At 70.5% G+C, this 57,510-nt stretch carries 49 protein-coding genes and 1 pseudogene (2 of these 50 running past the window's edge); 21 read left to right on the top strand and 29 right to left on the bottom strand.

Annotated features, from left to right (window positions below):
• The 3 genes from GQF42_RS08285 to GQF42_RS08275 all read right to left on the bottom strand — a co-directional run.
• A protein-coding gene (locus GQF42_RS08285) for a helix-turn-helix transcriptional regulator (protein WP_325100316.1) crosses the window boundary here: on the bottom strand, positions 1-146 show its beginning. It extends 2,626 nt beyond the left edge of the window; 146 of the gene's 2,772 nt are visible here — the first part of the coding sequence; its start codon is at positions 144-146; its stop codon lies off the left edge, out of view.
• 46 nt (positions 147-192) lie between these two features.
• Entirely contained in the window at positions 193-1,233 is a 1,041-nt protein-coding gene (locus GQF42_RS08280) for a helix-turn-helix domain-containing protein (RefSeq protein WP_158918997.1), read from the bottom strand.
• A 154-nt stretch (positions 1,234-1,387) separates the two neighbouring features.
• Positions 1,388-2,239 carry an NmrA/HSCARG family protein gene (locus GQF42_RS08275; protein ID WP_158918996.1) on the bottom strand — a complete coding sequence of 284 codons (852 nt, stop codon included), beginning with the start codon at positions 2,237-2,239 and terminating at the stop codon, positions 1,388-1,390.
• A 203-nt stretch (positions 2,240-2,442) separates the two neighbouring features.
• Between GQF42_RS08275 and GQF42_RS08270 the strand changes: the two genes are divergently transcribed.
• Both GQF42_RS08270 and GQF42_RS08265 read left to right on the top strand, forming a co-directional pair.
• The gene (locus GQF42_RS08270) at positions 2,443-3,540 is read left to right on the top strand and encodes an LLM class flavin-dependent oxidoreductase (protein ID WP_158918995.1); all 1,098 of its coding nucleotides are present in this window, start codon (positions 2,443-2,445) and stop codon (positions 3,538-3,540) included.
• Positions 3,537-4,151 (top strand): FMN reductase, encoded by a 615-nt coding sequence (locus tag GQF42_RS08265; protein ID WP_158918994.1) that lies wholly within the window; start codon positions 3,537-3,539, stop codon positions 4,149-4,151. Before GQF42_RS08270 ends, GQF42_RS08265 begins: the two co-directional genes overlap by 4 nt.
• Here the strand turns inward: GQF42_RS08265 and GQF42_RS08260 are convergent.
• The 6 genes from GQF42_RS08260 to GQF42_RS08235 all read right to left on the bottom strand — a co-directional run bounded on the left by GQF42_RS08260 (position 4,108) and on the right by GQF42_RS08235 (position 11,622).
• Positions 4,108-5,904 carry an ATP-binding cassette domain-containing protein gene (locus GQF42_RS08260; RefSeq protein WP_158918993.1) on the bottom strand — a complete coding sequence of 599 codons (1,797 nt, stop codon included), beginning with the start codon at positions 5,902-5,904 and terminating at the stop codon, positions 4,108-4,110. The genes GQF42_RS08265 and GQF42_RS08260 overlap by 44 nt on opposite strands.
• On the bottom strand, positions 5,901-7,637 hold the full coding sequence (locus tag GQF42_RS08255) for an ABC transporter ATP-binding protein/permease (RefSeq protein WP_199272610.1): 1,737 nt from the start codon (positions 7,635-7,637) through the stop codon (positions 5,901-5,903). The genes GQF42_RS08260 and GQF42_RS08255 overlap by 4 nt, the downstream gene beginning before the upstream one ends.
• Complete coding sequence (locus GQF42_RS08250) at positions 7,634-8,896, bottom strand: cytochrome d ubiquinol oxidase subunit II (RefSeq protein ID WP_158918992.1); 1,263 nt, start codon at positions 8,894-8,896, stop codon at positions 7,634-7,636. Before GQF42_RS08250 ends, GQF42_RS08255 begins: the two co-directional genes overlap by 4 nt.
• Positions 8,889-10,256 carry a cytochrome ubiquinol oxidase subunit I gene (locus GQF42_RS08245; RefSeq protein ID WP_158918991.1) on the bottom strand — a complete coding sequence of 456 codons (1,368 nt, stop codon included), beginning with the start codon at positions 10,254-10,256 and terminating at the stop codon, positions 8,889-8,891. Before GQF42_RS08245 ends, GQF42_RS08250 begins: the two co-directional genes overlap by 8 nt.
• Positions 10,257-10,442: 186 nt before the next feature.
• Complete coding sequence (locus GQF42_RS08240) at positions 10,443-11,018, bottom strand: Dps family protein (RefSeq protein WP_158918990.1); 576 nt, start codon at positions 11,016-11,018, stop codon at positions 10,443-10,445.
• 160 nt (positions 11,019-11,178) lie between these two features.
• The gene (locus GQF42_RS08235; RefSeq protein ID WP_158918989.1) at positions 11,179-11,622 is read right to left on the bottom strand and encodes an SsgA family sporulation/cell division regulator; all 444 of its coding nucleotides are present in this window, start codon (positions 11,620-11,622) and stop codon (positions 11,179-11,181) included.
• Positions 11,623-11,867: 245 nt separating this feature from the next.
• Between GQF42_RS08235 and GQF42_RS08230 the strand changes: the two genes are divergently transcribed.
• The 8 genes from GQF42_RS08230 to GQF42_RS08200 all read left to right on the top strand — a co-directional run bounded on the left by GQF42_RS08230 (position 11,868) and on the right by GQF42_RS08200 (position 19,568).
• Positions 11,868-12,206 carry a GNAT family N-acetyltransferase gene (locus GQF42_RS08230; protein ID WP_158918988.1) on the top strand — a complete coding sequence of 113 codons (339 nt, stop codon included), beginning with the start codon at positions 11,868-11,870 and terminating at the stop codon, positions 12,204-12,206.
• A 265-nt stretch (positions 12,207-12,471) separates the two neighbouring features.
• Positions 12,472-14,649 carry a xanthine dehydrogenase family protein molybdopterin-binding subunit gene (locus GQF42_RS08225; protein WP_233273295.1) on the top strand — a complete coding sequence of 726 codons (2,178 nt, stop codon included), beginning with the start codon at positions 12,472-12,474 and terminating at the stop codon, positions 14,647-14,649.
• On the top strand, positions 14,646-15,578 hold the full coding sequence (locus GQF42_RS08220) for an FAD binding domain-containing protein (protein ID WP_158918987.1): 933 nt from the start codon (positions 14,646-14,648) through the stop codon (positions 15,576-15,578). The genes GQF42_RS08225 and GQF42_RS08220 overlap by 4 nt, the downstream gene beginning before the upstream one ends.
• Positions 15,575-16,057, top strand: a complete 483-nt coding sequence (locus GQF42_RS08215) for a (2Fe-2S)-binding protein (RefSeq protein WP_158918986.1) — start codon at positions 15,575-15,577, stop codon at positions 16,055-16,057. The genes GQF42_RS08220 and GQF42_RS08215 overlap by 4 nt, the downstream gene beginning before the upstream one ends.
• 53 nt (positions 16,058-16,110) lie before the next feature.
• A complete protein-coding gene (locus tag GQF42_RS08210; protein WP_158918985.1) occupies positions 16,111-17,103 on the top strand; it encodes an amidohydrolase family protein in 993 nt (330 codons plus the stop codon).
• 32 nt (positions 17,104-17,135) lie between these two features.
• Positions 17,136-17,321: an XdhC family protein gene (locus GQF42_RS45765; protein ID WP_233273294.1), complete on the top strand. Its 186-nt coding sequence runs from the start codon at positions 17,136-17,138 to the stop codon at positions 17,319-17,321.
• Positions 17,318-17,743, top strand: a complete 426-nt coding sequence (locus GQF42_RS08205) for an XdhC family protein (RefSeq protein WP_233273293.1) — start codon at positions 17,318-17,320, stop codon at positions 17,741-17,743. The genes GQF42_RS45765 and GQF42_RS08205 overlap by 4 nt, the downstream gene beginning before the upstream one ends.
• An 82-nt stretch (positions 17,744-17,825) precedes the next feature.
• On the top strand, positions 17,826-19,568 hold the full coding sequence (locus GQF42_RS08200; RefSeq protein ID WP_158918984.1) for a pyruvate dehydrogenase: 1,743 nt from the start codon (positions 17,826-17,828) through the stop codon (positions 19,566-19,568).
• Between the two features lie 106 nt (positions 19,569-19,674).
• On the opposite strand, the gene GQF42_RS08195 is transcribed toward GQF42_RS08200, so the two are convergent.
• The 5 genes from GQF42_RS08195 to GQF42_RS08175 all read right to left on the bottom strand — a co-directional run bounded on the left by GQF42_RS08195 (position 19,675) and on the right by GQF42_RS08175 (position 25,468).
• Entirely contained in the window at positions 19,675-21,333 is a 1,659-nt protein-coding gene (locus GQF42_RS08195; protein ID WP_158918983.1) for an MFS transporter, read from the bottom strand.
• Between the two features lie 142 nt (positions 21,334-21,475).
• Complete coding sequence (locus GQF42_RS08190) at positions 21,476-22,213, bottom strand: YoaK family protein (protein WP_158918982.1); 738 nt, start codon at positions 22,211-22,213, stop codon at positions 21,476-21,478.
• Positions 22,194-22,718 (bottom strand): DoxX family protein, encoded by a 525-nt coding sequence (locus GQF42_RS08185; RefSeq protein WP_158918981.1) that lies wholly within the window; start codon positions 22,716-22,718, stop codon positions 22,194-22,196. The genes GQF42_RS08190 and GQF42_RS08185 overlap by 20 nt, the downstream gene beginning before the upstream one ends.
• Before the next feature lie 48 nt (positions 22,719-22,766).
• Positions 22,767-23,429 carry a hydrolase gene (locus tag GQF42_RS08180; RefSeq protein ID WP_158918980.1) on the bottom strand — a complete coding sequence of 221 codons (663 nt, stop codon included), beginning with the start codon at positions 23,427-23,429 and terminating at the stop codon, positions 22,767-22,769.
• 164 nt (positions 23,430-23,593) lie between these two features.
• Complete coding sequence (locus GQF42_RS08175) at positions 23,594-25,468, bottom strand: amidohydrolase (RefSeq protein WP_233273755.1); 1,875 nt, start codon at positions 25,466-25,468, stop codon at positions 23,594-23,596.
• Between the two features lie 481 nt (positions 25,469-25,949).
• Between GQF42_RS08175 and GQF42_RS08170 the strand changes: the two genes are divergently transcribed.
• Positions 25,950-26,921, top strand: a complete 972-nt coding sequence (locus GQF42_RS08170; RefSeq protein ID WP_158918978.1) for an alpha/beta hydrolase — start codon at positions 25,950-25,952, stop codon at positions 26,919-26,921.
• Between the two features lie 789 nt (positions 26,922-27,710).
• Here the strand turns inward: GQF42_RS08170 and GQF42_RS08165 are convergent.
• Positions 27,711-28,991, bottom strand: a pseudogene (locus GQF42_RS08165) (IS256 family transposase).
• A gap of 187 nt (positions 28,992-29,178) precedes the next feature.
• On the bottom strand, positions 29,179-30,231 hold the full coding sequence (locus GQF42_RS08160; RefSeq protein ID WP_158916606.1) for an IS110 family RNA-guided transposase: 1,053 nt from the start codon (positions 30,229-30,231) through the stop codon (positions 29,179-29,181).
• A gap of 322 nt (positions 30,232-30,553) precedes the next feature.
• Here GQF42_RS08160 and GQF42_RS08155 point away from each other — a divergent pair, with 322 nt between their 5' ends.
• Positions 30,554-31,792: an IS256 family transposase gene (locus GQF42_RS08155; protein ID WP_158918977.1), complete on the top strand. Its 1,239-nt coding sequence runs from the start codon at positions 30,554-30,556 to the stop codon at positions 31,790-31,792.
• Between the two features lie 588 nt (positions 31,793-32,380).
• Here GQF42_RS08155 and GQF42_RS08150 read toward each other — a convergent pair.
• From GQF42_RS08150 to GQF42_RS08120, 7 genes are all read right to left on the bottom strand, one after another.
• Complete coding sequence (locus tag GQF42_RS08150) at positions 32,381-32,785, bottom strand: RidA family protein (protein WP_158918976.1); 405 nt, start codon at positions 32,783-32,785, stop codon at positions 32,381-32,383.
• A 214-nt stretch (positions 32,786-32,999) separates the two neighbouring features.
• Complete coding sequence (locus tag GQF42_RS08145; RefSeq protein WP_158918975.1) at positions 33,000-34,187, bottom strand: saccharopine dehydrogenase family protein; 1,188 nt, start codon at positions 34,185-34,187, stop codon at positions 33,000-33,002.
• 127 nt (positions 34,188-34,314) lie between these two features.
• Positions 34,315-35,622 (bottom strand): NAD(P)/FAD-dependent oxidoreductase, encoded by a 1,308-nt coding sequence (locus GQF42_RS08140; protein ID WP_158918974.1) that lies wholly within the window; start codon positions 35,620-35,622, stop codon positions 34,315-34,317.
• 192 nt (positions 35,623-35,814) lie between these two features.
• Positions 35,815-37,017: a saccharopine dehydrogenase family protein gene (locus GQF42_RS08135; RefSeq protein ID WP_158918973.1), complete on the bottom strand. Its 1,203-nt coding sequence runs from the start codon at positions 37,015-37,017 to the stop codon at positions 35,815-35,817.
• A gap of 396 nt (positions 37,018-37,413) precedes the next feature.
• Entirely contained in the window at positions 37,414-38,307 is an 894-nt protein-coding gene (locus GQF42_RS08130; RefSeq protein WP_158918972.1) for an NAD(P)-binding domain-containing protein, read from the bottom strand.
• Between the two features lie 34 nt (positions 38,308-38,341).
• The gene (locus GQF42_RS08125; protein WP_158918971.1) at positions 38,342-39,589 is read right to left on the bottom strand and encodes a cytochrome P450; all 1,248 of its coding nucleotides are present in this window, start codon (positions 39,587-39,589) and stop codon (positions 38,342-38,344) included.
• Positions 39,590-39,724: 135 nt separating this feature from the next.
• Positions 39,725-41,287, bottom strand: a complete 1,563-nt coding sequence (locus tag GQF42_RS08120; protein ID WP_158918970.1) for an AMP-binding protein — start codon at positions 41,285-41,287, stop codon at positions 39,725-39,727.
• Positions 41,288-41,543: 256 nt separating this feature from the next.
• Here GQF42_RS08120 and GQF42_RS08115 point away from each other — a divergent pair, with 256 nt between their 5' ends.
• The gene (locus tag GQF42_RS08115; protein ID WP_158918969.1) at positions 41,544-42,905 is read left to right on the top strand and encodes a flavin monoamine oxidase family protein; all 1,362 of its coding nucleotides are present in this window, start codon (positions 41,544-41,546) and stop codon (positions 42,903-42,905) included.
• Between the two features lie 52 nt (positions 42,906-42,957).
• Here the strand turns inward: GQF42_RS08115 and GQF42_RS46910 are convergent, their stop codons facing one another.
• Positions 42,958-43,080, bottom strand: coding sequence for a hypothetical protein (locus GQF42_RS46910; protein ID WP_267906134.1), 123 nt, complete (start codon positions 43,078-43,080; stop codon positions 42,958-42,960).
• 179 nt (positions 43,081-43,259) lie between these two features.
• Between GQF42_RS46910 and GQF42_RS08110 the strand changes: the two genes are divergently transcribed.
• From GQF42_RS08110 to GQF42_RS08095, 4 genes are all read left to right on the top strand, one after another.
• Positions 43,260-43,463 carry a ferredoxin gene (locus GQF42_RS08110; protein WP_158918968.1) on the top strand — a complete coding sequence of 68 codons (204 nt, stop codon included), beginning with the start codon at positions 43,260-43,262 and terminating at the stop codon, positions 43,461-43,463.
• Positions 43,464-43,467: 4 nt separating this feature from the next.
• Positions 43,468-44,646, top strand: a complete 1,179-nt coding sequence (locus GQF42_RS08105; RefSeq protein WP_158918967.1) for an NAD(P)/FAD-dependent oxidoreductase — start codon at positions 43,468-43,470, stop codon at positions 44,644-44,646.
• 576 nt (positions 44,647-45,222) lie between these two features.
• Positions 45,223-45,816, top strand: coding sequence for a TetR/AcrR family transcriptional regulator (locus tag GQF42_RS44845; RefSeq protein ID WP_199272608.1), 594 nt, complete (start codon positions 45,223-45,225; stop codon positions 45,814-45,816).
• 138 nt (positions 45,817-45,954) lie between these two features.
• On the top strand, positions 45,955-47,193 hold the full coding sequence (locus GQF42_RS08095; protein ID WP_158918966.1) for a cytochrome P450: 1,239 nt from the start codon (positions 45,955-45,957) through the stop codon (positions 47,191-47,193).
• 242 nt (positions 47,194-47,435) lie between these two features.
• Here the strand turns inward: GQF42_RS08095 and GQF42_RS08090 are convergent, their stop codons facing one another.
• Positions 47,436-48,809 carry an NAD-dependent succinate-semialdehyde dehydrogenase gene (locus tag GQF42_RS08090; RefSeq protein ID WP_158918965.1) on the bottom strand — a complete coding sequence of 458 codons (1,374 nt, stop codon included), beginning with the start codon at positions 48,807-48,809 and terminating at the stop codon, positions 47,436-47,438.
• A gap of 162 nt (positions 48,810-48,971) precedes the next feature.
• Here GQF42_RS08090 and GQF42_RS46905 point away from each other — a divergent pair, with 162 nt between their 5' ends.
• Entirely contained in the window at positions 48,972-49,271 is a 300-nt protein-coding gene (locus GQF42_RS46905; RefSeq protein WP_267906133.1) for a helix-turn-helix domain-containing protein, read from the top strand.
• On the opposite strand, the gene GQF42_RS08080 is transcribed toward GQF42_RS46905, so the two are convergent.
• Together GQF42_RS08080 and GQF42_RS08075 are read right to left on the bottom strand one after the other, a co-directional pair.
• Positions 49,199-49,771: a response regulator transcription factor gene (locus GQF42_RS08080; RefSeq protein WP_158918964.1), complete on the bottom strand. Its 573-nt coding sequence runs from the start codon at positions 49,769-49,771 to the stop codon at positions 49,199-49,201. The genes GQF42_RS46905 and GQF42_RS08080 overlap by 73 nt on opposite strands.
• 308 nt (positions 49,772-50,079) lie before the next feature.
• A complete protein-coding gene (locus GQF42_RS08075) occupies positions 50,080-51,192 on the bottom strand; it encodes an NDMA-dependent alcohol dehydrogenase (protein ID WP_158918963.1) in 1,113 nt (370 codons plus the stop codon).
• 425 nt (positions 51,193-51,617) lie between these two features.
• Here GQF42_RS08075 and GQF42_RS08070 point away from each other — a divergent pair, with 425 nt between their 5' ends.
• From GQF42_RS08070 to GQF42_RS08060, 3 genes are all read left to right on the top strand, one after another.
• Positions 51,618-52,775 (top strand): acyl-CoA dehydrogenase family protein, encoded by a 1,158-nt coding sequence (locus GQF42_RS08070; RefSeq protein WP_158918962.1) that lies wholly within the window; start codon positions 51,618-51,620, stop codon positions 52,773-52,775.
• A gap of 226 nt (positions 52,776-53,001) precedes the next feature.
• The gene (locus GQF42_RS08065) at positions 53,002-53,790 is read left to right on the top strand and encodes an SDR family NAD(P)-dependent oxidoreductase (RefSeq protein WP_158918961.1); all 789 of its coding nucleotides are present in this window, start codon (positions 53,002-53,004) and stop codon (positions 53,788-53,790) included.
• Between the two features lie 164 nt (positions 53,791-53,954).
• The gene (locus GQF42_RS08060; RefSeq protein ID WP_158918960.1) at positions 53,955-55,751 is read left to right on the top strand and encodes an acyl-CoA dehydrogenase; all 1,797 of its coding nucleotides are present in this window, start codon (positions 53,955-53,957) and stop codon (positions 55,749-55,751) included.
• A 65-nt stretch (positions 55,752-55,816) separates the two neighbouring features.
• Here the strand turns inward: GQF42_RS08060 and GQF42_RS08055 are convergent, their stop codons facing one another.
• Together GQF42_RS08055 and GQF42_RS45760 are read right to left on the bottom strand one after the other, a co-directional pair.
• A complete protein-coding gene (locus GQF42_RS08055; RefSeq protein ID WP_233273292.1) occupies positions 55,817-57,388 on the bottom strand; it encodes a sodium:solute symporter family transporter in 1,572 nt (523 codons plus the stop codon).
• Positions 57,389-57,399: 11 nt separating this feature from the next.
• Positions 57,400-57,510 carry the final stretch of a hypothetical protein gene (locus GQF42_RS45760; RefSeq protein ID WP_233273291.1) on the bottom strand. Its footprint extends 147 nt past the window's final position, so only the last 111 of its 258 coding nucleotides appear in the window; its start codon lies off the right edge, out of view; the stop codon is at positions 57,400-57,402.

Here is a 57,510-nt window from a genome sequence, read left to right as displayed (position 1 = left end):
ACGAGAGCCAGGGCGCCGCTTCCGGTACGGGCCACCGAGTCGATCAGCGCCCGCAACTCCTCCAACTCGGCCTCCCGGCCGCGCAGACCGCTTCGGGACAGCGATCCGCTCGACCCCGCCACCGTGACCTTCCCCTCCGCACGCACCGGCGACACCGGCACTCAGGAGGTCCACTATGGCAAAAGCGGCAGCTCAGCGCACATGCGACAGCTGGGGCGCATGGCCCGGGGCCGACAGTCGAGGCCCTTGCACGGCGGCGCTGCGCCACTCGGCGGGGGACACCCCGTAGGCCGCCCGGAAGACCCGGCTGAAGTGGGAGGCACTGGTGAATCCCCAGCGGTGCGCCACCGCGGCGATGGTCAGCCCCGCCGACCCCGGGCGGGCCAGCTCACGCCGGCACTGCTCCAGCCGGCGCTGCTGGATCCACCGGCTGACCGTGATGTCCTCGAGCTGGAACAGCTTGTGCAGATAGCGCACGGAGATGTGGTGGGCCCGGGCGATGGTCTCCGGGGCCAGGTCGGGATCGGCGAGGTGCCAGTCGATGTACGCCCGGATCCGCAGCAGCGACACCCGCGCGGCGTCCTGCGTGTCCTCGGTCGCCCTGCCCAGTCGCTCGTCGGTCAGGGTCTTGAGCAGATCCACGACGTTGCGGGCGATCGACTCGGCCGTGCGCTGCGGATACGTTTGCGCAGTGTCCACGAGCCGGGACAGGAACGGCGACAGCAGCGCGCCGAGCGGTGTCCCGGAGTCGAGGGGAGACGCCGTGATGTGCCTCAGCTCCGACTCGCTCAGACCCAGCACCTTGCGCGGCAGCACGAGGGACTTCGACTGAAAGGGCTCGGGGATGGTCATCCGGATCGGCCGCGCCATGTCGTAGACGAAGAGCTGTCCGGGCCGTACGAAGGCGTCACGCGTATCCTGCTCGACTCGGGCCACGCCCCTGCTCAGCAGCTTCACGACCACGTAGTCGTCGTTGTCGCTCCCCGCGATGAGCCGCCGTGTGCGCAGCGCCCGCAGCGGGTCGCCGTCCACCGTCACGGCCTGCATCGGGCCCAGCAGTGACGTACGGATCGTGCCGCGGTCGATCTCGTCGGGAACGCCCATGTCCACGGAGCCGAACGTCTGGGACAGGGCCTCGCGCCAGTACGTCCGCCGTCGGTGGCCGGGCACCGCGTCCGTGGTGTAGAGGGTGCCCGAGGACCCGGGTTCCAGGAGTGATGAATCCGGCGACATGATCTCCGCCCTTCGGCCAGTGCGTTTTCCGGACACACAGTGCCAGTGGGGGTGAGTTCGCCACATCGTGTGAACGCGTGAGATCCGGCGGCGGCTCGGACGGGCGTGCGGGTGCGCGCTGCCCGCAGAGCCGGCCGCAGGACGGAGGGTGGGTTCAGCTCCCGGTGGCCCAGGCGCGGCTCGCCCAGTCGGCGAAGCCGGTCCAGTGGATCTCCGGGTGGGCGGCATGGAGGGCGGGGATGTCGACGCGGTAGCCGGGTCCGTTCAGGAACGTCCACATCGCGTGCATGTCCGGATTGCCGATGGCCGTCAGCGGGACGTATTCATGGCGGACCTCCCGTCCCAGCGCCGCGCCGAGTGCCTCCGCCATCTGCGTGGGCGTGGGCGCGTCCCCGGCCAGTTCGATGCGCCGCCCGACGTACGGAGCGGGATCGAGCAGCACTTGTGCCGCGAACGCGCCGAGGTCGGGCCGGGCGAGCTGCTGCAACGGCCGGTCGGGCGGCAGCGGAAGATCGAGCACGCCGTCCAGGATGCGCTCCGCCCCGCCGAGCGCGTTGTCGAAGAAGTACGTCGGCCCGAGGATCGTGTACGGCACATCGCCGGCGGTCAGTTCCGCCTCGATGCGTGCCTTGCTCTCGAAATGCGGTACGCCGCTGTCCTGGTCGGCCCCGGCGACCGAGCTGAACACGAGATGCGGGACGCGTTCCCGGGCCGCGGCGGCGAGGATGGCCCGCCCCTGTTCCACCTCCGCCTCGACACCGGCCTCGAAGGGCGTGGTGAACGCGAAGACACCGGCCACCCCCTTCATGGCCGCGGCGAGCGACCCCGGATCGCTCAGGGAACCCGCCACCACCTCGGCACCCCGCTCGGCCAGCTGCCGCGCGGCACCGCGGCCGGGGTCGCGGACCAGTGCCCTGATCCGGGCCCCGCGGGCGAGCAGTGCTTCGGTCACGGCACCGCCCTGCCCGCCCGTCGCGGCAAGCACCAGGATCGGCTCATGCACCATGGAGGAACTCCTTTCAGGCAACGGGGCATCGGATCCGAGGCCGGCCCCGACAGCAACCATCCGTCACATCCGACGGCGCATGACGCAGACTCGCCCGCGGCGGGCGCTGGAGGACTCGACCCCGTGCACGCACAGTCATGACGCCCGCGTACCCGGCGCCTAGCGTTCCCCACCGCACACGATTGCCGGAAGAAGAGGGACCCATGCAGTTCGGCATCTTCACGGTCGGGGACGTGACGTCCGATCCGACCACAGGCCGCACGCCGTCGGAGCACGAGCGGATCAAGGCGATGGTCGCCATCGCGCTCAAGGCGGAGGAGGTGGGCCTGGACGTCTTCGCGACCGGCGAGCACCACAACCCGCCGTTCGTACCGTCGTCCCCGACCACGATGCTCGGCCACATAGCCGCCCGCACCGAGAAACTGATCCTGTCCACCGCCACGACCCTGATCACCACCAGCGACCCGGTGAAGATCGCCGAGGACTTCGCGATGCTCCAGCACCTCGCGGACGGCCGGGTGGACCTGATGCTGGGGCGCGGGAACACCGGGCCCGTCTACCCGTGGTTCGGGCAGGACATCCGGCAGGGCATTCCGCTCGCCCGGGAGAACTACGGGCTGCTGCGCCGCCTGTGGCGCGAGGACGTCGTGGACTGGGAGGGGAAGTTCCGTACGCCCCTTCAGGGTTTCACGTCGACGCCCCGTCCGCTGGACGGAGTGCCGCCGTTCGTCTGGCACGGCTCGATCCGCTCGCCGGAGATCGCCGACCAGGCGGCCTACTTCGGTGACGGCTTCTTCCACAACAACATCTTCTGGCCGGCCGAGCACACACGGCGGATGGTCCAGCTGTACCGGCGGCGCTACGCCCACCACGGGCACGGACGCCCCGAGGAGGCGATCGTCGGGCTCGGCGGGCAGGTCTTCATGCGGAAGAACTCGCAGGACGCCGTACGGGAGTTCCGCCCCTACTTCGACAACGCGCCGGTCTACGGCCATGGGCCGTCCCTGGAGGACTTCACCGAGCAGACCCCGCTGACGGTGGGCTCGCCGCAGCAGGTCATCGAGCGGACGCTGGCCTTCCGCGAGACCGTCGGCGACTACCAGCGCCAGCTGTTCCTCATGGACCACGCGGGCCTGCCCCTCAAGACCGTGCTGGAACAGCTCGACATCCTCGGTGAGGAGGTGGTGCCCGTGCTGCGCAAGGAGTTCGCGAACGGCCGCCCCGCCGACGTCCCGGACGCGCCGACGCACGCGTCCCTGCTCAGGGCCCGGGAGGTCCAGGAAGAGGTGAGCGCCGTATGAAGCTCGTCGCCGTGTCCGCGGGGCTGAGCACCCCGTCCTCCACGCGTCTGCTCGCCGACCGTCTCGCCGAGGCGGTCCACGGCGAACTCGCCACCCGGGACCTGGAGGTGGAGACCGAGGTCGTCGAGCTGCGTGAGCTGGCCGTCGCCGTCGCCAACCACCTCGTGACCGGTTTCCCGCCGCCCCCGCTGGCCGCCGCGATCGACGCGGTGACGGGAGCCGCGGGTCTGATCGCCGTGACGCCCGTCTTCACCGCCTCCTACAGCGGGCTGTTCAAGTCCTTCTTCGACCTGATCGATCCGGACGCCCTCACAGGCAAGCCGGTCCTGATCGCGGCGACCGGAGGCACGGCCCGCCACTCCCTGGTCCTGGAGCACGCACTGCGCCCGCTCTTCGCCTACCTGCGGGCCTCCGTCGCCCCCACCGCGGTGTACGCGGCGTCCGAGGACTGGGGATCGGGCGGCGACGCCTACACGGAGGGGCTGCCCGCGCGCATCCGGCGGGCGGGCGGCGAGCTGGCCGCCCTCATGGCCGCCCGCCCGTCCGGGACGGCGCCCGAGGACGACGTCACCGCGCTCGAACGGCAGCTGTCCGACCTGCGCTTCGACTGAGGCCGGCCGCCACGGGCCCGAGCGGGTCCGTGGCGGCCCGGTCCGTGGTCCGCCCGAGGCGGACGACCGCGGTCGGCGGCCGGTCGAGCAGGCCGAGGTCCTGCTCCTGCATCGCGATCACCACCGTGGTTCCGGGCAGCGTCCGGAACAGCGCGGTCAGCAGGGCCTCGGCGGTGGGCCGGTCCAGACCTGCGGTGGGTTCGTCCAGCAGGAGCACCGGCGGGCGCCGCAGCACGGCACGCGCGATCGCGAGGCGCCGCCGCTGCCCCTGGGACAGCAGACGCCCGCCGGGGCCCACCGGGGCCTGAAGCGGCAGCGCGGAGAGACCGACCACCTCCTGTACGGCCTGCAGGGCGGCGGTGTCGGCCGAGGGGGCGGCCTGACGGAGGTTGGCCGCCACCGTGTCGTCGGCCAGCCAGTCGTCCGCCTCGACCAGGGTGATCGTCTCGGCGACGCCCCGGGCCGGCAGTTCGTCGACGGGTCTGCCACCGAGGAGGACCGTGCCGGCAGGGGCCGGTATCCGTCCGGCGAGTTGCCCGAGCAGAGTCGACTTCCCGCTGCCGTTGGGGCCGGTGACCAGCACCGGACCGGGGCCGGACAGCGTTGTGGTGAGGGCCGCGGGCGATCCGGGAAGCGACAGCCCGACCGTCTCCAGGCCGAGCGAGGCCGTGTCCCGAGGGTGCGGGGTCGACTGCGGGCCGTGCGGGGCGGGTTCGCGGCCGGGCAGGGTCCTGTTCAGGTCGTGCGGGGTCGTCCGCGCACCGCGCGCGGTCCGCCGCTGCCGACCCGGCGGCGGCTCGTCGGCGGCCAGTGGCGCGAGGCGACCGGCCGCGTCGCCGGCCTCGGTCAGCAGGTGCAGCAGCCGGGGCAACCGCTCCAGCAGCTCCCACCCCGCGGCCATCAGCAGCACCTCGCCCACGACGACCGCGACAGGCTGCGCCGCAGCCGTGCACAGGGCGATCAGCAGCACCGACGCCTGACCCACGGCGGCCAGCAGGCGCAGCGTCAGACGGCTCAGCCGTTCGGCCCGGCCGGCGGCCCACTCGGCGGACTCGACGGACGTCATCGCCGTCGTCGCGGCCTGCCGGGCCTGTGGCACGGCGTCCAGGCAGCGCAGTTCGTCGAAGGCGGCCCGGCTGCCGAGCAGCACCGTACGCAGTGCGGCCCTGGCCTCGGTGGCGGCGGCCAGATGGGCCCGCGCCCGGCGGTGGGCCCGCCGGGCGCAGACCAGCCCGGCCGCCCACACGACCAGCTCGGCCGCCCCCAGGACCGGCACCGCCCACAGCAGCAGGACCTCGATCAGACAGGCGGTGGTGACCGCGGCCACCAGGGGCGCGCAGACGTTCGCGGGCAGACCCGCGACGGTCTCCACGTCCGTGGTGAGCCGGGCGAGCAGTGCGCCGTCACGTTGTCCGCGCAGCTCCCGGGAGGTGAGGCGGGCGGTGCCACGGGCCAGCCGGGTGCGCAGAGCCACGGTGGCGGTCAGCAACGTGCGGTGGCTGTCGAGGCGTTCGAGGTAGCGCAGTCCGGTGCGGGCCAGGGCCAGCGTCCGCACGGCGCCCGAGGGGTACATCCAGGACCAGGTGGTGTTGGCCTGGAGGGTGACCACGGCGCAGGTCGTCAGGAACCAGCCGGAGACGCCGAGGAGCGCGGCTCCGCCGAGTTCGGCGGCGGTGGCCAGCAGCATGCCGGTCAGCAGGGCGCGGCGCGGAGCCGCCGTGCGCAGCAGGCGCCAGGCGCCGGTCGGGTTCATCGGGCTCTCCCGTGGTCCAGAGCGATGACCTGGTCCGCCAGCGGCAGCAGCGCGGGGCTGTGGGTGGCGAGCAGGACCGTACGGTCGCGGGCCAGCGTCCGCAGCGCGGACAGGACCCGCAGCTCCGCCTCCGGGTCGAGATGTGCGGTGGGTTCGTCCAGGCACAGCAGTGGCGCGTCCCGCAACAGCGCCCGCACGAGGGCGAGTTGCTGCGACTGGCCGGAGGACAGGCCGGTGCCGCGTTCGCCGAGCGGGGTGTCCAGTCCCCGCGGCAGCGCGGTGAGAAGGTCGTCGAAGCCGAGGGAGGCGACGGCGTCGAGGAGGTCGTCGTCGCTCGCGGTGGGCCGGGCCAGGAGGAGGTTCTCGCGGAGGGTGCCGGGCAGCAGGTGTGCCGGCTGGCCCACCCAGGCGACCCGGCCGGGACCGGCGGGGACGGCCCGTCCGTCCACGAGGTGGAGCGCGCGGCCCTCGTGCGGGGCGACGAGCCCCGCCGCCACGGCCAGCAGGGTGGACTTGCCCGCCCCGCTCGGCCCGGTGACAGCGAGGCACCGGCCCGGTGCGAGCCGCACACCGACCCGGTCCAGGGCGGGTCCGGTACGCCCCGGATGACGGACCGTCACCGCTTCCAGACGCACCCCGGGAGGCGACGCGCCACGGGACGGCCGGACCGGCGCGGCGGACGGCACGTCCCGCTCGCCGGGTGCGTCCAGGACCGGGCCCAGCAGTTCGGCGGCGGCAGCGGCCTGGGCGCGGGCGTGGTAACCGGCGGCCAGGTCCCGGGCCGGGGCGAAGTAGGCGGGCACCAGGACGAGGACGAACAGCGCGGCGGACAGGCTCATGCGGTCCGGGACGAGGGGCAGGTGCAGGTAGTCGAGCAGCACCAGCCCGCAGTAGGTCGCCACCACGGCGAGGGTGCCGGTGATGAGCAGTTCGACCCACGCGGTCGACAGAAAGGCGATCCGCAGCACCTTCTCGGTCCGCCGCGCGACCTCCCGGTCGTCCCGCTCCAGGGCACGGGCCGCCTCGTCGTGCGCGCCGAGCCCGACCAGGGTGGGCAGTCCGCGCAGATGGTCCAGCAGCCGCGCCTGATGGGTGCGGATCCCGGTCAGCTGGGCGCGGACGGCGCCCTGTGTGCCGAGGCCGATGACCTTCAGATTGGCCGGCAGCAGCGGGGTGGCCGCCAGGACGAGCAGCGCGACGAACCAGCTGCGCCAGGCGATGGCGGCCAGCACGAGACCACTGCCGAGCAGCATGGTGGTGCGCGCGGGCAGGTAACCGGTGAGCCAGTCGGTCAGCTGGTCGACCTCGCCGTCGACGGCCCGGCCGGGTGCCGCCTCGTCCAGGTCGGTGCGGACCGGACCGTGGGCGGGCAGTGCCGTCTCGATGATCCGGCGGCGCAGCGTCTCGCGTACGACGCGGGCACCACGGGCGGCTGCCGCGTCGCCCGCGGCCAGCAGTCCGGCGCGCAGGGCGACCCCGGCCGCGGTCAGCAGGGCGGGCAACAGCAGTGCGACCACGGGCAGTTCGCCGTGCAGCGCCGACAGGCCGCGTTGCGCTGCCCAGCCGAGACCGCCCGCCCACAGGACCGTGCCCGACTGGGCCGCGCCGCGCAGGATCCCCGCGCGGCGCAGCTCGGGCCGGCCGACCACTGCCCAGTCCCGCAGCCTGGCGGGCACCGGATCGTCGGTCCGGTCCGCGGCCAGTTCGTCGAGCAGAACGGCGGTGCCGCTCACGAGGTGGTCTCCGCCCCGGTGTCCGCGTCGAAGTATCCGGCGCGGCCGTCACGGCGGTCGCCGACGATCCAGGCGGCCAGCGCGGTGCCGCCCAGCACCGTGACGCCGATCGGCCCGATCAGGTCGGAGGAGCCGCCGAACACGTCCTGGGAGAGGCCGGTGGCCAGGATGCCGAGCACGGTCAGCAGGACGCGTCGCACGATCGTCCGCGCCGCGCCGGTGGACGCCGCTACGGCCGGGAGTGCCCGGCCCCGTGCGGGCAACGGCGGTAGCGGGCTTTCCACCGGGTCGCTGTACTTGCCGCGGAAACTCCGCCACGCGTAGATGTTGTAGGCGAGGACGAACGGCATGCACAGGCCGACGCCGAGGACCAGGAAGACCTGGGAGGAGTGCGGGCTCGCTGCCTGATGGACCGTCAGGCCGGGTGGTACGACCACCGGCAGGCAGAGGGCGGCGAGTCCCAGCAGCCCACTGGCGGTCATGGTGGCCACGGCCGCGAACGGCCGCCAGTCGGGACGACGGCCGAAGCCGTGCCAGGCCACGGCGCCTGCCACGGCGGCGACCCCCACGGCGAGCCAGAACAGTACGGCCCGCACCGGCTGGCCCAGCTGGAACTGCTGCGGGTCGGCGTCCGGCAGCAGCAGACCGAGCACGACCGCCATGACCACGGTGGCCACCAGCAGGGTCCGTCCGGTGCGCCGGACCCCCGACCGTGACCACCCCTCGGTCTTGTCCTGCAGCCAGGCGGCCCCGGCCAGCAGGTAGACCACGACCAGGCCGAGGGCGCACAGTACGCCGTAGAGGCTGAACCAGTCGAACGCCCCGCCGTGGAAAGCGCCGTTCCGCTGGTGCGGGCCGGTGAGCACGGCTCCGAGGACGAGGCCCTGGCACACGGTGGCCGCGAGCGAGGCCCCGCCGAACAGCAGCGCCCAGCCACGCCGGTAGCGGCCGGCCGCGCTGTGCATCTCCAGGCCCAGTCCGCGCAGGATGATCGAGACCAGCAGGACGATCAGTGGCAGATAGACGCCGGGCAGCACCACGGCATAGGCGGCGGGCAGACCGGCCCACAGGACCACGCCGACCAGGATGAGCCAGCTCTCGTTGGCGTCCCAGGCGGTGGCGACGATCTCGCCGTACTCCCTTCGACGCTCCGGACGGGCCGCCAGACTGAGCATGCCCACGCCGAGGTCGTAGCCGTCGAGGACGACGTACATGCCGAGCGAGAAGAGGACCAGGGCGTAAGCGGCGTACTCAAGCAACGAGGGCCTCCGGGACGTCGGGCGAGGCGGGACCGGTGGCCAGTGCCTCGGGGCCGGCCTTGACCGTACGGACGATGTAGCGGGCCCAGATGGCCAGCAGGGTGACGTAGAGCAGGACGAAGCCGACGAGGCTCGCGGCGACTTCGGCGGTGGAGAGGTGGGAGACCGCGTCGGAGGTGCGCAACTGGCCGTAGACGACCCACGGTTGGCGGCCCGTCTCGGCGACGATCCAGCCGCCGGTGATCGCGACGATCCCGGCCGGGGTCATCCACACCATCCACCGCAGGAAACGCGGCGAGTCGAACAGGCGCCGCCGCATGCGCAGGACCACGCCCGCGAAGGCCGTGCCGAACATGAGCAGCGCGGTGAAGTACATGGCGCGGAAGCCGTAAAACGTGGTCCACATGTTGGGGCGTTCGTCGGGCGGGGTCTGCAGCAGTCCGGGTGTATTCGTCCTGCCGCTGAGGTCCTGGGCGATGACCGAGCCGAGATGAGGGATCTCGACGTGCAGCCGGTTCTCTCCCTTGGACGTGTCGGGTACGACGAGCAGGTTGTAGCCGTTGTTGTCGCTCTTCCAGTTGCCCTCGAAAGCCTCCAGCTTGGGCAGTTGGTGCTGTCCCATGAAGACGGCGGTGCCGTCGCCCACGTACAGCTGCACCGGCATCAGCACACCGAGGACGCCGAGGGCGATGGACAGACAGCGGCGGGCCATGGGCTGGGCGGACGACCGTTTCTTCACCAGGTACCAGGCGGAGATCCCGCCCACGAACCAGGCGGAGCTGATCAGTACGGCCAGCAGCATGTGCGGGAAGCGGTGGGCGAAGGCGGGGTTGAACAGGATGCTGATCCAGTCCCTCGCGTGGAACTGGCCGGCGACCTTCTGGTAGCCGACCGGGTCCTGCATCCAGCTGTTGGCCGACAGGATCCAGGTGGTGGACAGCAGCGTTCCGAAGGCGACCATCCAGCTGGCCAGGGCCATGGTGCGCGGACGGATCCGCCCGTCCCCGTAGAGCATCAGGCCGATGAACCCCGCCTCCAGGAAGAAGGCCGTGATCACCTCCATGCCGATGGTGACCCCGATGACCGGCCCGACCGCGTGGGCGTAAATCCCCCAGTTCAGGCCGAACTCGAAGGTCATCACGGTGCCCGCGACGACGCCCAGGCCGAAGCCGACGGCGAAGATCTTCTTCCAGAACCGGAAGATCTGCAGGTACAGGGGGTTGTCGGTGCGGACGTAGACCGTGTACACGACGGCGAGCAGCACGGAGAGCCCGACGGTGAGCGCGGGGAAGGTCATGTGGAAGATCGCGGTGATCGCGAACTGCCATCGGGACAGTTCGACGACGCCGGGTGAAGCCATGGGTACTCCAGGGAAGCGGCGGTTTGACGGGCGTCGGGCGCGGACCGGGAATCCGGTCCGCGCCCGAGGCGGGAACATGCACCGCATCAGCGGCAGGGGGGAGCGGCACCCGCAGCCCTGTGCGGTCGGGGCGTCCACCGGTCTCTCACCCGGCGCCGCACGCCTTCCGTGTGCCGTGCGGACGGCTCAGACGCGGACCAGCGGGGTGTCGACCAGGTGCTCGGCCAGGAACCAGGCCTGTAGTTCGCCGGTGCGGATGACCTGCGAGACCAGCAGGTCGTTGGTGCCGTCGTCGCCCAGTTCGGCGGTGCGGGCGGCCGCTTGATGGGCGTCCGTGAGGATGGTCTCGTGGGCTTCGAGCAGTCGCGAGAGCATGGCCGGCACCTCCTCCACGCCGTCCGGCGGGCGCGGGATCGACGTGATCTCGGCGACGTGCCGGGGGTCGCCCACGGCGACACCGCCCAGCGTCTGGACGCGCTCGGCGAGAGCGTCGACGAGTTCCAACTGCTCGCCCGCGTGCTTGTCCAGGAGCAGATGCAGCTGGTAGAAGGTCGCGCCCCGCATGCTCCAGTGGTGCTTCTTGTAGAGGCCGTAGAGGATCTGGGTGTCGGCCAGCACCTTGTTCAGGCGCTGGGAGGAGTACATGCGCGCCTCGAAGGACAGGGCGACGGGGAACTGCTTGACGGTCCCGAACTCCTGGATGACCGCCCCCTTCTGATGCAGCCAGGGCTGGCTGCTCGTGGGCGTGGAGTTGGTGGTCATGGCGTGCCTCCTGCGATGTCGTGCCGAAACGTGCGCGATCGACGCTAGGGGCCGAACCGGCGGCCGCCTTGCCCGCGAGTGCACGCGAAGGTGCCCCTGAGCGCACGGGAGCCGGGCGAGGAAGGCGTGGCCCGCTCCGACGGCGGGGCAGGCCGGGCGGTCACTCGCTGCCGGCCGTGAGCTGTTCGACGACGTGGTCGAGATCGATGTGCCGGTGCTCGGTGCCCGGCGGCACCAGCGCGTCGGCGAGGTGCAGAAAGTCCGAGACGTCACGGGCGGCGACGTCGAGAGCCGCTGCCCCGTGCCACGGCCTGAGCAGGACGCGGACCGTGTCCGGACGGCTGCGGTGCCGGGGGAGCACCACCACGTCCCCGGACCCGGTGGGCCGGCGCACTCCGTCGGCCAGCAGCGACCGGGCGAAGACCCAGTCGACGGGGACTGCGGCGGGGGCGCCCAGCGACAGGCACACGGCGTAGGGATCCGTCGGGGTGTACCGCAACTCGGCGGGCAACGGTACCGGTGGATCGCCGGCCACGGTGGCCAGCACCGTCGTCGTGAGAACGACCAGGTCTTCCTGTGCGGCGCGGGCAGGATGCTGTCTCATGCCGAATTCCTCTCTGCGACTGTCCGGTTGACTTCCTCGGCCGGGCTTCGACGACCGTACGGCGGGTCCGGGGCATGGTTTGCCGACGAGCGCACGGGGTGTTGCCTGTCGAAGCACGTGAGGGAGAAGGGGCTGCGCGGTGCGGAATTTCCTGGGCCGGAGTCAAGGGGGCGCGGTCATCCGGATATTGCCAAATCCCGGGAAGAGTGGCAAAACTCTTCCCACCCCAACCGAAAGGACACCTGATGAGCCAGCCTTCCGTCGCTCCGGTCGTCGAACACGTGGATGCGGAGAACCGCTACGAAATCCTGGTCGGCGGCGAGCGCGCCGGGCTGACCGCCTACCGTGACCGTGGCGAACAGCGCGTCTTCTACCACACCGAGATCGACGACGCCTTCGCCGGACAGGGACTGGCCTCCCGGCTGGTCCAGGAAGCGCTCACCGACGTACGGAACGCGGGGAAGCGGATCGTTCCCGTGTGCCCGTACGTGGCCAAGTTCCTGAAACGGCACGAGGAGTTCGCCGACATCACGGACCCCGTGCGGCCCGAGGTCCTGCGGTGGCTGGACACGGAACTGGGCTGACAGCGCACCGCTTCTTTCCCCGGAGTGCACAGGGCCCGCCTGTCGCTCGCTCCGCCGCTTCACCCGTGAGTAGTGTCCAAGCTGCTGAATTCGACCGGCGTGCTGTTCCATCGGAATGACCCCGGAATGGCGTTGATTCCCGCAAGGACACGAACGAGGTGTTGCTGTGGAGCATTGGACAAGGCGTGAGGACGAGCGACTGCTTTCCGGGAGAGGCCGGTTTGTTGCCGATATCCACGTTCCGGGATGTCTGGACGCGGCATTTGTGAGAAGCAAGGTGGCCCACGGCGTACTGCGCGCAGTGGACTGCACGGCGGCCCGGGACGTGCCCGGGGTCGTGGGCGCCTGGTCGGCCGCGGATCTGCCGGACCTCCCCGCGGTCCCCCACACCCTGCTGGCCAGGCTCTCCACCGAGGAGGCCGTCGCGGGCCGGGAGTGGCCGGCCCTCGTGAAGGACCGGGTGCGCTATCCGGGCGAGGCGCTGGCGGTCGTCCTCGGGGAGGACCGGTACCGGGCCGAGGACGGGGTCGCCGAGGTCACCGCCACGGTCGATCCGCTGCCCGCAGTGGTGACACCGTCCGAGGCGCTGGAGGACTGCGTCCGGCTGTTCGACGGGATGAGCAACGTCGTCCTGCGGGGCGAGGCGGGTCAGCCCGTCGACCCCGCGGTCTGGGAGGACGCGGCGGCCGTCGTGGAGGCCACCTACCGGCAGCAGCTGTTGATCCCCAGCCCCATGGAATGCCGCACCATCCTCGCGGTACCGGAGGGAGACCGGCTGACGGTGTGGTCGGGGCACCAGATGCCGCACCGGCTGCGTCGTGAACTCGCCGCGCTCCTCGGCTGGTCCGCCGACCGGATCAGGGTCGTCGTACCGGACACGGGAGGCGCCTTCGGGTCGAAGAGCGCCGCGTTCCCCGAGTTCGTGGCCGTCGCCCACCTGGCCGTGAAACTCGGGCGGCCGGTCCGCTGGATCGAGGACCGCCTGGAGTCGATGCTCGTCGCCACCCGGGGCCGCGGCCAGGACCAGAGGGTCCGGCTCGCCGCCGACGCCGACGGACGGCTCCTCGCCTACGAGCTGTCGATCAACGCCGACGTCGGTGCCTACCCGCACCTCGGCGCCGGACTGCCCATGCAGACGGCGTGGATGGCGGCCGGCGCCTACACCACCCCGCGCGTCCACGCGACCCTGCGCTCGGTGCTCACCAACACCATGGTGACCTACCCGTACCGGGGCGCCGGACGCCCCGAGGCGGCGATCGCGATCGAGCGGAGCATGGACCTGCTCGCCCGGCGGCTCGGGATGGACCCGATCGAGCTGCGACGGCGCAACTTCATCCCGCCGGACGCCTTCCCGTACGAGACGCCGGTCGGACGCGTCTACGACAGCGGGAACTACGCCGCCGCCCTGGACCTGGCCCTCGAGACGATCGACCACGGCAGGTGGCGTGCCGAACAGGCCCGTCGCCGCACGGACCCCGACGCGTTTCCGCTGGGCATCGGAATCTCCTGCTACGTGGAGCGCTCCGGCGGCGAAGCCGGCGGCCTGCACGAGTGCGGCAGCCTCGAGGTCAGCGAGGACGGCCAGGTCACCGCCCGCTGCGGCGCGGCCCCCAGCGGTCAGGGGCACGAGACGGTCTTCCCCGCGCTGGTCGCCAAGTTCCTCGGGGTCCCGGAGGCGCAGGTGCGCCTCGTCGAGGGCGACACCGACCAACAGCCCGAAGGACTGGGCTCGTTCGCCAGCCGCTCGGCGCAGGTCGACGGCGCCCTGTTCCAGCACCTGGCGAACCTCCTGACCGAGGAGGCCCGCACCCGGGCGGCCGGGCTGTGGGATGTGCCGGTCGACCAGGTCGAGTGGACCAACGGCTCCCTGCACACCGCCCACAACGGCTCGGCCCTCGTGGGCCTGGGCGAACTGGTGAAGCACACCGGGCCGCTGCGCGTCGAGGACCGGTTCGAGACCGGACAGGCTTTCCCCTTCGGCGCACACGTGGCGGTGACCGAGGTGGATCCCGACCTCGGCCTCGTGAACATCCTGCAGCTGGTCACCGTCGACGACTGCGGAGTGATCCTCAACCCCACGGTGGTGCACGGACAGGCCTACGGCTCGGCCCTGCAGGGCATCGGCCAGGCCCTCTACGAAGGCATGCAGTTCGACGACGACGGCGTACCGCACGTGGCGAGCGGCTTCCTGGACTATCTGCTCCCGACGTTCACGGAAGTCCCGCCCATCGAGGTCAAGGACACCCACACCCCCAGCCCCAACTCCCCGCTGGGTGCCAAGGGCGCGGGCGAGTCGGGCTGCATCGGCACCCCGGCCGCCATCGCCAACGCCGTGGCCGACGCCCTGCCGGACGTCGATCCCGAGCTGCTGCAGATGCCGCTCACCCCTGACAGCATCCTGCGCGCGCTCAGCGCCTCGACGCACGAGAAAGGCGTCCGGTGAAACCCGCAACCTTCGACTACGCGGTACCCCGCACGGTCGCCGAGGCCGTCGAGGCACTCGGCGACACCGAACGCAGGGCCCAGGTCATCGCCGGCGGACAGAGCCTGATCCTGGAGATGCACCTGGAACGCATCCGGCCGCAACTCGTCGTCGACATCAACCGGATCCCGGAACTCGACGGCATGCGCGTCGAGGGCGACGAACTGCGCGTCGGCGCCCTGGTCCGGCACGCGGCCTTCGAGTCGCCCGACGCCGTGCCGGGCCCGCTCGGCACCCTGCTCGCCCAGGCCGTGGTCAACATCGCCCACCCGCCCATCCGTTCCCGCGGAACCATGGCCGGCAGCTACGGCTGGGCCCATCCCGCCTCGGAATGGTGCGCCATCGGCATCGCCCTGGACGCCACCGTGGAGCTGGCCGGACCCGACGGCGCCCGGTCCGTCGCGGCCCGTGACTACTTCCTCGGCCCCTTCCGCACCGCCCGCCGGCCCCAGGAACTGATCACCGCCGTACGCCTGCCGCTGCTCGGCGCGAACACCGGCGTGAGCTTCATCGAGCACCGCCGTACACACTTCTGCTTCGCCCAGGCCGCCGTCGGGACGGCCCTCACCGTCGACGACGGCGTGATCAGCGACGTACGGATCGGCCTGGTCAACTCCGCCGACCGACCGGTCCGGGCCCGCGCCGCGGAAGACGCGCTGCGCGGCAGCGCACTCGGCGCGCTCCCGGTGGGGCCCCGGGTCCACGACGACCATCCCTTCGCCCGCGTCGGCCGTATCGCCGCCGAACGGGACGCGGCGCCCCTGCCCGAACCGTTCGCCGACGTCGCCTACAAGCGGCAGATCATCGCCGTCCTGGTGGCCAGAACGCTGCTCGAAGCGGCGAAGGACCAGCGCACCCGCCTCACCGCACGACAGGAAGACCACCGATGAAGATCACGCTCAACGTGAACGGCACCGACCACTGCCTCGACGTCGAACCCCGCCGTGTGCTCGCCGACGTCCTGCGCGACGACCTCGGACTCACGGGTACGCACCTGGGGTGCGAGCACGGCATCTGCGGAGCCTGCTCCCTCCTCATGGACGGCGAGCCGGTCCGCTCCTGCCTGGTGCTCGCCGCGCAGGCCGACGGCCGCTGTCTGCGCACGGTGGAGGGCCTTGCCGGCCCCGACGGCGAGCCCCACCCGCTGCAGCGGGCCTTCTCCGCCGAACACGCACTCCAGTGCGGCTTCTGCACACCCGGCTTCCTCATGGTGGCCGCCGGCGCGATGGACGCCGACCCCGACCTCGCCGACCACCCGGAGGCCATGGACCACGTGGTCGGGTCCAACATCTGCCGCTGCACCGGCTACGGGCCCATCCGGCGCGCCATCGAGCGCGCGGCCCGGGAACAACGCCGGGCCACGGCCTGACACACGCGAGCCCCGGGTGAGCGCCGCTTGCCGGGCCGATCGAGGAGAACACCATGAACGGTGCCCTGCGCGCCGGAGTCATCGACGTCCACGCCCACTGGCTGCCGCGCGACCTGCTCGCCCTCCCGCCCGGGAACCCGCTCGGCGGCATGCACGACCGCGACGGCGAACTCTACCTGGGCAACGCCCCGTTGGGGTTTGCGAGCGCAGCGATGACCGACGTCGACGCCGTCGTCGCCGACACCCTCAAGGCCGGACTCGGCGCCCGCGTCGTCTCCGCGCCGCCCTTCGCCTTCCCCGTCCACGCCCCCGCCGAGGCGGACGAGTACGTCGCCTCCTACAACGAACAACTCGCCGCCGCCGTCGCCGGCACGGACGGCGCGCTCGTCGGGCTCGGACTCGTCCGGCTGGACGACGTGGACGCCGCCCGACGGGAGTTGACCCGGCTTGCTGCCGCGGAGGGCGTCGCGGGCGTCGCCGTACCCCCGGTGGTCGACGGCCGGTCCTTCGACCGGGGCGCCCCACGGGAGATCCTCGGCGTCGCCGCCGAACTGGGCCTGTCCGTCCTGGTCCACCCGATGCAGCTGCCGCGCGCCGAATGGGACCACCACTACCTCGTCAACCTCATCGGCAACCCGGTCGAGAGCACGACCGCCGTGGCCGCGGTTCTCCTGGGCGGCGTCCTGGAAGAACTCCCCGGCCTCAGGATCTGCTTCGTCCACGGCGGCGGCTGCGCACCCTTGCTGCTGGGCCGGTGGGGACACGGCTGGCGCTCGCGCGACGACGTGCGCCGGGGAAGCACCCGTCCGCCCGCGCAATCCTTCACCCAGCTCTACTTCGACACCATCACCCACGACCCGGACGTCCTGACGCTGCTGCGCGCCCATGCCTCGCCGGAGCGGATCGTCTGCGGCAGCGACTACCCCTTCGACATGGCGCAGCCCGACCCGGCCGGCTTCCCGCTCGGCCACGGGATCGACGCCACGGCACTCGAGGCCAACGGCCGCAGGTTCCTCGGGCTGACGCCCGTGGACGCCTCGCGATGACGCCCGCGACCGGCGGTGGATCGGAGCCCCCCGTGCCCGAACTGGTGCCCCGCCTGCTGGAGTGGCAGGCCGTGGGATCTCCTTGTGCAGTCGCCGGCGTCGTCGCCGTCCGGGGCAGTGCGCCGCTGCGCCCGGGAGCGGCACCGCTCGTCCGCGGCGACGGCACGGCCCTCGGCAGTGTGTCGACCGGCCGCACAGGTGTCTCGCGGCCCTGGTGACCGATCGCCGGACCGTGGTGTGCGTGATGACGCACGACCCGGAGTTCGACGTCCCCGTGCTCGTCGAGGCGCTCGGCAGGCCGCTCGCCCACGTGGCTGCGCTCGGCTCCCGGCGCACCCGGGCACGGCGGCTCCGCAACCTCGCCGAGGCGGGCGTGTCCCCCGACGCCCTGGCGGGTCTGCACCCACCGCTGGGGCCGGACCTCGGCGCGACGACACCGCAGGAGACCGCCGTGTCCTTCGCGGCGGAACTCATGGCGGGTGCGCGGCGGCCGCAGCGGCCGTTCGCTCTCCGTACTGGACGGACCCCTGCACACGGCGCAGCGCGCGGGTCTCCCGACCGCGGCCGGGCACCGGTGCGCTGTCGGGACGGATCTCGTGCGCCGACGGTCAAGTCCGCTTCTCCCGGCTCACTAACGTGATCGCGACGTGTGGCGGGACGCGGGAACCGCTGTGCCCTCACACGGCGGCGTCCGCCGTTGTGCCGGAAATCCCAGGAGTGTCATGGCCAAGCAGACCATCGCCGAACAGTACGTCGACCTCATGGCGCGCGCGGGCGTGCGCCGAATGTACGGCGTGGTCGGGGACAGCCTGAACCCCGTCGTCGACGCGGTCAGACGACACCACGACGTCGAGTGGATCCAGGTCCGCCACGAGGAGGTCGCGGCCTTCGCCGCCGGCGCCGAGGCCCAGCTCACCGGCCGCCTGGCCGCCTGCGCGGGCTCCTGCGGCCCCGGCAACCTGCACCTGATCAACGGCCTGTACGACGCCCACCGTTCGATGGCGCCGGTCCTCGCGCTGGCCGCCCACATACCCAGCGGCGAGATCGGCACCGGCTACTTCCAGGAGACCCACCCCGACCGGCTGTTCGCCGAGTGCAGCCACTACTCGGAGCTGATCTCCTCGCCCCGTCAGATGCCGCGCGTGGTGCAGACGGCGATCCAGCACGCCGTCGGACGGCGCGGAGTGTCGGTGGTGGCCCTGTCCGGCGACACCGCAGCCGAGGTCTCCCCGGAGGCCGCCCCCGAACTCGCCATACCCCTCGACCTGCCCGCCATCCGCCCGGGCGAGCAGGAACTCGCCCGGCTCACCGAACTCGTGGACGCCGCCGAGCGCGTCATGGTGTTCTGCGGCCGGGGCGTCGAGGGCGCCCACGCCGAGGTCATGGCCTTCGCCGAGAAGGTCAAGGCACCGGTCGGCCACGCGCTGCGCGGCAAGGAGCACATCCAGTACGACAACCCGTACGACGTCGGCATGTCCGGGCTGCTCGGCTACGGATCGGCGTACGAGGCCATGCACGAGTGCGACCTGCTGATCCTGCTCGGCACCGACTTCCCGTACACCGAGTTCCTGCCCCGCCATGTGCGGACCGTGCAGGTCGACGTGCAGCCCGAACGGCTCGGCCGGCGTACCGGACTCGACCTGGCCGTCTGGGGTGACGTACGCGAGACACTGCGGTGCCTGACGCCCGCGGTGCGCGAGAAGATCTCCCGTCACTTCCTCGACCGCATGCTGGAGCGGCACACGCACGCCCTCGAGGGCGCCGTGAACGCCTACACCCGCAACGTCGAGCGGCACACCCCGATCCACCCCGAGTACGTGGCCTCGGTGCTCGACGAAGAGGCCGCCGACGACGCGGTGTTCACCGTGGACACCGGCATGTGCTGTGTGTGGGCGGCGCGTTACCTCACGCCCAACGGCCGCCGCCGCATCCTCGGGTCCTTCGTGCACGGTTCGATGGCCAACGCGCTGCCCCAGGCCATCGGCGCGCAGTTCCTGGACCGCGGCCGGCAGGTCGTCTCCCTCTCCGGCGACGGTGGCTTCTCCATGCTGATGGGCGATTTCCTCACCCTCGTCCAGTACGGCCTGCCGGTGAAGGTGGTCGTCTTCGACAACTCCTCCCTCGGCATGGTCGACCTGGAGATGATGGTCGACGGCCTGCCCCCGTACGGCACGACCTACCCGCACACCGACTACGCCGCCATCGCCACGGCGGCCGGGGCGCTCGGTATCCGTGTGGAGAAGCCCGCCGACGTACGGGGCGCGCTGCGCGAGGCCTTCGCCCATGACGGCCCCGCGCTGGTCGATGTCGTCACCGACCCCGCCGCACTGGCCGTCCCGCCGAAGATCACCACCGAGCAGCTCAGCGGCTTCGCACTGTCCGCGAGCCGTACGGTCCTGAGCGGAGGCGTCGGCCGCATGGTCCACCTGGCCCGGGCCAACCTGCGCAACATTCCCCGCCCGTGAGCCTGCGTGGAACGCGGGACTGAGGGGCAGCAGTCCGGTTCTCCGTGCCGGCGGCCGCATGGGCCCGGCACGCAGAACCCGAGAGGGCGAGCACCGAGCGGAGGTCTCAGGGACCGGAGCCCGGCGCACCGACGTTGGTCCGTTGCCGTACCGCGGGTCCGGACGTGGTGTCGAAGGCATGGGTCACCTCGGGGAGGGTTCCGGGCGTGAGCAGCTCTCGAGCCCGCTCCTCGTGGTCGCGGTCGGTGGCCGTCAGCCGGACGTGGTGCTGGGCCAGGTGCTCCGCCCAGGAGGAGATCAGATAGGTCTCGACGAAGCGTTCCGGCTCGCTGCCGTCCTGGTACAGGCCCCAGGTCAGGGCCCCGGTACGGCGCCTGGACCGGGCCACGTGGTGCATGCGGTCCGTGAACTCGGCGCGGTTGCCGGCCGGGACCCGGTAGACGACGGAGACCAGGACCGGGCCGTCGGCCTCTCCCGGCTCGAACACCAGCGGCGGAGCGGGCCAGTGGTCGGACGGCGAGGGGTTGATCCCCTCGGGGTCGTGCAGCGGCCACCGGCGCACGCTGGCGGCGCTGAGCAGCATCACGGCGCCGGCGGTCAGCAGAGATCCGCTGAGCCCCAGCCGGCCGGCCAGCGCTCCCCACAGGGGCGCGGCAAGAGCCTGGCCGCCCTGGAAGACCAGGAGGTAGACGGCGAGCCCCCGGGCCCTGACCCAGCCCGGCAGCCGTGTCTGCACGGCCGCGTTGAGCGTGGACAGCACGGCGATCCAGGCGAGGCCCCCGGGCAGCAGTGCGGCCGCGACCAGCCACGGCGTACGGACCGTCGCCAGCACCGCGAGCACCCCGGCGAACACCACGGCGCCCGCCGCGAGCGTGCCGTTGGCCCCCAGCACGCGGCGCACGCGGGGCAGCGTGAAGGCCCCTGCCACCGCTCCCACGCCCACCGCCCCCAGCAGCAGCCCGTATCCGCCCGAGCCGAGGCCCAGGGAGCGGCTCGCCGTCAGGGGCAGCAGGGCCCACAGCGCCGCGCCGCCGGGGACGAACAGGAGCGTACGCAGCAGGACCCGGCGTACACCGGGCGCGTTCCACACATAGCGGCGCCCCGCGTGCAGGGCGGCCAGCAGCCCTTCGTTGCCCGTGCCGGGGGCGGCCGTCGGCGGGCGCCGCCAGACCAGGAGGACGGCCGCGATGCCCAGGTACGAGGCCGCGTTGAAGGCGAAGACCCAGCCCGCGCCGGCCGCCGCGACCAACGCCCCGCCCAGCGCCGGACCCACGGCGCGGGCCAGGTTCATGTTCACCGCGCCCAGCGCCGCCGCCTGGCCGAGCCGCCGGCGCTCCACCAGCTCCGGCTGGATCGCCTGCCAGGCCGGGCCCATCAGCGCCGTACCGCCCCCCAGCAGGAAGGTGAGGACGAGCAGCAGCGTCGGGGACAGTGAGTCCGTGAACGCCAGTACGGCCAGCGTGCCGGACACCGCGAGCATCGCGAACTGCGCGGCCAGCAGCACCGAGCGGCGGTCGAAGCGGTCGGCGATCACCCCGGAGGGCAGGGCCAGCAGCACGACGGGAAGGCTGGCGGCGGTCTGGACGAGCGTCACCAGCGCGGCGCCGTGGCCCACCAGCAGCCACTGTGCGCCCACCGTCTGCATCCAGCTGCCGATGTTGGAGACCAACTGGGCGATCCACAGTGCCCGGAAGACACGGGCCGCGAGGGGTGCCCACGGGGAGTCGGTCTTTGCGGGTGCTGGTGACGACGGTGTGCTCTTCATGCTTGTCCAGACCGGGTGTGTGGCGGGCATGGGAGGGGAGTGACCGTACAGCCCGTCGGCGACGGGTTCTTGACCGGGAGCGCACAGGATGTGGCCCCGGAGCGCAGTGACTTCGCTCCGGGGCCTTCAGGGCGCCGGTTCCTCAGGACGGTGGCCGGATCCAGGCGGCGTCGGTGCTCGACAGCCGGTGCGTCACCGCGCAGGTGAGCGCCAGGAGCAGCAGGGCGAGGCCGAGTGTGAGCACGAGATGGCCGTGCAGGAGGAGTTCGGTGCCGACGAACGCGCCGAGCAGCATGGCCAGCACCGACAGGATCCGGCGTCCGGGCCGCGGCGCCGCGCCGCCCGCCGGGATCGAGTCCGCGGCCAGCCCCGTGAGGGTCAGCGTCAGTACGGTCGTGGTGAGGTCGGGTACGCCGAGACGCCGGGCGACGGCGTTCTGCAGGCCCATGCCGAGCCCGAGACACACGATCAGCGTGTACTGGACACCGGTGGTGACCCGGTCGCCGGTGACCGCCGTGACGGCGACCGTGACGGCGACCAGGACCGTCTGCGCGGCGGTGGCCGTCCGCAGCAGATGCCCGCGGTGCGCGGCGAACCGGCTGCCCAGCCTGCCGCCGGCCAGCGCGCCGAGGAGGAACACCGCCAGCGCGACGACGGAGGCGAGCGCGGACAGATTCGGGGCGCCCGCCAGCGCGAATCCGAGGAACACCACGTTGCCGGTCATGTTGGCGACGAAGACGTGCCCGAGGGCCAGATAGCTCACCGCGTCGACCAGACCGGTGACCACGGTCAGGGTCAGCATCAGGGGCGGCAGCGGTCCGTGGCGGTCGTCCCTGGGCGGCACCAGGGTGTGCGCCGCGTCAGTCAGCAGCCTGCACATGAGGTGTCCTTTCCGACGTGGTGGGCACGCGGTGCAGCACCAGGCGGGTCAGCAGCCCGCTGGTGGGGCCGAGCACGATCGCGGCGAGGACGATCCACAGCGGCCACGGGGTGATGCCCAGCGCGTGGTCGAGGGACCACCGGCCGGGCCCGGTGAGCGACAGTGCCACGGAGACGACGACGAGGACCATCGGGTACTCGTAGCCGTCGTTCTGCACCCACAGGCCCTTCGGCCACTTCACGGTGCCCGCGACCGTCATCACGCCCATGGCCGCCATCGCGGCGAGGGGCGTCAGCAGCCCGGCGGCCAGGAACAGGCCGGCACCGATCTGACTGGCGCCCGCCACGACCGCCGTCAGACGGCCGCCGCGGAACCCGTCGTGACGGAACTCCTCGGTTCCGCCTGCCAAGCCGTGGCCCCCCAGCCGGTAGCTCACCTTCTGCACTCCGTGGCCGGCGACGAGGAGTCCCGCCACCAGCCGGAGGACCAGCAGTCCAGCATCCATCTCTTCCTACCTGTTCCTGACCTTCGCCTGTCTCGCTGACGCGGGGGATCAGCCGGCGGCGTGGGCGCCGATCACGGCCTGCGCGTAGACCAGACCGAGGCCGTAGGCACCGCCGTGTTCCTTGACGACCTCCGTCACCGGTACGTACGTCTCGGTGCGGGCCCAGTCACGCTGGAACTCCAGCAGGACCTGCACCCAGGTCACCGGGACGGCGCCGGCCTGGATCATGCGCTGCACGGCGTGCTCGTGCGCCTGCGGGCTGACGCCGCCGGACGCGTCGGTGACCACGTAGACCTCGTAACCCTGGGCGAGGGCGGAGAGCGTGGGCAGGACGACGCAGACCTCGGTCCACAGACCGGCTATGACGAGCTTTCTGCGGCCGGTCGCCTTGACGGCCTCGACGAACGCCGCGTCCTCCCAGGCGTTCATCGTGGTGCGGTCGATGATCTTGTGGTCGGGGAAGACGTCCGCGAGCTGCGGCATGATCGGGCCGGAGAAGGACTCCGCTGCCACGGTGCTCAGCACGACCGGCACATCGAACACCTTGGCGGCCTTGGCCAGGCCCAGGGTGGAGTTGATGATCGCGGTGCGGTCACCGCTGCCCGTGCCGAAGAACATCTGCGGCTGGTGGTCCACGAACAGGACCGCACAGTTGTCGGGCGTCAGCAGGTCGGGGCTGGGGGACGCGGTGACCTCGGCGATGTCGGTCATCTGAGGGTGCCTTTCCATCAGTAACGGCGCGGACAGGCGTCCGCGTCGGGTGGGAAACCGCCCGGTGGACGGTTCGTCGGGTGGTTTCCCGGCAGGGGCGGCTCGTGGCCCGGCCCCTTCCGGGAGAGCGAGGAGAGCGAGGAGAGCGAGGAGGGGGAGGAGGGCTAGAGGGCGAAGCAGGGATCGAAGGGCGTGCCGGCGGCGTCCGGGAACAGGCCGCGCCGCACGCGCCACTCGCGGTGCTGCTGCGACTCGGCGACGGCCTCGCCGAGGGACTCCGCCTGGCGCACGCCCGCGAGGTGCGGCCCAGGCACCTGGTAGCCGCCGAAGTGCGCGACCGGGCTCCAGTCGGGGCTCACGGGCGGCAGTTCCTCGTCGAGGCCCTCGTACTCGCCGGCGGCGTAGACGATCCGGCCGCCGGTGACCGTGAGCAGTGACTCGATGTGCGCGATCTCCGGCTCGGGGACGGTGAAGTAGTCCTCGGACAGCACGGCGAGGTCCGCGTAACACCCGGGCCGCAGAACGCCCTTGACGTCCTGCTCGCCGGTCAGCTCGGCACCGGCCCGGGTGAACATCCGCAGGGCCGTCTCCCGGTCGACCCGGTTGGCCGGCGGCCGGAGCACGAGGTCGCCGACGCTGCGGCCGCTCACCAGCCAGTGCAGGGCCACCCAGGGGTTGTAGGTGGACACCCGGGTGGCGTCCGTGCCGGCCGCAACGGTCAGCCCGCGCCGCAGCATCTCCTGGATGGGCGGGGCGTCGGCGGCCCTGCCCGGGCCGTAGCGGCGCAGGAACGCCTCGCCCTGGAACGACAGCCGGTTCTGGACGGACATGGCACCGCCGAGCGCGGCGACGCGGTCGAGGCTCTCCGGTGTCACGGTTTCGGCGTGGTCGAACAACCACCGGTTCCCGGCCGGGAAGAGCCCCTCGGCGGCGAGCTTCTCGAAGACCGCGAGGTCCCGGCGGATGGTCTCGTCGTAGGTGGCGTGCAGCCTGAATCCCCAGCCGTTCTCCATGAGGAGACGGACGGCCTTCTCGAACTCCCCTTCGTAGCCGCCGAGTTCCGGACGCGGCTGGTTGAAGTTCTCGAAGTCCGCCGCCGCCCAGGTGAGGTTCTCACCCGCGCCGTTGAGCCGCAGCCACGCGTCCCCGTCCTCGGGACGGACCATGTCGATCCAGCGGGTGAGGTCGGCTATCTCCTGGCCCGCGGTCTGCGGGAAGAGGTGATAGGCGATGCGCAGCGACAACTGGCCGGCCTTCGCCAGCTCGATGACGGTGCTGTAGTTGTCGGGGAAGTTCTGGAACCCGCCGGCGGCGTCGATCGCCGAAGTCAGCCCGAACCGGTTCAGTTCGCGCAGGAAGTGCCGGGTCGAGACCCTCTGGTCCGCCTCCTCCAGAACCGGCGCCTTGGCCAGGGTCGAGTAGAGGATGAGGGCGCCGGGCGCCGCGAGCAGCATGCCCGTCGGTTCCCCGTCCCGGCCGCGGACGATCTGTCCGCCCCGGGGATCGGGCGTGTCCCTGTGGAACCCGGCGGCCTTCACCGCCGCCCGGTTCAGGACCGCGGACTGGTACAGGTGCAGGACGAACACCGGGGTGTCGGGGGCGGCGGCGTTCAGTTCCGCGACGGTCGGCAGCCGTCGTTCGGCGAACTGCTCGGCCGACCAGCCTCCCACCACCCGCACCCACTGGCCCTTGGGAGTGCGCGCGGCCTGATCCCGCAGCATGGCCAGGCCCTGGCGCAGCGTGCGGACACCGTCCCAGCGCAGTTCCAGTACGTAGTTGAGCCCGCCGCGGATGACGTGCAGATGCGCGTCGTTGAGCCCGGGGACCATCCGGCGGCCGAGCGCGTCCACCACCTTCGTCGCGGCTCCGACCTGCGCAGCCACGTCCTTGTCGGCACCGACGACGGTGATGACACCGTTCTTGACGGCGAGCGCCTCGGCCCGCGGGTGGTCCGGGTCTCCCGTGTGGATTCTCGCGTTGCGGACGACGAGTTCTGCGGCATCGTCGGTGGCCTGGGGGACCAGTCCGCCGACCGGCATTGGAGACACGTGTGCAGGACCCCTTCCGGGATGGGCGACTTCGATGGCCGCCGCGTGCGAACGCGACGGACGGAATGTGCGGTGACGGTTGGCTGCTCGCTGTCGCATCTGTCGAATGCATGGGCGAACCATGACCGCCGCGCCGTCACGCTAGGCGCGGTGGACGCCCCCGTGTGTCCTGCCAGCGCACTGGAACGTTGCCCACAGCGCACGGGATCCGTGGCGGGAACGGCGGCGGGAGCCGCGGCCGGCGCGGCGGCGGGAACGGCGGTGAAGCCCGGCACGGGACCGCTGGTCCGGCGCCCGTCCGTCCGGCCCGCGATGTCGTGCGCTGTGGGGACATCGGACGTGCGCCTGCGGGCAACCACCGCGCATGCAGGGCGTCTACCGTGCGGTGCAGCGGCGCCGGAGTGCCCAGCACGACGATCCGGATCCATTCCCGGAAACGACCGCCACACCCTACGAATTCCAGGAGACGCGCATGTCTGACGCCCTCGCGCCGGTCGACCCGGTGCTGGAACCCGCGGCAGCCGAGTTCGCCCAGGCGACCGCCAACCCGCCCTACCTCTTCGACCTGCCTCCGGCGGAGGGCCGCAAGGCGGTCGACGAGGTGCAGTCCGGCGAGATCGACAAGCCGGCGGTCGACGAGGAGTGGATCACCGTCTCCGGCGGTCCGACCGGCACCGTCCGGGCTCGCATCGTCCGCCCCGCGGGCGCCGAGGGCACCCTGCCGGTGATCCTCTACATCCACGGCGCGGGCTGGGTCTTCGGCAACGCCCACACGCACGACCGCCTGGTGCGCGAACTCGCCGTCGGCGCGAACGCCGCGGTCGTCTTCCCCGAGTACGACCTGTCGCCCGAGGCCCGCTACCCGGTCGCCATCGAGCAGAACTTCGCCGTCGCCCAGTGGGTCGTGGAGCAGGGCGCGGCCAAGGAGTTGGACGGCACGCGGCTGGCCGTGGCCGGCGACTCGGTCGGCGGCAACATGACGGCCGCGCTGACGCTCATGGCCAAGGAGCGCGGCGGCGTCCCGCTGGTCCAGCAGGTGCTGTTCTACCCGGTCACGGACGCGAACTTCGACACCCCGTCGTACCACCAGTTCGCCACCGGCTACTTCCTGCGCCGGGACGGCATGCAGTGGTTCTGGGACCAGTACACGACCGACGAGGCCGAGCGCGCCCAGATCACCGCCTCCCCGCTGCGCGCCACGACCGAGCAGCTCAAGGACCTGCCACCGGCGCTGGTCATCACGGGTGAGGCGGACGTGCTGCGCGACGAGGGCGAGGCCTACGCCAACAAGCTGCGCGAGGCGGGCGTGCCCGTCACCGCGGTCCGCTTCCAGGGCATCATCCACGACTTCGTGATGCTCAACGCGCTGCGTGAGACCCACGCTGCCGAGGCCGCCATCACCATGGCCGCCCGCACGCTGCACGCGGCCCTGCACACGGCCTGAGCGCGGGGACGACTCGGACACGAGCCGGGAGTTCCACAAGGGCCTCGGTCGCCCCTGGCACAGGACTGTCAGGGGCAACCCGGCCGGCCGCGGAAGAGCATCGGCGCTCTGCCGCGGCGACACCCACCCGGCCGCGTGCCGAGCAGGGCGTCTGACCAGGTACACCTTCCCTGGTCAGACACCCTTTTCGCGGCCTCTAGAAGAAGCCCAGCTTCTTCGGCGAGTACGACACCAGGAGGTTCTTCGTCTGCTGGTGGTACACGGTCTCACCCGCTTCTGACCTGCGGCAATGGGTGGAATCGCCTGCGGCGAAGCCGAGTTGGTCCGCCCCTGGTCCGGATCTTGCGATGTGATGCCAGCGGGGATGTTCCCGCGGTACTACATGGCACAGGTTGTAGAGACCGTCCAGAGGCGTCCAGCCACTCCATGTCAGGCACAAAATTGCAGGTCGGTGCCTCGTGGTCCGGGAGTGTCCGCCCTGTTCGTGACGGGTGCGTGAGAGCGGGCGGACTGCGAAGCCCAGTCGGGAACTATCCCGCCGGGGCTTGTGCGTGGCCGTGAGACGTCGATGCCACACCGGAGCGCTCCGGTGTGGCATCGACGTCTCACGGCCACGCTGGCGCGCACGATGCAGTCGGCGCCTCATGCGGTCCGTGTCGCTGTGACGCTCTCATGGTGCACCTACTTTGCGATTGCACCCGATCGTTCGTAGGGATCCGTGCCGCTCATGGCGCGCCCCGGCCAGGCGTGGGTGGAGCATGAATGGTCATGTCCCGCGGGGTGGTGTAGTCACGGCAGCTGTTTCGGTTCCGGTTGTGGGGTGATCTGCGGTTCGGGTTCGGTTGGCTTGGTGGTGAAGAGCTCGGCCATGGAGGCTTCGGAGAGGTAGCGGCGGTCGAAGACCTGCCACTCGTCGTGGAGCTCGGCCAGGACCGCGGCGGCGAGCCGGTCCAGGGCGGCGGGGTTGGGAAAGACCTGGACGACGTCGGCCCGTCGTTTGATCTCCCGGTTCAGCCGCTCCAGCGGGTTGGTCGACCAGATCTTCTTCCAGTGCGCCGGCGGGAAGTCCGCGAACGCGGTGATGTCTGTTGCCGCATCCAGCAGCATTGTCTTGACCTGCGGGAACTGCCGTCCGAGCATGTCGGCGACCACGTTCAGCTGGGTGCGCACCTGCTCGCCGGTGGTCTGCGCGAAGATGGTGCGGATGGTGGCGGCGACCATCTCCCCGGAGCCCTTCTCGATCACCGAGAACACGTCCCGGACGAAGTGAACCCGGCAGCGTTGCCAGGCCGCGCCGAGGAAAACGGTGCGGATCGCGGCCACCAGACCGCTGTGGCTGTCGGAGATGACCAGCTGGACGTTCTCCAGGCCGCGGGCCCGCAGCGAGCGCAGGAACTTCGTCCAGAACGGCTTCGACTCGCTGTCGCCGACCTCCCCCACTCTCGGCTCCGCTCAAGCGGGGGGACCCCCATGCCCGAGGATCTCGCGGTGCCCGGTGGCGGAGATCCCGGTGGCGATGACCACGGCCTGCGATGCGATCCGGTGGTTGACCCTCGCCTTGCAGTAGGTGGCGTCCAGGAAGACGTAGGGGAAGACGGTGTGGTCCAGCGGCCGCTCCTTGAACGCGGTCAGTTCCTCGTCCAGCTCACCGCAGATGCGGGAGACCTCGGACTTGGAGATCCCGCTGTCCGCACCCAGTGCTTTGACCAGGTCGTCGACCGAGCGGGTCGAGACACCGTGCACGTATGCCTCCATCACCACGGCGAACAACGCGCGGTCGATCCGCCGCCGGCGTTCCAGCAGCGACGGGAAGAACGACCCGCTCCGCACCTTCGGGATCTTCAGGTCGAGGTCGCCGGCCTGCGTGGTCAGCAGCCTGTCCCGGTGTCCATTGCGCCAGGTCGTGCGCGTCGCGGAGTGCTCACGCGGCGCGGCACCGATCATCTCCGTGACCTCGGCCTCGATCAGCTCCTGCAGGATGCGCTCGCACACCACCCTGATTGCTTCAACTCCATCGGCCCGACGTAGTGACTCGAGCAGCCGCATCAGCTCAGACTGGGACAAGGCCATCGCGTGCTCCTCCGGTCGAACTGCCCGTTCACCAGGGAGACTTGCGCGGTGGCCTGCCCTTGTTCAGGGAGCACGCAACGCCAGCGGATGCACGCCCCGAGCAGACACCCGCGCGTTCCGGGACCCTGCCCGGCTACACCACTTCATGGGACGCGATCCATGAAGGTTGCGTCCAATTACTCCTATGTCAAGCGGCCGTTGCGAGAGTGATCACGTTGCTGTGTGATTCTCGGGCGTCGCGCCGGAGGGCCCGGTAGACGACGTCGGACAGGTGACGCTTGAGGGCGCGGATGGCTTCGGTTGTGGTGTTGCCGGCGTTCTGCCGACGCTGGAGGTAAGCGCGGGCGTCGGGGTGGTAATGGGCCTGGGTGACCGCGATGCGGTGCAGGGCTGTGTTGAGCTGGCGGTTTCCGGTACGACTGAGTCGGTGTCGTGCGCGGTTGCCCGACCACACGGGCAGGGGTGCGGTGCCGTTGTGTCGGGCGAAGGCGGCCTCGGACCTGAAGCGCGTGACGTCGGCGGTCTCGCCCAGGATCTTCGCAGCGGTGAGCGTGCCGCAGCCGGGGATCTTCAGCAGGTTCGGGGCCAGCGTCTCGATCCTGCCGGTGATCTCCTTCTCCAGCTCACGGATCTCGTCGGTCAGTGCCTGGCAGCGAGCCAGCAGTCGCCTGGCCAGCCGTGCAACGATGCCGTCGGAATCACGCAAAAAGTCCTCGACCACGGCGACCTGCCGGGAATGTGTCAGGCTGCGAGCCGGGGGATCAAGACCGGGGTCGAGTTCGTGCAGATGCCAGCGCATCCGGTTGATGATGCGCGTGCGTTCGGTGACCAGGTCTTCGCGGTAGTCGACCAGCAAGCGCAGTTCCCTGCTGGGCCCGTCCAGTTGGGCTGTGGGTAGGTCGGGTTCACGCAGCGCGGCCCGGGCGACGGCCAAGGCATCGATGGGGTCGGACTTGCCGTATGTGCGGGCCGCCTTACGGCAGTTGGCCATGAGCTTGGGAGGCACGCGGACAATGCGTTCCCCGGCTGCCAGTAGATCGGCTTCCAGCCGCCGGGAGAGTTGTCGGCAGTCTTCCACCGCCCACAGACGGTGCTCGCCGAACCGCCGTGCCCAGGCCAGTAAACGCAGGTGATCGGAACTGGTGGTGCCGGTGGTGTGAGTCCCAAGCTCACGGCCTCGCTCATCAGCAGCGACTGCGGTGTGGTTGCGCTTGTGGGCATCAATTCCCAAGACGACCATCGATCCCCTCCTCTGTGCTCGCACAACGGACGGGCCGGGCGACGGGCACCCCTCAATGCGGACGAACTCACACTCCTATCAAGCCACTGCCGCTGGCCCGCAAGGCCGCCCCGCGGGCCGCATAACGGGACTTGGCCACCGACAACGAGGCACGAAGTGGTCGAGCGAACCCGCGGGACTACTACCGAGCATGACATTGAGAGAAGTGGTGTACGGGTTCGACCTGATCCGGGGGTTTGCTCCCGCGTCGGGGGGACGCCCGCATAGATGAACGGCCACCGGCTGATCTTCGAGATGTCGAGTCACGAAGGAGATCAGCACGATGACCGCACCGGACAGTCTGCCCCTGCATGCGCTCGCGGAGGACAACCTCGCCGCGGCGAGTCCCGATCTGCTGCGCGCGATGGTCAAGACGTTCGCCGACGCGCTCATGTCCGCCGAGGCCGATGCCCTCTGCAATGCTGAATACGGGCAGGTCAGCGACGAGCGAGTCAACCACCGCAACGGATATCGCCCTCGCGAGTGGGACACCCGTGCGGGCACCGTCGAACTCGCCGTTCCCAAGCTGCGTCAGGGCAGTTACTTCCCGCACTGGCTGCTGGAGCGTCGCCGCCGGGCCGAACAGGCCCTCATCAGCGTGGTCGCCACCGCCTACCTGCTCGGCGTCTCCACCCGCCGAGTGGAAAAGCTCGCCGAGAGCCTGGGCGTCACCCAGCTGTCGAAGTCCCAGGTCAGCGCGATGGCCAAGCACCTGGACGAGCAGGTCGCCGCGTTCCGTAACCGGCCCCTGGACGCCGGCCCCTACGCCTTCGTCTGGGTCGATGCCCTGACCCAGAAGGTCCGCGAGGGCGGCCGCATCATCAACGTCCACGCGCTGATCGCAGTCGGCGTCAACGCCGACGGCCACCGCGAGATCCTCGGCCTGGACGTGGCCACCGCCGAGGACGGCGCCGGCTGGCTCGCCTTCCTGCGCTCCCTGATCGCACGCGGCCTGTCCGGCGTCCAACTGGTCATCTCCGACGCCCACATGGGCCTGGTCAACGCGATCGGCGCCACCCTGCCCGGCGCGAGCTGGCAGCGATGCCGCACCCACTACGCCCGCGCACTGCTGAGCCAGGTCCCCAAGTCGGCCCAGCCCTGGGTGGCCACCCTGCTGCGGACCATCTTCGAACAGCCCGACGCCGACGCCGTCCAGGCCCAGATGCGGCATGTCCTCGATGCCCTGGAGGCCAAGTTCCCCAAGGCCGCAGCCCACTTGGACGCCGCCCAGGGCGACGTGCTGGCCTTCACTGCGTTCCCGCGCGAGATCTGGCGGCAGATCTGGTCGAACAATCCCCAGGAACGACTCAACAAGGAGATTCGACGCCGCACTGACGTCGTCGGCATCTTCCCCGACCGCACTGCCCTGATCCGCCTGGTCGGCGCGGTCCTGGCCGAGCAGAACGACGAGTGGACCGAAGGCCGCCGATACATGGGACTCGACCTGCTGGCCAAGGCTCGCCTCCACCCGATCGAGTCAGAAACCGACGACACCGTCCTCCCGACGGAACTCACCGCATAGCCTCAAAGAAGAGATCGCCGAGTGGCAGTCGATACACCACTCCCGCGGACGTGACCCAGAGTGTCACTGACTTCCCGAAAGGCAGGAGCCGCTTCGAGGTCAATCGGCCCGACACCATCCAGGCGGATGTGCTGGAGGTACTTCGTCTCCCAGCCCGGATTGATGAGTTGGTGCCAGCTCTTTTGGCCATGGGCGGAGGTCAGGGCTATCTCGTAGGGCGTGGCTCGTTCGAGCGGGGGTGTGGTTGGCGCGGGCGATCCGAGGCGCTGACGGCCAGGATGACGGTGTCCGGATCAACGAGGACGTCCTGCGCCCACTGGGTCGCGGCACGACGTGCTGCGTGCGCATCGTCAGGATGGGGCCGCGTAGAGAACGCGACTGGTGGTTGTCCCCTCCCTCGCCTACGTGAAGAAGGCGCGCCCAGTATCCGGTCGCCCTCGGGTCGGCTGGGCTGGCTTTCATAAGCGCGGTCCCCGTGGGGGCCGAAGGGTCTCTGAGGACTGGCAGGACCCCGCCGCAGACACCTCCCTCGGCATGAGCCGGAATCAGGGGACCTTCGGTGTCGTACGGCCGGGCCTCTGCCATTCATCAGTCGGTGATGGCGGTCATGTCCGCCTCGACCAAGGCGCCGGGCGTGGACAGGCCGACGACGCCTATCAAGGTCATGGCGGTGGTGCTGCCGCCGGCCTCGGAGGTGGCCCTGGCCAGCCCGCCGTAGAGCTTCTCGAGGTTCTCCTGGGTCGGATCGACGACGTACACCATCATCCGAACCACATCCTTCGGATTGGCGCCCGACGCAGCGATGGCCGCGTAGGCGTTCTTCACCGTGTGGTAGCCCTGCGTCTCGTAGTCCCCTTCGCCGAGCAGCTTCTCGTCGACGTCGATGGCTATCTGCCCCGAGATGTAGACGTGCTTGCTGCCGGTCGCGACGATCACCTGCGTGTGGCCGTGCGGTGGCGCGATCGTGTCCGGGTTGATCTTCTGAATCGTCATGCCCAGATGTTCGCCAACCGCACGGTGCCGCGCCGGTCTCCCGAGGGTCATCGCGCCCGGTTGGGGGATCAGCCCGGCTCGGGAGCCGCGGCCCTGCTCGCTGTCCCCGCGCTCCTCGCCACTGTGACCGACGTGGGAGAGGCCCACCGCCGGTGGCGGTGGGCCTCTGCGGCGAGGTGACATCGGCGCGCGCTGGCGTCACCGCGGTCGTCGATCAGCCGACCGGCCCTTCGTGGATGATCAGGAGATCCTCCACCGACGCGACGGCCGGCTCGACGAACCCCAGGAACACCGAGAAGAAGTCGTGGGGGTCGATTACGCCCTCCGGGGCGTGCACGCCGGGCTCGGTAATGCGGCCCTGGCGCAACAGCTCGAGTCCCACCGCCAGCGCCGCGCCGGTGCCGCCGCCCATCTTGCCCGGCGGCATCGACGCCGGCTCGACCGAGATCGCGAGCGGCTCCCCGTCGCGCTCGCCGCGCGCCATGGCCCAGACCTGGGCGAACCGGTCGCGAGTCCGCGGCGCGTCGGCCGGGGGAGCGGGCATGTCCTCGAGGCGGCCGGCGCCCTCGGCAAGGGTCACCCGCCCGGCGTCGTAGTCGGCCGCGACCCTGCGCGCGTGGTCGAAGACCCACGCCGGACCGGACGTGAGGTTGGTCGAGCTGACGACGGTCGGGAAGCAGCGCGGCAGGGTGATCGCCTCGGGGTGCCCGACGGTATAGGCCCGGACCTGCCCTTTGCCTGGGTACAGGAGCTCGACGGGAGTGAGGGGTTCGATGTCCTTCTCGGCGCCGTCGCGGTAGGCGCGGATCGAGCCGCTGATCTGGATCAGCCAGTGCTCGACGGCCGCCCCGGCACCACCGGTCGAGGGGTACGCCGGCTCGTCCTCCAGCACCGCGCCACGCATCGACCATCCGGTGAAGATCTCGGTGACCTTGTCGAGCCGCCGGGCGACCAGTGCTGCCGCCAAGTTGGAGATGCCCGGGCTGCCGCCGATGCCCTTCACGACGCGGAGGCCCTTGTCACGAGCCTGGGCGTCGAACTCGAACGCCTCGACCGTGGACTCCCAATCGTCGTCGATGTCCAGGTAGTCGCAGCCGCAGTCGATGGCGGCCTCCACTATGGGCCTGGCGAACTTCGAGAACGGGCCCATGGTGTTGAGGACGACCTCGCACTCGACGAACGCCTGCCGCAGCGCTGCCGGGTCCGTGGCGTCGAGGCGCACGGGGACGCATGGACCGCCGACCTCGTCGGCGAGCTGCTGGGCGCGTGACACGTCGATGTCGCCGATCAGCACCTTCTTGGCCGTGCCGAGTTCGGCGATCCCTCGGACGGCCCAGCGCCCCATCGCGCCGGCGCCGCCGACAATGATCACAGTGCCCAGGGGCGGCTTGGTGTCAGACATGGGTGGTCAGGCTCCTCTTCGGATCAACATGTGGTTCACGGCCTCTTCGATGCCTGGCACGTTCCTGCATGCGTCGACGCACGCGGGCCGAACGACTGCAAGCGGTGCCCGGCCGGGGGAGCCGACGTCATCGGCGGAGGCGGCCGATTCGGTCGCCCAGGCGGTCGGCGAGCCAACCCAGGCGCAGCGTCACCGGGTTAACGATGCCCGGAGCGAACCGTCGTGACTCTCGCCAGACGGCGGCCAGGTCGTCGTGCATGCCCTTCTCAACGAGGTGGTCTGCGAGCAGGGTGCCGAGGTACGGGGCTTGGGGCAGCCCGTGCCCGTTGCAGGCCATCGAGTAGTAAACCCGGGGTGTTGTCTGCCCTACGACCGCCATGTTGGACGGTGTGAGCCCGATCCAACCGCCCCAAGCGCGAGCCGGGGCGACGTCGGTCAACGTGGGGAAGCGCTCCCGGAAACCACGCACCAGGTCGTCGACCACCGCCTGGTCGGGCATTCGGTCCGCCCGCGGCCGACGGGCCGTCTGCAGCCTGCGCGTGGTGAAGACGATGGTGCCGCGGTTCGTCGGCCGGAAGCTCTGCATCACGAAATGGTTCGTCGTCATGGGGGTGCGACTCGTCCAACCGGCGGCGTCCAGCATCTCGGCGGAGACCGGCTCGGTCTCGACCGCCGTCACCCAGACGGGAGTGCTGAGGTTGCGCGGCGCGATCGGCAACTCGTTGGTGAAGGCGTTGGTGGTCAGGATCGCCTGGCGGGCCCTGATCCGTCCTCCGGGCAGCTCGATCCGCACGGAGTCACCGGTGTCGACGACGCCGGTGACCGGACTCTGTTCGAACACGCGCACGGCCGACGTGCGAACCACCTCGCGGACACCGAGCGCCAGCTGCCCCGGGTTCAGGATGCCGCCGACCTTGATGTGGATACCGCCCGGGAAGGTCGGCGGGATGCCGAGCTGTGCGGCGTCGCCCACCACCGATCGGCGGCCCGGCCTGCCGTGCGCCACCATGCGCCGGAACGCGGCGGCGGTCGGCGCGGCCGCGATGTTGCCGGTCGGCTGGTAGCCGCAGTCGATCCCATGCCTGGTGATGAGGTCCTCGGTGAAGTCCACCGCATGACCGGCGAACTTGTAGAGCGCGCGCACCCGGTCGCCGTAGAAGCGGTTGAGGATACGGGGGTCGTTGCCGAGGGTCGGTGTGATGTAGCCGGCGTTGCGGGCGCTGGCTCCCCAGCCACAGAGGTCGGCCTCGACGAGTACGACGTCCCGGCCGAGCTCCGCGAGCCGTAGCGCGGCCGCCATCCCACCGAGCCCACCGCCGATCACAGCGACGTCGCACTCCACGTCGCCGGTCAGGGCCGACTCGAGCGTTGTCGGCCTGTCGACCCACCCACTGCCCGAGAGGTAGGTGAGGGAAGTTCCGCCTGCTTGGTCCACGAGGCCACCCGCTCCGATTCATGCCGCTGAGTTCTGTCGTGCGCGCGAGCACGTTCGCGCGAGTGCTGGTCACGGTGGTGCAGCTCGTGGCCACCGGCGTGGTTCTGCTGCCTGATCCCACCCAGGTGACCTATGTTTGAGATCACTTTCTGGGCGAGGCAGGTGTGGTTGCGACGACTCCGCGGCGGGTCGTCAGCTGTCGAGGACGTCCGTGACGACCTCGTACACCGCGACGCCGGGCGCGGGCGGCTCGTCGGCGAACTGCGCCAGGTCGTTGAAGAAGATCTTCGGGTCGATGGCGCCCTCGGGTCCGTGGACGCCCGGCTTGCTCACCTGGCCGCGGGCCGCCATCAGCGTCGCCACGGCCAGCGGGATCCCGGTCATCTCGCCCATGTTGCCCTCCGGCTGCACCAGAGCCTGCGCGCCGACGCGGACGCGGGTTCCGTCCTTGGTGCCCTCCGCGATGGCGAAGATGTTGCTGGGCAGGCTCGGCGACCGGCCGGCGGCCTTGCCGCTGAGGTTCGGCTGACGCAGGAGCTCGTCGGAAGCCTGGCGGACGTTCAGCTCTCCGGCGCGGACGCGCTTGGCGATGCCGCTGATGCCGTTCATGAGTCCGCGGCGGGCGCTCATCACGTTGAGCGACTCCCGTACCTCGGGCCGGATCCTCGGAAGGGTGAGCGGCTCGGGGTGGCCGCACACCCAGACCGCGTCCTCGCCCCACCCGGGGTAGGCGAGCGTCAGCTCCTCGAGGGCGTGCGCGTCGACAAGGCCACCGTCGCGCCAGATCTTGATCGGCTCGGTGCAGTTGTGCACCCAGTGCTCGATGGCAGCGGTCGCCTCAGGGAACTCCTGGTCGGCGGTGGGTCGGGGGAAATGGGCCGCGGAGGCACGCCACGACGTGTAGACCCGGTCGACGGCGTCGCACTCGTCCATCGCCAGGACGGCGAGCAGGTTGCTGGTGCCCGGGCTGGCGCCCATGCCGATCACGGCCGTGACGCCGGCCGCACGCGCGGCGTCGTCCAGCTCGAGCATCTCCAGGGTGGGCTCCCAGTCGTCGCAGATGTCGAGGTAGTCGGTGCCGGCCGCGATGGCGGCGCTGAGGACCTCGCGACCGAAGCGGTAGAACGGGCCCGCGCAGTTGAGCACGATGTCGACGTCGGCCAGCGCTCTCGCCAGCGCCTCTGAGTCCGAGATGTCGAGGGCCAGCGGGGTGGCCTTCGGGCCGAGGTCGGCGGCGAGCTTGGTCGCTTTCTCCTCATCGCGATCGGCGACGACCACCTTGGCGATCTCGTCGGCCTTGGCGAGCACGCCGCAGGCATACGCGCCCATCTCGCCGGCTCCGCCGGTCACGAGCACCCTCTTCGGCGCGCTCTGTTCAGAAGTTGAGGAAGTCATGGCCGCATCGTGCTCGCAGCGGACCGATGCGGGTGTCCCGAGGCCCGGCAGTGTGCCCACCTGGGGGATTGGTCAGTGACTGTCGCCCGACTGCTTGGTGACCCAGCTCGCGATCTGGGCACGGGACACAGAGGACCGACTCGGCCGGCGGGAAGCGCGCAGCCGGACGGGCAGTCCGCTCTCGCGGCTGATGGCCACCCGCTCGGTGTCCGGTGCCGACCGGTGGCGGTGGCCGGCGGTCAGCCCGCTCAGGTCGCCCCGGCACCGAGGATCGGTGTCTTGCCCATGCGCCGAAGACAGAGCCCCGGACCGCGCGCGCAGCGGAGGGCTGCGCGCGGACCCGCCCAGTCGGGCGGGTCCGCGATCCGGGGTCCGGCGCTTCGACGGCGCGCAGGGTCAGGCGTCGGCGCGGGCGACCTTCGTGGAGGCGAAGAACCCGAGTTCGCCGAGGCCGGCCTTCTCGGCCTCGGCGAGGTTCTGCACGGCGGCCGTGAGCAGCCGGGCCTTGTGACCGGCCGACTGCATGGTGCCGAGGGCGGCGCGACACCCCGCGGCGTAGACACCGAGCGTGGCCACGTCGGTCGTGTGCTGGTCGCTCACGATGGCGCCCACGGCCTCCTTCGTGGTGGCGGCCAGGGTCTGGAACGCCAGCTCGCTGATGGCATTCAGGGTCTCCGGGTCGACACCCTGGTCGAGCGCGTAGGTCGAGGCTTCGACGTAAGCGCTCAGTGCGGCGGAGTAGAACCCGGCGATGATCGCGGCGTCGAGGACGCTCGCCGCCTTCACGTCGTCGGAGACGCGCGTGGAGTAGGGGCCCGGGGCCATCAGAGTGCGCTCGTGCTCCGCCCAGATCTCAGGGGAGCCCGAGTAGAGGACCATGCCCCCCTCGGTGCCGATCTGCTGTGGGTAGCAGAGCACCGCGCCGTCGAGGTAGGGAACACCGCGTTCCTCGGCCCACGCCTTCATCTCCTCCGCCTCGATGGGCGTGCCGGTGCCGACGTTGACCAGGGCGGTGCCGGTCCAGTCGGCGGCACCCGCGATGGCCTCGCGGGTGGTCGCGTACGTCGACGTGACGGCCACGACGAGCCTCGACGAGCGCACGACCTCGTCGATGTCGTGGAGTGCGCTCACGCCGTCTCCCGCGAGCGCCTTGGCCTTGGCCGGTGTGCGGTTCCAGGCGGCGGTCTTCAGGCCCTGGGCCGCGAAGTTGCGGGCGAGGGCCGAGCCCAGCAGTCCGCAGCCGACCACGGCCACGTCGTACGTCTTGGTTCCTGCGGTGGTGTCTGACACGGGTTCTCCACTTCCTGTGCGGTGGTGGGTCAGGTCAGTTCGCGCGGGGGCCCAGTCGGACCGGAAGCGTCTGGCGCTGGTTGACGAAGAACGACGCGGTGAACGGCGCGTCGCCGGCGATCTCCATCTGCGGGTAGCGTTTGAGCGTTTCCCCGACCATCAGCCGCAGCTCGAGGCGGGCCAGCGCGTTGCCGAGGCAGAAGTGGCGGCCGCCGGCTCCGAACGCCTGGTGCTCGGGGTTGCGGGTGACGTCGAAGCGGTCCGGGTCCTCGTACTTGTCCTCGTCGCGGTTCGCCGACGGGTAGAACAGGACGACCTGGTCGCCCTCCTTGATCGTCTGCCCCCCGACCTCGGTGTCCTTCGTCGCCGTGCGCCGCATCAACGTGAACGCGGGGAACATCCGGAGCGCCTCCTCGACGGCGCTGGGCACCAGCGACGGGTCGTCGAGGACCTTCTGACGCTCGTCGGGATTCTGCATCAGCGCGATCATGGCGCTCGTGTACGTCGCCATGGTGCTGTCGTTGCCGGCGGCGAAGAGCAGCAGCATGCCCGCGACGATCTCGTCGTCGGTGAGCCGGTCACCCTCGACCTCCGCGTTGACGAGGATGCTGATGAGGTCGTCGCCGGGATTGGCCTTGCGGTCCTCGATCAGCGCCACGCACTGCTCGATCAGGTCGGGGATGAAGACCGTGAGCCACTCCTCGAGGCCGCCGGGGTTGAAGTACGGGTCGTCGAGGGCGATGTAGCGGCTGATGTTGTGGATCCAACGGGCATCGTCCTCCGCAGGGATGCCCATGAATCCGTGGATGACGCGGGCGACGATGGGCTTGGCGACGTCATTGACTAGGTCGCAGGTCTCCTGGTCGTCGAGGCGGTCGAGCACGTTCGTGACGGCCTCACGGACCTTGGCCTCCTCGGCCGCGATGCGCTCCTGGGTGAAGCCGGCGAGGAAGAGCTGCTTGAGCCGGTCGTGCCGCGGCGGGTCCAGGTTGATCATGTCCATCTTGGACAGTTCCTTGAGGTCCTCGGGCATGCCCTCCCAGGTCAGGTCGACGGCCCCCTCACGGTGGGAGGAGAACGTCTTCCAGTCGCGGCTGATCTTCGCGATGTCGTCGGCCTTCGTGATCGACCAGAACCCGGGCGCCTCGGGCATGCCGACGATGCCGGCCGAGTGGTGCACCGGGCACTTGCCACGCATCTCGGCGAAGACCTCGTGCGGCGGGCCGTCGACCCACAACGCCATGTCCGCGACCGTGAAACCGGGGTTGTTGATCGAACTCATCGCTCCTCCTGTGTGACTTGGCGAAAAGCTGGTGCGGCGAAACGTAGGTCGTGCGACGCGGCCCCCTCGCGGTCGGTGTCGGGATCGGCCCAGTTGGGGGAGTACGGCTCGCGTGGGGGTGTCCGGCTCCGGCGTCTACACCCGGGGAACCTCGCCGTCCCACGCCGCTTCGGTGATGCCGCGCGAGCGCACCTTGTCCTTGTTGACCCGCTCGGTGGGTGTCCGCGGGAGGTCGTCGACCACCTCGATGAAGCGGGGAACGGCGTGCTTGGGGAGGTCGGCGGCCAGGAAGTCGCGCAGCGCGGGCGGATCGATCGTGCGCCCCTCCCGGGGGACGACGAGGATCGCGACGTCCTCCTCGCCGAGCTCCGACGGCACGCCGATGGCGGCAGCGACAAGCACGTCGTCGTGCTTGTTGGCCGCGCCCTCGACCTCCCACGCCGACACGTTCTCGCCCCTCCGGCGGATCGAGTCCTTGAGCCGTCCGACGTAGTAGAGGAAGCCGTCCTCGTCAGCCCGCATCCGGTCGCCGGTGTGGAACCACAGGTTGCGCCAGGCTGCGACGGTCGCCTCCGGCTTGTTCCAGTAGCCGGCCATCATGATGTGCGGCGACCGGGGTCGCACGATGAGCTCACCGATCTCCCCGACCGGTACCGGCTTGTCCTCCGCGTCGACCAGCTGCACCTCGAGCTCCGGTGTGGGCACGCCCACCGAGCCGGGCCGGGTTCGCTCCGGCGTGTTCATCGTGATGCAGAGCGCCTCGGTCATGCCGTACATCTCGATGAGCTTGACGCCGTAGCGCTCCTCGAAGTCCCTCTGGAGCGCTGCGGGCACACCGCCGCCGGAGCCGATCACCGCCGGGTGGTCGCGATCGGCATCGCTGGGCCTGGCGGCGTACAGCATCGACAGCATGGTGCCGAGGTAACCGAAGCACGATGCGTCGGCGGCGCGCACCTCGTCCCAGAACCGGCTCACGCTGAATCGTTTGCCGAGGGCCACCCGGCCGCCGGTGAGGAGGGCGCCGAGAACGTACGACCGGGCGTCTGAGTGGAACAGCGGCTCGGGCGTGTACACGGTCTGCCCCGGCTTCATGCCGAGGGCGGACGAGCCGCGGCGGGCCCAGGTGACCTGGTAAGCATGAGGCAGCAGCACTCCCTTGGAAGGTCCGGTTGTGCCGGAGGTGTAGATCATCGTTGCGACGTCGCTCTCGAGCGGCGGCTCCACCGTGCCGTCGCGGCCCAACTCGATGACCTCGTCGAAGGTGAGGTGCCGGGTGCTCGCCCCGAACGGCAGGTCGCCGCCGTCGGGGTCGATCAGTACGGCGAACTCGGGATGCTCGGGAACGACCTCGGCCACCGCACGCAGGTACTCCGGGAGCCCGATCATCACCCGCGGGCCGCAGTCGCTGACGAGGTACTCGAGGAACGCGCCGCGGGCCTCCGGGTTGATCGGGACGTCGATCATCCGGGCCGAGTCGACTCCCAGCCATGCGACCACGGTCTCCAGCCTGTTGTCCGAGACGATCAGGCCCCGGTCACCGCGGTCGAGACCGAGCGCCCGCAGGCCGGCCGCGAGGGCGCGGACCGACTCGAACAGCTCGGCCCGCGAGCACTCCTTGCCGTCGATCAGGAGGACGGGGGCGTCCGGTGCTTGCTCGGCCTGCTCCTTCAGCACGGCGAAAACGGTGGCGTCACCCATGGCGGAGAGCTCCTCCTCAGTGGGCCGGTGGCCCGGTCTCGATCGGCAGTGCGGCGGCCGGAGCGCGACGGGCCCGTACCAGCAGGCGGCGCGATGGCCGGAGGGCAGCAAACCGCCCCACGCCCCCGGGCGGCCGGGCTGCCTGCCGAGCGGCACCCGGCTGGGGGAGAGAGGGAGGGGGCGGCGGGATCCCCCGACCGGGCGCCTTGCCGCGGTGCACGAGCCGTCGACGCCGACCGGCGCGCACGATCGCCCCATGCAGAGCAACGGGAACATCCGCGAACAACAGTGCGAGGTCGTCGTCGTCGGTGCCGGTGCCGCCGGCCTCATGGCAAGTTCGACACTGGCAGCCGAGTCGACTGACGTCGTGGTCCTGGAAGCCGCGACGAGAGCCGGTGGCCGCGTCGAGTCGGTCCGCCACGGGGACTACTGGCTCAACATCGGCACCCAGTTCACCGAGGGTGGGGGTCCGCTCTTCGACGTCATGGACCGCTACCGGATCGAGCGCGGTTCGCTCGCCGGCCGGAAGGCGGCGCTGTACCTCAAGGGCCGGATGGTGACCACCGACAGCGCGCCCCTGCTCCTGCTGCGCTCCCGCATGCCACTCGCGGCCAAACTGGAGCTGGCGCGGGTCGGGCTGCGCATCAAGTACGCATGCGCCCGCCTCTCAGGGAACAACGCCGAGGTCGCGCGTGCGGTCCGGGCTCGCTTGGACTCCCGGTCGGGCGTCGAGGCGCTGATGGCGGGGGTCCGGTCCCCGGAGATGATCGCCCTGTTCCACGCCTGGTCCGGCCAGTGGATCGGCTGCGACCCCGCGGAGACCGCGGCGCGGCAGCTCGCCATCTCCATTGGCACTGCCCTCGAAAAGGCGGCGAAGGTGCCGAACTTCGCCCTTCCGGTCGGAGGCAACCAGGCCGTCACCGACGCGCTCGCAGAGGACCTCGGCGACCGGCTGCGGCTCGGCACCGAGGTGCAGCGGATCACCTGGACCGACGACAGCGTGACCGTCGAGTACGTCGACGCGGCCGGTCCGGCACGGCTGACGGCGAACCGCGCCGTCGTCGCCACTCCCGCGGACCGGGCCCTCGCGATCATGCCCGACCTGCCGGACGCCCAGTATTCGGCGCTGACCGACATCAAGTACGGCCGCTACATCCTGGCCGGGATTTTCACCAAGGAGCAGGGCTCGCAGCGGTGGGACGACTACTACGGCATCTCGACGCCGGAGCTGTCGTTCCAGATGGTGTTCAACCACGCGGCACCGCTGAGAGCCCAGGGCCCACGGAAGCCGGGCGGCGCCCTGGTGTTGCTGTCCGGCGGGTCCTGCGCCGACCAGCTGGGCAAACTCTCCGACGAGGAGATCGAGGCCGCGTTCCTCCGCGACCTGATCGGGATGTTCCCGGAGCTCGACGGCCAGATCGACCGCGTGGTCGTGAAGCGGCAGCCGCGCGTGGTGTCCTACTGGGAGCCGGGCAAGCGCGACGCGTCGCAGCAGACCCTGCGCGCTCCGCTCGGTCCGATCTGGTTCGCGGGCGACTACCTGGGCGATCCCTCATTGGCCGTGGCCGCGGCGTCGGGCCGACGAGCTGCCCGGAAGGTGCTGCAGAGCCTGGCGTGAGGTCGGCCGCGGGGTCGTTGTCCCGGGGCCAGCCGGTCGCGGCCGCCGGTGATCAGGTGAGGCTTGCGCCGAGGACGAACGTGTCGACCGTGAGCTGCCGAGTGTCGATGGGCGGGCCGAGGACCACCACGCCGCCGGGTCTGGTCGGCCCGTTGCCGAGAGCCGTGCGGTTCACGTCCGTTCCGAAACGGACCGTCAGTTCGCACGCCGACGACCGCCCAGTCGGCGGCTCGTGCTGCGAGACCCCCCGGTTGGGCACTCTTCGGGGGCTCGGCCCGGCGGCCGACGACGAACGGCTCCAGCCTTGTCGGCAGACCCGCAGAACGCACGGGCCAGAACGCAAGGAGAGCCACCATGGCGCTGACGCTCAGGATCGACCTCGACGGATGCACGGGCTGTGCCTGCTGCATGATGGAGTGCCCGGACCTCTTCGACATCGACGACGAGTCCGGCCAGGCCATTCTCCTCGAGCCGCACCCCTCGGACGACCGTCTCGAGGAGGCGGAGCGCGCCGTACGTTCGTGCCCCGAGGGCGTCATCACGCTCGAGCAGGGCTGACGCCGTGGACCGCATTGTTGTGGTCGGCGGCTCGGTGGCGGCGGTGAACGCCGTCGACGGGCTCCGGCACGCGGGTCACGAGGGCAACATCATGCTGGTCAGCGCGGAAGACTTGCTGCCGTACGACCGGCCTCCGCTGTCCAAGGAGGCACTTCGCGACGGCTACGAGCACCACAGCCTGCTGATCAAGGAGCCCGGCTGGTACGACGACAACGCCGTGGAGGTCTGCCTCGGTGCGGCAGCGGTCGGGCTCGACGCCGCCGACAAGATGCTGTTCCTCGAAGGCGGCCGGGAAGTGCCGTACGACGGCCTCGTCGTCGCCACTGGATGCCGGACCCGTCCGTTGGAGATGCTCGACGGCGTGCCGGACGTCCATGAAGTGAGGTCACTCGCCGACTCACTGACCCTCCACGAGCAGCTGCGGCCCGGCCGCCACCTGGTGGTCATCGGGGCCGGCTTCATCGGGCTGGAGGTCGCCGCGACTGCCCGGCAGATGGGCCTGGACGTCTCGGTCGTGGAGATCGCTCCCGTCCCGCTGACCCGGGTCCTCGGCTCGGAGCTCGGCCACTGGTTCCAGGACCATCACGTCGGTCACGGCGTGAACCTCCACTGCGGCACCGGCATTGACCGCGTCGAGGTCACCTCCGGTGGGAACAGGGTCCACCTGGCCGACGGCACGGTCCTGGCCGCCGATCTCATCGTCGCCGGCGTCGGGGTCCAGCCGGAGACCGACTGGCTCGAGGGCAGCGGCATCGAGCTCGCGAACGGCGTGGTGTGCGACGAGGCTCTCAGAACGACGGCCCCGGACGTGGTCGCGGCAGGCGACCTCGTGCGCTGGCCGAACCGGCTGTTCGGGGAGATGATGCGGGTCGAGCAGTGGCTCAACGCCGTTGAGCAGGGCACCCACGCGGCGCGCACGCTGCTCGGGGAGAACGAGCCGTTCGCGCCCGTCCCGTACTTCTGGTCGGACCAGTTCGAGGCCAAGGTCAAGTTCGTCGGTCACGTGGACGGCCGGGACCAGGTGAAGATCACCCAGGCGGACGACAAGTCGCTGGTCGCCCTGTTCGGCCGCGCGGACCGGCTCCGAGGCGCGCTGTGCATCAACGCGCCGCGTCAGCTGGCGTTGAGCAAGCGGGACATCCTCAACGGCGTGTCCTGGGCCGACGCCACGGCCGGCACCTGACACGGACGCATAAACGAATCGGCCGGTGTGAGCAACGAGCTCACACCGGCCGATTCGTCGGGAACGGTCGGACCGATGTGTCACTGGGTGGAGTAGCCACCGTCGACGATGAGCACCGAAACCGGTCATGCAGCCCGAGGCGGACGCGAGGAAGATGATGCCGGCACGGAGCGGACGGCCGGGGGCGACGGGCTTTCTGGGCCTCGGTGTGGGGACCCCCAACGGTGGAGCGCCGCGACGGTCGGCCACGCGTGCGCGACCTTCGGCCGTAGCGCGCTCCAACCAGTCGGCCCACCTCGGCAAGCCCACGGTCCGGCGCCAGGACTGGCCCATGTGGGTGTACGTCGCCGTACGCCGTGCTGGCGCGCGAGCTTCGCGGCCATTGTGGTCTTGTGCGCTCGGCCACCGGACGGGTGTGCAGCACCGCAGAGACCGGCTACGCCGCGTGGGACCGCGAGCGCCGGCGTGCTCGCCCGCTCACCAGTGCCGAACGGAGCGGGCTTTTCGGTCATGGTGATCGTGTCGGTCCGAGTGACACCCCGGTTGCCAGCCGGCCGAGCGATGAACAGGAGTCAGATGGCACACATTCCGGCCGATGAGCGGCGCGAGCAGTTCATCTCCGCGGCGGTCGCGGTGATCGCCGAGGTCGGCGTCGAGGGCGCCAGCACGCGGCGGATCGCCGAGGCGGCCAAGGCGCCACTGGCCGCCCTCCACTACTGCTTCCGGTACAAGGAGCGTCTGCTCCTCGACGTGTTCGACCGGATTCTGGAGTCGCACCGTGCGGACACCGCGTCGATCGACGGCCGCGGCCGGAGCGTGGCCGACGTCGCGGTGGACCTGCTCAGCCGCACCCTCGAGTGGGGCCTTCGCAACCTGGACGAGGCTCGTGCCGAGTTCGACCTCGCCCTGTGGGCGGCCCGCCAGGAGACCGGCCTCGGCGTGCAGATGTACGCCAGCTTCATCGACATGTGGACCGCGACGCTGCGGCAGGCGGACCCCGCGCTTACGGCCGCGGAGCTCGACGCGACCGTCCGCCTCGTCATCGCCCTGGCGGACGGGCTCGGCCTGCAGATGCTCTCGCACCAGGACGACGCTCGGACGCGCCGGAACACCGAGGAGGCCGCGGTCATGCTCGCAGCACATCTCCGGGCGCGCTACGGCGGCCCCTGACGCATCCCCCAGGCGGGCGCAGATCGCCTCACGCCGCTGCGTGGCCCGTCCCTGGCGTCCTAGCGTCCTCGCCCAGTGGGACAAGTGACCCAGTCGGGCGACCCAGGCGAACGGGCCGCCCCTGACGAAGGAGGGCCGATGACCGCGGACGAACTGCCGGAGGACCTGACCCTCGCGGACTTCGACCTGTGGAAGGACGGGCCGCCGCACGGGATCTTCAGCGATCTGCGTGCGAAGTGCCCGGTGCACTGGTCACCCGGCATCCCCGTCCTGCCCGAGGAGGAGGGTTTCTGGTCGCTGACCAAGGCCGACGACATCGCCAGGGTCAGCCGCGACTGGCGAACCTTCTCGTCGGAGCGCATGGGCATCGACATCACCAACCAGCAGATCCCGATCGAGTTCGCGCGTGCCGAGTTCATCGGCATGGACCCGCCGAAGCACGACCGGATCAAGCAGCTCTTCCTGGCGGGCTTCACGAACGAGCAGATCGGCCGGCACGAGGACTGGATCCGCCAGATCGTCGTCACGGTCCTCGACTGCCTCGACGCCGCGGAGACCTGCGACCTGGTGAGCGCCGTCTCCCAGCCCGTCGTCGCGCGGGTCATCCACCGCCTCCTCGGTATCCCGGAGGAGGAGGACGTCAAGTGGGCCGACTACATGAAGCGGTACATGGGCCGTGACGACCCGGACCTGAACCCGGGCGGCATCGACGCCTACGTCAACGAGCTCCTGCCGACCCTGATGCAGGAGGTCACCCACATGATCGACGCCCGCCGTGCGAACCCCACCGACGACCTGATCAGCGTCCTCGTGCACGCCGAGATCGACGGGCAGACGCTCTCGACCGAGGAGATCATGTACGGCACGCTGCTCCTGATCGGTGCCGGCAACGACAGCACGATGGCGACGTACGTGAGCGCGATGAAGGCGCTGATGGAAAACCCCGACCAGCGCCGGCTGGTCCTCGACGACATGTCGCTCGTGCCGAGCTTGGTCGAGGAGGCTTTGCGAATGTTTCCGGCGTTCTCGATGATGCGCCGTACGGCGACCAGGGACGTCGAGATCGGCGGCCGGCTGATCAAGGAGAACGACAAGGTCGTCATGTGGTACCCGTCGTCCAACCGGGACGAGGACAAGTACGACGACCCGCACCGCTTCGACGTGACCCGCAACCCGGAGCACCAGGCATTCGGAGCCGGTGGCCGTCACTTCTGCCTCGGCAACGCGCTGGCCCGGCTCGAGCTGCGGCTGATGATCGAGGAGACGCTGAAGCGCTACCCGGAGATGGAGATCGTCGGCGAGGCGCCGCACGCCGAGTCGTTCTTCATCAACCAGGTCAAGGCGCTGCCGGTGAAGCTGGGCCGCCGCGCCGGGTGATCGGTCGCCTGCCTCCGGCACCGCGCCCCGTCGCCCTGTGCCGGAGGCAGGCAGGAAGCCATCAGATGGGGCGTCGTCGCGCAGGGGTGGCCATCAGCCAGTTCGCCGCACATGCGCAGCTGCGGTGGAGAGCGATGGCGCGGATGCAGTCGTCCGGCAGACATCTCTGGGGTCGTTGCTGCAGGAACACCAGTGGCTCGCGCACCGAGGTGCGCGAGCCACTCTGACGCGTCGATGGATCGTCAGGCGCCGACCCGGATCAGCTTGCGGTTGACGAACTCCTCGGCGCCGAACCGACCGAGCTCGCGACCGAAGCCGGACAGCTTGACGCCACCGAACGGGAGGCCGGGCTCCTCGGCACCGACGACGTTGACGTACACCATGCCGGCCTCGATCCGGTCGGCGACGCGCTGCGCCTGCTCGGGGTCGGTGGTGAACACGTACGAGCCGAGACCGAACGGCGTGTCGTTCGCGACCGCGATCGCCTCCTCCTCCGAACTCACGCGGTACACGTGTGCGAACGGCCCGAAGAACTCCTCCTTGGCCGCCTGGTTACCGGGGTCGATGTCGACCAGGACGGTCGGATCGAAGAAGCTCCCGTCGCGCGTGCCGCCCAGCGCGACCCTGGCTCCGCCCTCGATCGCGCGGTTCAGCAGCTTCTCGAGCCCCTCCGCGGCGCCGACCGAGGAGACCGGTCCGAGCACGGTGTTCTCGGCGGCCGGAGCGCCCGGCTTGAGCTCGGCCAGCGTCGAGACCACCTTCTCCAGGAAGGCGTCGTAGAGCTCTTCGATGACGATGTACCGCTTCGCGCCGTTGCACGCCTGACCGGCGTTGTCGTAGAAGCGGGCACCCAGCGCGGCCTCCACGGCCGCGTCGAGGTCATCGGTGCTCAGCAGGATGAACGGGTCCGAGCCGCCGAGCTCGAGGACTGCCTTCTTGAGGTGACGTCCGGCGGTTGCCGCGACCATCGCACCGGCCTTTTCCGACCCCGTGACCGAGACACCGGCGACCCGGGGGTCGGCGATGACGGCGTCGATCTGGGCATAGGTGGCGTAGACGTTCTCGTAGGCGCCGGTGGGGAAGTCGGCGTCCAGCAGCAGTTGCTCGATGGCCGCCGCGGACTCAGGGCACTGGGAGGCGTGCTTGAGCAGAATGGTGTTCCCGGCCATCAGGTTGGGCGCGGCGAAACGCGCGACCTGGTAATAGGGGTAGTTCCACGGCATGACGCCCAGCAGGATCCCGAGGGGCTGGCGCCGGATCACCGCGGTGCCCTCGCCCCACGCCAGCGGGACCGGCTCGTCGGCCAGGAACTCCTCGGCATGGTCCGCGTAGTACTCGAAGATGGCGGCTGCGAAGTCGACCTCCAGAACACCCTGGTTGGTCGGCTTGCCCATCTCGCGGCTGATGATGGTCGCCAGCACCGCTCGACGCTCCACGAACAGCGCCGCGGCGTTGCGCAACAGCGTCGCGCGCTCCGCAGCCGACGAGGTACGGCCCCACGTGCGATACGCCGCGCCGGCACGGTCGAGCTTCGCTGCCAGCTCGTCGTCCGACAATGCGGCGTACTCCTTGACGGTCTCCCCGGTGGTGGGGTCGACAACCGCGTAGGTACTCACGACATCCTTCTTTCTCGATCGCTGAGCGCTGCGCGTCCACCTTGGGCGACCCGGCGCGGCACGGGGCGCCGGTACTCGCAAGGACCCCCTAGTCGGGGGAGGTCCGAGGGCGGGACTCCGTCAGCTCAGGTATCCATTCGCCCGGCGGTACAGCGTCGTGGGGTGGAGCGCAGGCGGCTCATTCTCGAAACCGCCGAGGCGCTGCTCGGCGAGCAGGGGTACGAGTCCGCCACCCTGAGGGCGATCGGTGAGCGGTCGGGCATCCCGGCTGCCTCCGTCCACCACTACTTCTCCGATCGGCTGCACCCCCCCAGATATCGGGGTGCGCGGTGCCCATGGCAGGCGCGAAGCTGTCCGGCGTGCAGTCAGGCGCGGCATGGGTGCCGGGCTCAGACGAGGAGCCCGAGTTCCTGGGCACGGCTGGCCGCCTGGGCCCGGTTGCGCACTCCGAGCTTGCGGTAGACAGCGCTCGTGTGCTGCTTGACGGTGTGCCGGGAGAGGTTCAACGACGCCGCGACCTCGGGATTGCTGAGCCCTGCGGCCACGTGCTGCAGGATGTCCAGCTCGCGCGGGGACAACTGAACAGCCGACGGCTTCACGTCGATCGGGAAGACCCGGGCCCCCTCGGCAACGCGCCGCAGCGCGGCCGCGATGATCGCTCGCGGCATGTGCTTCGAAAGGGAGGCAACCGCTCCGTGCTGGAGAGCCATGGATGCGGACAGGCGCCCCTCGCCCGACATCATCACAACCCGGACGTGCGACATGTGCTCCTTGAACGTCCGGCACAGCTCCAGCCCCGACTTGCCACCGAGCGAGGCACTCACGAGGACCAGTTGCGGATGATGCCGCTGGGCCACATGCCACGCCATCTTGGCCGAGGCCGCCACCAGGCACGACGCCACCCATGCCTCATCCGACAGAATCGCGCGCAATCCGGCCTGCACCAGCTCGTTCTCGTCCACGCAGAGGACCCGCTGCAGCCGACATCGGTCCTCGGGGGCGGGTCCGACAAGCACAGCGCTGACGTCACACCGTGGGCGGATCTGCGGGAGAACTTCACCCATCGTTCCTCCTGGAGGGCGGCTCTGTTTCACATGCGTTTGCGCCTCTGAGACTGCTGGCCGACCGCTCCGGGGGCACCCGGGGAACTACCTGCACCGGTACCTGTTTGTGTGAGCGGGGTCACCTCTGGGTGCTGTGAGGGGGGAAAGGAAACGGCGCGGTACGACCGTGTGTGGCCGCGCCGCGCCGGACTGTGAGAGGCAGCGCCTCAGTGTTCGTGGATGAGTACGCCTCGGATGTTCCTGCCCTCGACCAGATCCTGGTACCCCTCGTTGATCTCTTCGAGCCGGTACTGCCTGGTGATGAGCTCGTCGAGCCTGAGCCGGCCGGCCTGGTAGAGGCCGAGCAGCTTGACGATGTCGTACTGAGGGTTTGAGCTGCCGAAGAGCGACCCCTTGATGGTCTTCTCCCACAGCGTCAGTTCCGCGCCCGAGACGTGCACTGTGAGGTGCTCCATGTTCGCCAGACCGGTCACGACGACGACGCCGCCCTTGCCGATGGCCGAGAAGGCGGACTGCACCACCGTCTCGTCGACGGTGCCGACGAGGATCAGGGCCTGGTCGGCCATCTGCCCCCGGGTCATCTCGGCGATCGCTTCGAGCGCCGGCGCGGCGTCGGCGAAGGCGTGCGTGGCGCCGAACTTCAGGGCGGTCTCGCGCTTGAACTCCTGCGGGTCGACCACCACCACGTTCTTCGCGCCGGCGTGCACGGCGGCCTGCACGGTGTTCATCCCGAGGCCACCGGCGCCAAAAATGACGGTGGTGTCGCCGGCGCGCACGTTACCGGTGTTGACGGCGGTACCCCATCCGGACGGGACGCCGCAGCCGACGAGGACGGCCTTCTCCAGCGGGATCGACTCGTCGATCTTGACCACCGAGTACTGGGACACCGTCGCGTACTGCGAGAACGTGCCGAGCGAGCACATGCCGCCGACGTCCGTGCCCTCGTGGTGGAAGCGGAAGGTGCCGTCGAGCATCTGGCCATCCAGCAGGAACTCGCCGAGGTCGCACAGGTTCTGCCGGCCCGTGGAGCAGTAGCGGCAGATCCCGCAGCTGGGGATGAAGCTGCACACGACGTGGACGCCGGGCTTGACCTTGGTGACGCCGGGGCCGACCTCCTCGATGACTCCGGCTCCCTCATGGCCGGCGACGATGGGCAGGCGGGACGGGAGGTCGCCGCTCGGCAGGTGGAGATCGGAGTGGCACAGGCCGGCCGCGACGAAGCGGATCAGGACCTCACCCTCACGCGGCCCGTCCAGGTCGAGCTCGAGGATCTCGAACGGCTGGTTGAGGCCGGTCAGGACGGCGGCTCTGGTCTTCATGGGTGTCTCCCTTGGTCGGGACGCGATCCGATGTGTCGCCCTCCTCCGGAAGACCCAGGTCCGGTGGATCATGCAGGGCGAATGAAGCCCCTGAAGTAAGCAGCGGGCGGGACGGCCGCGACCGCTTCGGCCGGGAACACCGCCCACTTGGGGGACTGGCTGCCGCCCCGGCCGGGGCGGCAGCCGCTCGCTCGGCGGCCCCCGGGGCGGATGACCGGCCCAGTCCCCCAACCGGGTGCGGATCGGGCGGCGAGGATCGGCGCGCCTGGGGAGTGACGCTTGGCTGCCTCCGTGCGCGGGGCCCGCGACGGCCGCCCGAGCTGGAAGTGGGGGCGCTCGGGGTGGACCGCGGCGGGATGAGTTGCAACTGACGTACGCAGGGCGGCCGGCCGTGCCGCCCGACCCCTCTGTCGAAGGAAAGACCCATGCACCGCACCGTGTTCGACGAGGACCACGAGTCCTTCCGCCAGACCCTTCGTTCCTTCATCGAGGCCGAGGTGCTCCCCGTCTACGACGAGTGGTACGCGGCCGGCCAGGTGCCCCGGGACTTCTATCACCAACTGGGTGAGCTGGGCATCTTCGGCATCAGCGTGCCCGAGGAATTCGGCGGCGCGGGCCTGGACACGCACAAGTTCGAAGCCGTGCTCACCGAGGAGACCGCCCGTGCGGGCGTTCTGTTCGGCTGCACCGGTGCGCACGTGCTGCTCTCGCTGCCGTACATCACGATGCTGGCCACGGACGAGCAGAAGAAGCGGTACCTGCCGAAGTTCGTCACCGGCGAGGAGATGTGGGCGCTCGCCATGACCGAGCCGGATACCGGCTCGGACGTCGCCGGCGTGAAGACCACGGCCAAGCGCTCCGAGGACGGCACGCACTACTTCCTCAACGGCGCCAAGACCTTCATCACCGGTGGCGTCCTCGCCGACCGTGTCATCGTCTGCGCTCGCACGGCCCCGCCGCGCGAGGACGACCGTCGCTTCGGTCTCTCGCTGTTCGCGGTCGACACCAAGTCCGAGGGGTACTCCATCGGCCGCAAGCTGGACAAGCTCGGTCTGAGGACCTCCGACACCGCCGAGCTGGCGTTCGTCGACGTCAAGGTGCCGGCCGAGGATCTCCTGGGTGAGGAGAACCAGGGCTTCTCCTACCTCGGCAGGAACCTGTCGTCCGAGCGCTGGGGCATCGCCCACAGCGCTTACGCGCAGGCCGCCGCGGCAGTGCGCTTCGCGCGGGAGTACGTCGCGCAGCGCACCGTCTTCGGCAAGCCGGTGGCCCACTTCCAGAACACCAGGTTCGAGCTGGCGGCCTGCCAGGCCGAGGTGGACGCGGCCGAGGCCGTCACCGACCGTGCGCTGGAGGCCCTTGACGCGGGTGAGCTGACGCCGGCCGAGGCCGCGAGCGTCAAGCTGTTCTGTACGGAGGTGGCGGACCGGGTCATCGACCGCTGCCTGCAACTGCATGGCGGCTACGGCTACATCAACGAGTACCCGGTCGCCCGCCTGTACGCCGACAGCCGGGTCAACCGCATCTACGGCGGCACGTCCGAGGTGATGAAGATGATCATCGCGAAGGGCATGGGCCTCTGAGGCCGCGCTCCATGCCGGAAGGCGGGCTGGTCGATCTCCTCGGCCGGCCCGCCCCTTCTTTTGCAGGACATTGCCTCGCGCGGCGTGCCCGCGCGGTCACGGACCCGGAAACGATGCCCGGCCGGGGGAGACGCAGGCTGAGTGCTCCTGCCCCGGCATCACCCAACTGGGCAGGTCATGGGCCCGCACCCGGGCTGTCTCGCCCTCCTGCTTGCATGCTCCGGCCATGAACTCGACCAAGACTTCTGCAGACGGATCCGCCGACATCTTCGATCTCACCGGGCGACGCGCCGTCGTCACCGGCGCCAGCCGCGGCATCGGCCGGGCGATCGCGATCGCCTTCGCGCAGCGGGGCGCGCACGTCATCGGCATGGCCCGCTCCGAGGACGGTCTCAAGGAGACGGCGGCGCTCGCCGAGGGCGCCCCCGGAAGCCTTGACGTCCATGCCACCGACCTTCGTTCCCCGCATGCCGTGGAGGCGGCGGTCGCCGTTGCCGCCGAACGGCTCGGCGGCATCGACATCCTCGTCAACAACGCCGCGGACGACCACGATTCGTCGATCGAGGACACCGACCTCGCGGTTTTCCAGCGGGTCCAGGAGCTGAACCTGCAGTCCTGCTGGGTGATGATCCGGGCTGCGTCCCCGTTGCTCAAGGACGGTGGCGGCAAGGTCATCAACATCGCGTCGGTGCTCGGCCTCGTCGGCATCCGCGACAACAGCGCCTACATCGCCGCCAAGCACGGCCTGGTCGGTCTCACCAAGGCCGTCGCCCTCGAATGGGCGCGCAAGAACGTCCAGGTGAACGCGATCGCACCGGGGTACGTCGAGACGGCGATGCTGGGTGATCTCAAGGGGAACGAGGCGCTGGCGGCGTATGTCAGGAAGACGACGCCGCAGGGTCGCTGGTCCCAGCCGGAGGAGTACGCGGGCCCGGCGGTCTTCCTGGCTTCGGCCGCCTCGGACTTCATGACGGGGCAGGTGCTCGTCGTCGACGGTGGCTACAGCGCGCAGTGACTCCCGCGCGTGACCGTCGGCAGGTCCACCCCTCTTGCGGACGCCGGCGGTCACGGCGCTTGCCGGAGCCGCCGTGCGGCGCTCGCGTTGACCCGACCTGAGCGACCGCTTAGTATCCCGGCTCGCCGGCCGTTTCCCCCGCCCTCCCGATCGGATGCCTGACCATGGATTCTCTGCTGCTCTCCCGGCGCGACCTCGATTTCCTGCTCCACGACTGGCTGGACGTCACAGCGCTGACCCGCCGCCCCCGCTACGCCGACCACGACCGGGACACGTTCGACGCGGTTCTGGAGCTGAGCGAGGCCCTCGCCACCCGGCACTTCGAACCGCACAACAAGAAGAACGACGCCGTGGAGCCCCGCTTCGACGGCGAGCGGGTGCACATCATCCCGGAGGTCAAGGAGGCCCTGCGGGTGTTCGCCGAGGCCGGACTGACCGGCGCCGCCATGGACTACGACGTCGGCGGACAGCAGCTTCCCCACGTGGTCGCGAACGCTTGCATGGCCTGGTTCCAGGCCGCGAACGTCGGCACCGCCGCGTACCCCTTCCTCACGATCGGCAATGCCAACCTGCTCCAGGCGCACGGCAGCAAGGAGCAGATCGACACCTACGTGCGCCCCATGGTCGAGGGCCGCTTCTTCGGCACCATGTGCCTCTCCGAACCCCAGGCGGGATCCTCGCTGGCCGACATCACCACCCGGGCGGTGCCGCAGGGTGACGGCACCTACAGGATCTCCGGCACCAAGATGTGGATCTCCGGTGGCGACCACGACCTGAGCGAGAACATCGTCCACCTGGTGCTGGCCAAGATCCCCGGCGGCCCGGCGGGCGTCAAGGGCATCTCCCTCTTCATCGTGCCCAAGTTCCTCGTCGGGCCGGACGGCACCCTGGGAGAGCGCAACGACGTGGTGCTGGCCGGCCTCAACCACAAGATGGGCTACCGGGGCACCACCAACACCCTGCTCAACTTCGGCGAGGGCCGGTACACCCCGGCCGGAGCCCCCGGCGCCGTGGGATACCTGGTGGGCGAGGCCCACCAGGGGCTCACCTACATGTTCCACATGATGAACGAGGCTCGCATCGGCGTCGGTCAGGGTGCGGCGGCGCTCGGCTACACCGGCTATCTGCACGCCCTCGACTACGCACGCACCCGTCCCCAGGGGCGCCCGCTGACGGGCAAGAACGCCGACGCCCCACAGGTCCCCATCATCGAGCACGCCGACGTACGGCGGATGCTGCTGGCCCAGAAGAGCTACGCGGAGGGTGCGCTCGCCCTCGTCCTGTACTGCAGCCGTCTCCTCGACGAGGAGCACACCGCCGAGCAGGAGTCCGAGCGCGCCCGCGCCCGGCTGCTGCTGGACGTCCTGACGCCCATCGCCAAGAGCTGGCCGTCGCAGTGGTGCCTGGCGGCCAACGACCTCGCCATCCAGGTGCACGGCGGTTATGGCTACACCCGGGAGTACAACGTCGAGCAGTTCTACCGGGACAACCGGCTCAACCCCATTCACGAGGGCACCCACGGCATCCACGGACTGGACCTGCTCGGCCGCAAGGTCGTCATGAACGGCGGTGAAGGGCTGAGGCTGCTTCTCGAGACCCTCACGGCCACCACGGCCCGGGCGACGGCGGCCGGCGGCGAAGCGGCCGAACTGGCGGCCTGGTTGGAGGAGGCCGCGGCCGGCGTCGAGCGGACCACCGCCACCCTGTGGTCGACGGCAGACCCCGCGACCGCGCTGGCCAACGCCTCCGTCTACCTGGAAGCCGTCGGTCATGTGGTGCTGGCCTGGATCTGGCTGGAGCAGTTCCTGGTGCTGGGGGACGACACGGACGACTTCCGTGAGGGCAAGCGGCAGGCGGCCCGGTATTTCTTTCGGTGGGAACTCCCGCGTACGGCAGCCCAGTTCGACCTTCTGGACAGCCTGGACCGTACGACGACGGACTGCCGGCCCGAGTGGTTCTGATCCACGGGGCCGCCGGGGGCGCGGGAATCGCGGACGTCGCGGTTCCCGCGCCCCTTTTCGGCTCCCTATCGCCTCGGCTTCCGGCTCCCTGTCGCCTTCCACGGCATGACGCTGCCAAGCCACCCCAGGAGGAAAGCCGCCGGCACCGAGACCAGGCCCGGCGTCTGGAACGGATACCAGTCGAAACGCGCGTTCGGGCACAGTGCGTACGCGGTCCCCGAGACGGAGGGCGAGAAGGCCATGAGCACGGTGCAGATCAGCAGGCCCCCGTGGACGGCCCACAGCAGTCCCCTGCGGTTGAACCTGCTCCAGAAGAAGGAGTAGATCAGGACGGGAAAGACGCACGACGCCGCGACACTCATGGAGAAGTCGAACAGGAAATCGATCGGATACCGGTGCGTGGCGGCGGACAGCGACAGGACGACCGTGCACAGGGCCACGAGGGCCAGCCGTAGGACCCGTACTTCTGCGACGTCGGTGCGGCGCCGGTTGGTCCGTGAGAACACATCGTGCGCGAAGGAGACCGCGGCGGCGAAGGTCACGCTGCTCACGGTCGTCAGCGTGGCGAGGAAGGCGACACACGCCACGGCGGTGATGAGCACCACGCGCGGCGCCGATCCGGCGGGCAGGACCCGTGAAGCCAGCAGGATCGGGGACGACTGGCCGTCGGCGTCGACCGAGCCGATGTCACCACTGCCCACCACGGCGGCCGACGCGAATCCCGTCGTGATCAGCAGAAGGGTGAAAGTTCCGACCAGCCCTGCAGCGATGCTCATGGACCGTCGCGCGGAGCGCCCGGAGCGGGACGCGCTGATGCGCAGGATCAGGTGAGGCGTGACGGACGCGCCGAGAATCACGACCACGTGGTCGGCGAGCATGTTGAGCGGGCCGAGACTCGTCGTGTACGGCCACAGCCCAGGGCTGAGGTACGCGTCGGGCGCCGAGCTCCTGCCCACCGCGGCCGAGAGCAGGCTCCCGGCGTCCCAGTGGAACTTCCCCAGCGCCAGCAAGGTGACCACGGCAAGGGTCACCAGGGTGAGGGGCACCTTGACGACCTGCATGAAACCGGTGCCCCGCAGATCGGCTACGCCGGCGAAGCATGCGACGAGGCAGCCCATCAACACGGTGCACACCACCTGGGCGCCGTCGGTCGACAGACCGAGCAGGAGCGATGCCACGATGCCGACCGCGCGCAGCTGGAGCAGGAGGAGGGGAACTGCGATGATCAGCGTCACGAGGGTTGCCATGGCGCGGGGGAGCGGCCCGGTCGCGCGCAGGGCGAAGAGGTCGCCGAGCGTGTACCGGCGGCTGTCGCGGATTCTCTGCGCGAGGAGCAGCATCACGCCGAGGGTGAGCAGACCGTCGATCGCGGCGGTGAACCCGTCGTAGCCGAACAGGGCGATGGCACCGGGAATCGCCAGCAGGATGACAACGGAGATCTGCTCGCCCGCCATGGCGAAGCCGTTGAAGACCGGGGAGAGGGACCGGTCGGCGACGTGAAGCCTGTCCGGGTTGTCCTCCTGCGCCGTGACGAGCGTGAACAGCCATAGCAGTGACGCCCCGACGAAGATCAGGAAGGCGATGATCACGGGGACCTTGGCGTCGGAACCGATCGGGTCGACCAGGCGGGCGCTCAAGGCGTACAGGGTCACCCCTCCACCGCCAGGGAGTCGCACAGACGGGTGGACCGAGCCTCGTACCACCAGGCGGTGGCCATGAAGAGGCCGCACTGCAGGATGCCCCAGACCACGCCGAGGGT

The sequence above is a fragment of the Streptomyces broussonetiae genome (genome assembly GCF_009796285.1).
Lineage (GTDB): Bacteria > Actinomycetota > Actinomycetes > Streptomycetales > Streptomycetaceae > Streptomyces > Streptomyces broussonetiae.
Note: the sequence above shows the minus strand (reverse complement) of the source record. Positions and strands in the feature narration are given on the sequence as shown.

Coding starts and splice junctions, on each gene's coding strand:
- GQF42_RS44845 (WP_199272608.1), top strand. CDS start 45,223: ATGGCACACATTCCGGCCGATGAGCGGCGCGAGCAGTTCATCTCCGCG.
- GQF42_RS08115 (WP_158918969.1), top strand. CDS start 41,544: ATGCAGAGCAACGGGAACATCCGCGAACAACAGTGCGAGGTCGTCGTC.
- GQF42_RS08175 (WP_233273755.1), bottom strand. CDS start 25,468: ATGCCGGTCGGCGGACTGGTCCCCCAGGCCACCGACGATGCCGCAGAA.
- GQF42_RS08075 (WP_158918963.1), bottom strand. CDS start 51,192: ATGAAGACCAGAGCCGCCGTCCTGACCGGCCTCAACCAGCCGTTCGAG.
- GQF42_RS08110 (WP_158918968.1), top strand. CDS start 43,260: ATGGCGCTGACGCTCAGGATCGACCTCGACGGATGCACGGGCTGTGCC.
- GQF42_RS08235 (WP_158918989.1), bottom strand. CDS start 11,622: ATGAGACAGCATCCTGCCCGCGCCGCACAGGAAGACCTGGTCGTTCTC.
- GQF42_RS08170 (WP_158918978.1), top strand. CDS start 25,950: ATGTCTGACGCCCTCGCGCCGGTCGACCCGGTGCTGGAACCCGCGGCA.
- GQF42_RS08265 (WP_158918994.1), top strand. CDS start 3,537: ATGAAGCTCGTCGCCGTGTCCGCGGGGCTGAGCACCCCGTCCTCCACG.
- GQF42_RS08270 (WP_158918995.1), top strand. CDS start 2,443: ATGCAGTTCGGCATCTTCACGGTCGGGGACGTGACGTCCGATCCGACC.
- GQF42_RS08095 (WP_158918966.1), top strand. CDS start 45,955: ATGACCGCGGACGAACTGCCGGAGGACCTGACCCTCGCGGACTTCGAC.
- GQF42_RS08230 (WP_158918988.1), top strand. CDS start 11,868: ATGAGCCAGCCTTCCGTCGCTCCGGTCGTCGAACACGTGGATGCGGAG.
- GQF42_RS08135 (WP_158918973.1), bottom strand. CDS start 37,017: ATGACTTCCTCAACTTCTGAACAGAGCGCGCCGAAGAGGGTGCTCGTG.
- GQF42_RS08260 (WP_158918993.1), bottom strand. CDS start 5,904: ATGAACCCGACCGGCGCCTGGCGCCTGCTGCGCACGGCGGCTCCGCGC.
- GQF42_RS08245 (WP_158918991.1), bottom strand. CDS start 10,256: ATGGCTTCACCCGGCGTCGTCGAACTGTCCCGATGGCAGTTCGCGATC.
- GQF42_RS08195 (WP_158918983.1), bottom strand. CDS start 21,333: ATGAAGAGCACACCGTCGTCACCAGCACCCGCAAAGACCGACTCCCCG.
- GQF42_RS08060 (WP_158918960.1), top strand. CDS start 53,955: ATGGATTCTCTGCTGCTCTCCCGGCGCGACCTCGATTTCCTGCTCCAC.
- GQF42_RS08065 (WP_158918961.1), top strand. CDS start 53,002: ATGAACTCGACCAAGACTTCTGCAGACGGATCCGCCGACATCTTCGAT.
- GQF42_RS08145 (WP_158918975.1), bottom strand. CDS start 34,187: ATGTCTGACACCAAGCCGCCCCTGGGCACTGTGATCATTGTCGGCGGC.
- GQF42_RS08125 (WP_158918971.1), bottom strand. CDS start 39,589: ATGAGTTCGATCAACAACCCCGGTTTCACGGTCGCGGACATGGCGTTG.
- GQF42_RS08280 (WP_158918997.1), bottom strand. CDS start 1,233: ATGTCGCCGGATTCATCACTCCTGGAACCCGGGTCCTCGGGCACCCTC.
- GQF42_RS08070 (WP_158918962.1), top strand. CDS start 51,618: ATGCACCGCACCGTGTTCGACGAGGACCACGAGTCCTTCCGCCAGACC.
- GQF42_RS08150 (WP_158918976.1), bottom strand. CDS start 32,785: ATGACGATTCAGAAGATCAACCCGGACACGATCGCGCCACCGCACGGC.
- GQF42_RS08200 (WP_158918984.1), top strand. CDS start 17,826: ATGGCCAAGCAGACCATCGCCGAACAGTACGTCGACCTCATGGCGCGC.
- GQF42_RS08185 (WP_158918981.1), bottom strand. CDS start 22,718: ATGGATGCTGGACTGCTGGTCCTCCGGCTGGTGGCGGGACTCCTCGTC.
- GQF42_RS08160 (WP_158916606.1), bottom strand. CDS start 30,231: ATGGTCGTCTTGGGAATTGATGCCCACAAGCGCAACCACACCGCAGTC.
- GQF42_RS08275 (WP_158918996.1), bottom strand. CDS start 2,239: ATGGTGCATGAGCCGATCCTGGTGCTTGCCGCGACGGGCGGGCAGGGC.
- GQF42_RS08155 (WP_158918977.1), top strand. CDS start 30,554: ATGACCGCACCGGACAGTCTGCCCCTGCATGCGCTCGCGGAGGACAAC.
- GQF42_RS08210 (WP_158918985.1), top strand. CDS start 16,111: ATGAACGGTGCCCTGCGCGCCGGAGTCATCGACGTCCACGCCCACTGG.
- GQF42_RS08190 (WP_158918982.1), bottom strand. CDS start 22,213: ATGTGCAGGCTGCTGACTGACGCGGCGCACACCCTGGTGCCGCCCAGG.
- GQF42_RS08215 (WP_158918986.1), top strand. CDS start 15,575: ATGAAGATCACGCTCAACGTGAACGGCACCGACCACTGCCTCGACGTC.
- GQF42_RS08120 (WP_158918970.1), bottom strand. CDS start 41,287: ATGGGTGACGCCACCGTTTTCGCCGTGCTGAAGGAGCAGGCCGAGCAA.
- GQF42_RS08180 (WP_158918980.1), bottom strand. CDS start 23,429: ATGACCGACATCGCCGAGGTCACCGCGTCCCCCAGCCCCGACCTGCTG.
- GQF42_RS08240 (WP_158918990.1), bottom strand. CDS start 11,018: ATGACCACCAACTCCACGCCCACGAGCAGCCAGCCCTGGCTGCATCAG.